Consider the following 57,671-nt stretch of genomic DNA (forward strand, 5'->3'; position numbering starts at 1 on the left):
AAACGCGGGGTCCGTTCAGGCTGTTGCGTTGAGATTGAAAATCAACCTAATATTGGAGACGCGATGTCTTGCTCTTACGGGTCTCAAACAGAATGGGGCTGCCATGGCTCAACCCAGGATCCTTCTTACACGTATCGATGACCGTTTCATTTACGGGCATGACGTTGAGCTGTGGAACGAAGCCGTGGGTTCCAACCTTGTCCTAATCGTCAACGATGAAATCGCGGCGGATTCGCGCCAATGGGCACCCATGAGGGTCGCGGCGCCAGAAGGCGTTTGGATGCGGTTTTTCTCGGTGCAAAGGACCGTCGATATCATTCATACCGCAACGCCGCGTCAATGGATCCTGATTATGGTGGCCTCACCCGCCGATGCGCTCGCGCTGGTTAAGGGCGGCGTGCCAATAACCAAGATCAGCATCGGCCATATGCAGGCGGGGGAGGGCAAGCGTTCTGTGACGCCTACCGTTGCCGTAGACAATACGGACATCGCCGCCTTCAAAGAGCTGCAAGCGCTCGGCATAGAGCTAGAAATCCGCTACCTCCCCAGTTCCGCCCCCGACCCCATCGGCAATCTGTTCAACTAATCCTTGGGGACGGAGGAAAACGGATCATTTTGCCCTTGCGAGGGACGCGTGCGATGTCGCCTGTCAAAAACTATGCCCATTTACTACGTTTGATCGGCTATCGCCGAGCATGTCGAATTTGAGAAAAACAAAACCGCAGGTAGACGGCTCGTGAATTAAACAAAAACTGGTGCATGGTCGAGCATCCCGGGCTAAACGTAGTAAATGGACATAGTTTTGATATGTCACCCATACAGTCACAGCGAAAATGAGCCCAAAAGATGAAAAAACGCCCGTCGGCGGTGGTGCCGGCGGGCGCTGCTGTGCGATATGTTGTGTTATGGGCTTAGTGCCTCATAAAGTGATATTCGATCACATTGCTGTAGGGGTGACCCGGGCCCACAATGCCCTGCGGGAACAGCGGCTGGTGCGGCGTGTCGGGGTACATCTCGGCCTCGAGGGCAAAGCCGGCGCCCCAGCCATAGTTGGCGTCGTCCTTGGCATGCTCGTCGCCCAGCCAGTTACCGGTGTAGAGCTGTACGCCCGGAGCGGTGGTGTAGTAGTCCAGCTCGCGACCGGTCCACATCTCCTCGACGTGCATGGCGCGGCGCAGATTACGGCCGTACTGATAGCCATCGATGCACAGACAGTGATCGTAGCCACGGGCCTGCTTAATCTGCGGGTCGTCGGCTTCCATGCCGGGGGCGACGGGGCGCAGCTCGCGGAAGTCAAACGGTGTTCCCTCGACCGGAGCAATCTCACCGGTGGGGATGTTCTGCTCGTTAATGGGCAGGTAGTGGGCGGCGTTGGCGACAAAGAAATGTTCGCAGTCCATGCCGGCGTTATGACCGGCAAGGTTAAAGTACGTGTGGTTGGTCATGGACACGTAGGTGGCGCGGTCGCTCTCGCAGCCATACTCGATGCGGAAGACGCCGGTGCGCGTAACGGTAAACACGGCTGTAAAGGTTCGGTTGCCGGGCAGGCCCAGCTCGCCGTCCTTAAGCGAGGTGGTCATGCGCACGGTGTTATGGACCTCGTCGAGCTCAACGTCCCACACGCGCTTGTGCAGGCCGTACTCAAGATCGCTGTGCAGGTTGTTGGCGCCCTCGTTGGCGGGCATATGCCAGTCCGTGCCGGCGATGGTGATCGTGGCACCAGCGGTGCGGTTGGCCACAGGTCCGATGGTCGCGCCAAAGCAAGCGGGGTTGTCAAAGTAATCCTCGAGCTTATCGAAGCCCAGCACCACATCGCGCACGTTGCCGGGGATGTCGGGCACGTCGATGCCCAACACGGTGGCGCCATAGTCCATAATGCGAACACAGATCTCGGGCCCGTTGAGGGTGTAACGATGAACGGGGGTACCGCACGGCGCGGTGCCGAAAAGCTCGGAAGTGATCATTTGGTTCCTAACATCGAGGTATTTCCGACAAACTGTAGCGCGAACAGGCGAGATTATCACTACACCCCACTAAAGCAGGGGGTATTTTTCTCAAAAAAGTGATGATTGGAGCTGTGCGGGCGTTCATTTTTGACGCGTACGAGTCTGATACAATTTGTTCGTTACTGTTTGAATGATATGCGCGCAAAGAACGGCGAGGATTCATCGTGATTAAGGCAGAGCGACAGGATAAGGTTCGTCAGCTGCTCGAGGAGCAGGGCACGGTCTCGGTCAAAGAGATTTCGGATGCGCTGGGCGTTTCGGACATGACGATTCGCCGCGACCTCGAAGAACTTGCGAGCCTAGGCGAGATCGAGCGCGTGCACGGCGGAGCCCGCAGTGCACAGGGCCGTCCGCACGCTATGTTGCGCCATGAGTATTCGCACAGCGAAAAGCGCACTAAGCATGCCGAGGAAAAGCTGCAGATTGCGCGCCGTGCTGTGGAGCTTATCGAGGAGGGCTCGACCATCTTTTTGGGCACGGGCACCACGGTTGAGCAGATGGCCTCGATGCTGCCGACGTTTCGCCTGCGCATTGTGACCAATTCGCTTTCGGTGTTTAACCTGCTCGAGGCGCGCGAAGACTGCGAGCTGTGCCTCGTGGGCGGTATGTACCGTCGCCGCACCGCCGCTTTTGTGGGACCAACGGCCGAGGATACCCTGCGCGCGCTGGGCATCGATGCGGCGTTTATCGGCGCCAACGGCATCTTGGACGGTGGCGTATCCACGTCCAACATGGACGAGGGCCGTATCCAGCAGCTCGCCTTTAGTAAGGCGGACTCGCGCTATCTGATCGCCGACTCCAGCAAGATCGGCAAGCGCGACTTCTACACCTTCTGCCGCCTGGACAATTTGGACGCCGTGGTGTGCGAGCCGGGTATTACCGCCGAGGACCGCGCTGCCATCGAGGAACATACGCAGGTCATCTGCTGACTAACGCTGCAGGCGGTACTTCTGTCCCCTGCCGGTGCCCTCAGCTGTAACCAGGCCTGTTTCAACGAGTTTTTTGAGGATGCGAAGTAGCTTCGAGCGGCTAAAGGTCACTTTGGCGGCAAGCTCACTTGTCGATTGAGGGCGTACTCCACTTAGCAGTCCGAATACGGTAAGTTCGTCGCCTTCGAGCCCGGGGTTATCCATGAGAAGGGGAAGTGTGACCACAATGGCGTTGTCCGAAACTTGAAAACGGGGCTTTTTGATGCTGCCTTTGTAGGTGTCTCGGATTCGCATAATGCCCGTTCCGAATGCCTCGATAAGGCCTAGGCGCAAAAAGACTTCGGCAAGAATGCCGTTACGTCTAACGGACAGCATGTCGGACAGGTACTCATCGACAGTCATGCTTGCTGGCAAGCCGCCAGGCGAGGCGACCTCCACGCGGTCGTCGAACATCGAGATGCGGATGTGCGCGGGAACATCCCAAGTCCTATGAACGATTGCATTGGTTATTGCCTCACGGAACGCCTCAAGTGGAATGAGCTCCTTGCGAATTCGTTCCATTCCCTTGATCTCTTCGTAGCAGTACTGAGCTTCAAATAGTTCAAGCGCGCTGTCAATTTCTGCTAAGACTGATGCATGCTCAAGAGTTTTGCGCTGTTTAATGAGATTGATGGTGTCACCAAACACTGCAATGTCGATGCCTGGGAAGCCGTTCTCGTCCGCGAGTAGCTCTGCTGCGTTATTGTAGGTCCCGGTCTCATCGAGCAGGCCGAGGGTTTTGAGAGTGTCGGTTGTGAACGACTCAAGCGAAAGCTTTGCTATTAGGCGATTCTCTAAAACGGTGAAAGATAAATCTTGCTTACTTGCCGCGAGCTGTTCAAAGGAGAGGTTTTGACCCTCGAGCACAAGGCGCGAAAGGCCTAGGGTATCAACTGGTATGGTCGCGGTGTCATTGCGCTTGTACGCCTTCGATCGGTACAGGTAAGGCTTCGATCTGCCGGGAAAGACCGTAAGCTCTACGGTTGCATCGAACTCGTTGATTTTTAGGGAGTAATCGGGCTGGGGGATAATCGAATCGTTAATCTTGTTTTCGATATCTAGGCAGGTCTGCTTGGGGTTATCGAGGCCAACGGTTTTTCCGTCGTCATCGATTCCGAATAGGACGCGCCCGCCCGTGCTGTTTGCATAAGCGGAGACGGTTTTAAGGAACGAATTGGTGACGCTCTCCTTGAACTCAAGATCTTTAGACTCTTGCATCATTTTGCTCCGTTTTGCTTCAACTTGACACGAAAAATGACATGTAAAATTTTACACGTCATTTCGCACATCAAAAGTATGACACGAAAAAAATTGCGCGTCATTTTGCGCGTCAAGGTGACGCGATATGACATGCAAGGGTGGATTTGACCATCTAATTGTCTCGATCCGTAACAGTTGGGGGTGAAAATCTCGGCTAGATGTTACAGATTGAGATCTTTCGGCCCAGTCATTCCGTTCATCTTGATTTGTAACAGCTGGGGCTGAAAATCCCTGCCAGGTGTTACAGATCGAGACAAACGACAGGCTCAGGCCCGGGCAAAACATATAGGCCGCATGCGAACCCGCGGAGGGATTCGCATGCGGCCGACAGGGGGTATGCGGTGGAAACTAGGCCATGAGCAGGCCGGTCTCTGCGACGTTCTTGTACCAGTACGCGCTCGCCTTGGGATAGCGCTTCTGGGTCTCAAAGTCGATGTAGAACAGACCATAGCGCTTGTTGTAGCCGTTGGTCCAGGAGAACTGATCCTGCAGCGACCACACAAAGTAGCCGTCGACGTTCACGCCGCCGTCGATTGCCTTGAGGATCCACGCGAGATGCTGGCGCATGTAGTCGATACGAGGGGCGTCGTCGATAAAGCCGTCCTCGAAGTCGTCCTTATAGCCCATGCCGTTCTCGGTGATGTAGATCTTCTTGTAGTTGGGGTAATCGTTTTTAATGCGGAGCAGCAGATCGTACAAGCCCTCAGGATAGATGATCCAGTCCCAATCGGTGGTGGGAACGCCTTCGCGCACGCATGACTCGCCCACGCCCTTGAGGAACCAGCGCGAGGAGCCCTTGTCGCCGGTGCCATTGTGGTTGATGTCGTTTTCGCCCTCGGCGGCACGCAGGAACTGGCACTTGTAGGTGTTGACGCCCAGGCAATCGTTGTAGGGGAGCGCGGCGGTCAGCGCGGCGATGTCCTCATCGCGGACGTCGAGCTCGCCGCCGGCGATATGGGCCAGCTTGGTCGCAGCCTCCATGGTGTCGGCTGCATAGTGGCCGCGGAAGGTGGCGTCGAGTACCCAGCGGTTGTTGATGACGTCGGCCATGCGAGCTGCCTCACAGTCGGCAGCGCTGTTGGGGTCGAGGGGATACTTGGGCTCCAGGTTCTGGACGATGCCGATCTCGCCCTCAAAGCCGCCCTCATGGAAGGCGACGACAGCCTTGGCGTGGGCCACCATCATGTTGTGCATGAGCTGGAAGGCCTTGTCCAAGCGATACTTCTCGCCGTGCGGCCAGTTGCCGACGATAAAGCTGCCCTCGGCGGTCGCGGGAATCTCGTTAAAGGTAAACCAGTGCTTGACCTCGGTGAACTCGGCAAAGCAGAACTTGGCGTACTCGACGAAGGCATCGATGGTCGTGCGCGTCAGGAAGCCCTCGCCGCCGTCCTGATAAAAGGCCTCGGGCGTATCGAAGTGATCGAGCGTGACATAGGGGATAACGCCGGCATTGTTGCAGGTGGCAAAGAGCTCGTGATAGAAGGCGACGCCCTCGGGGTTGATCTCGCCAGTGCCGTTGGGGAAGATGCGGCTCCAGGCGATGGAGACACGGATGCCGTTGATGCCGAAGCGCTGGCACAGGTCGATATCGACCGGATATTTGTTGTAGAAGTCGCTTGCAGGATCGGGGGAGAAGCGACCCTGAGCAGCCAGGAAATCGTCCCAGGGCACTTTGCCCTTGCCGTGTGTACGGGTCTCGCCTTCAACCTGGTAAGCAGCGGTGGCGCCGCCAAACACAAAGCCGTCGGGGAACTGCATGGGGTTGGTCATGAGTCATCCTTTCTGTGGGATACGAATAGGGAGAGGTGCCCGAACTGGGGATTCGGGCACCAACAGAGGGAGGTAACTAGTCGAGGTTCTCGCGGAGCCACTTGATGGCGCCAGCGGGGTCACGGGTAAGGTCGATATATTCCTTACCGCGCGGGGCGAGCAGCTTAATGCCCAGACGATCGGTGTCGGCCTTCATGTCGTTGTAGTAGCTACGGACCTGCGGGGCAAGCACGATAACGTCGTACTGATCCATGATGGCAGTGTGCTGACCATAGGCGCCTGCGGAGGAAGCAATATTCTCTCCGGTCTGTGCGGCACCTTCCTTGATGGCGTTGGCAAGCATGGCAGAGGTGCCGGCGCCGGCGCACAGGACGAGGACCTTCAGGCCGTCGACATCCTTCTTGGCGGATGCGTCGGCGGCAGGCTCGGGCTGATCGGCGACAGGCTTGCTGTCGGTGGCAGCGGCGGTCGTCTCGACGGAAGCGGTAGTCTGCTCGACAGCGGGCGCAGAGGCGTTGGGGGCGATGACGGCAGCACCATCGGACTCAAGACCCAGCTCGGCGGCGCGCTCGGCCTCCTGGTCGCAGAGCAGCTTATCGTATGCCTTCAAGAACGGCAGGTAGATGATGGCGTCCAGCAAGATGATGATCGCGACAAATACCAGGGCAATAAGCTGGAAGTTCGTGGTGATGAAGATGCCGATGGGGGCAGGGGTAGCCCAAGGCACCACGAAGGAGAAGCCGTTCATGCCCACGTTATCGATAAAGAACTTGGCAACACTCACGTTGACGCAGCCGGCGGCAACAAAGGGGATGAGCATGTAGGGGTTAAGGATCATCGGCGCGCCAAAGAGCAGCGGTTCGTTGACGGCGAAGGCAACAGGAACGATCGAGGCCTTGCCGACGGCTTTGAGCTGCTTGGATTTCATAAAGAGAATCAGCAGAAGCGGCACGATGAACGTGGCGCCGGTGCCGCCGAACTCACCCACGAGCGACATGTTAAAGGTGAGGGAGTGGGCGGGGTGGCCGCCTGCCAGCAGAACCTGCAGGTTTTCGGCCTGGTTGGCAAGACGGATGGGGTCGATGCCCGGCTGGACGATCGAGGGGCCGTGGACGCCGATGAACCAGAAGAACGCGGTGGCTGCCTGGATAAGGATAAGGCCAGGATAGGTTTCTGCAGCGGTGAAGAGCGGGGAGAGCAGTTTGATAAGCAGCTCGGAGAACGGAACGCCCATGAGGTTGCGCACGACGACATCGATGATGCCGCAGATGATGACGGCGCCGCCAAAGGGGATGATGTCGCGGAAGTTCTGAGCGATGGCGCCCGGAACCTCCTTGGGCAGCTTAATGGTCAAATCGCGCGAAACGCAGAATTTATAGACCCACACGGTAATGAACGCGGCGATATAGGCCGAGAACAGACCGCGCGTGCCCATGCTGGTGCAATCGAAGACCGAAAGTTCGGAGCCGTTGAACTTGGTGGTGAACTGCGTGACTGCGAGCAGCAGCATGCTGCACTGGGCGGCCACCATGGTGGAACCGTCGTTGAGCACTTTGCCGGCGGGCATACGACGGTTCATGGATGCCGTGAAGTTCTTGGCGGTGGTGCCGGCAACCATGATGCCCATGACGCCCATGGTGAAGTTGTAGAGCTTGTTGCACCAGTCGATGAGCGGCTGGGGCAGCGTGATGCCGACTACGCCGGGAAGGGTGGCAATGAGCAGAAAGATCGAAGAGGTGAGGACAATGGGCATGCACCCAAGGAATCCGTCCTTGATGGCCTGGAGGTATATGTTCCTCGAGATCTTCTCAAAGAACGGCTGATGCTTTTCGAGCATCTTTACGATGGCGTCCATAGAGCTCCTTTGCTACTTGATGCGCGATGCATGTGGATGGAACTGGTCGTCGATGGATGGTCAGGACTGCCCGGAAACCTTCCTGTTTAAGGAAGGCATTGCGAAATGACAACGTTGTCATTTCGTTAATGACAACGTAAGACATTTTTGGAAGAGCAACAAGGATATACGGGTGAGTGGTCGATATTGTTCGGTAAACGGTTGATTTATCAGTCAGGCAGGTAGTGTATGCTAGAACGCAAAAACAAGCGATGTAAAACCGACTGGAGAAGCAGTGGCAACGATGGACAAGAAAAATGTCTCAATGAATGATGTGGCGATTGCCGCTGGTGTTTCTCTCAAGACGGTTTCGCGCGTGATTAACGAGCCCGATAGCGTGCGAGAGTCGACACGCGATAAGGTTCATTCGGCCATGGAGGCGCTCGGGTTTCGAGCCAACTTTGCCGCGCGTTCGCTCAAGTTGGGCCGTTACGGGTGCATCGGCGTCGTGCTGTTCCACTTGTCGGGCGGTGCCGTGGACATGATCGACGGTATCGCCGATGCCGCCGAAGAACGCGGCTTTGCGCTCACGATGATTAAGAAGCGCGCAGGGGAAAAGATGACCCTTGCCGATGCGGCGCGTAGGATGTCGCAGCTGCCTGTTGATGGCATGATCTTTAACCTGCGTCAGATGGTCGATGACTTTGATACCTTCGAGGCTCCGAAAGACCTCAAGACGGTGATTATCACACCGATGGAGCATCCTACCTGCTCTACCGTCAGTGACGATCAAGAGGGTGGTGCGCGCATGGCGTGCGAGTACTTCTTGAATCACGGGCACAAGAACGTGTACTTCGTTTCGGGTAAGAAAGAGTCGCTGTCGAGTCAGTGCCGTATGAAAGGTTGGCGTGCGGCACTCGAGGCGCGTGGCATTGAGCCGCCCGAGCCTCTGCAAGGCGATTGGAATGCGGATAGTGGCTATGCCGCGGGCCTTGTGCTTGCCGATAAGCCCGATTGCACGGCGGTCCTCGCTGCTAACGACTGCATGGCAAACGGCGTGATGATGGCTCTACGTGACAAAGGGCTCAATGTGCCCGACGACGTGTCCGTGATCGGTTTCGACGATGAGCTCTACAAGACGATTCCCAACTCGATTCTGACGTCGGTGAAGTTTCGCCACCGCGAGCTGGGCATCCGTGCGCTTAACGAGGTCGTCGCAGGTCTGGAAGCCCCGAGCTCCAGAAGCCGTACGCTCGTCTCGGGTGTGTTGGTCGAGCGCGCGAGCGTGCGGGATCTGCGGGCGTAGACGTGCTCGGCCTGCTCGTCTAAATCTGTAACAGGTGGGACCCGAAAACTCGGCTAGATGTTACAGATTGAGATGAACAGGAGGACGGGTGCGGTCTAAACAAAATGGCCCGCGCATCACACATCGATGCACGGGCCATTTATTGTCTGCGAGCGGCAGGTGGTGTCAGCGTCTTATGCCTCGAGGTTTTCCTCGATCCAGGCGACGGCACCCTTGGGATCCTTAGTGAGGTCGATGTACTGTTTGCCCTTGGGCGACAGCAGCGTGATGCCCAGGCGGTCGGTGTCGGCCTTCATCTCGTTGTAATAGGTGCGAACCTGCGGAGCCAGGACGATGACGTTGTACTGGTCCATGATGGCGTAGTGACTGCCGTAGGCACCGGCGTTGGCGGTAATGTCGATGCCCAGCTCGTCGGCGCCTTCCTTAAGCGCGTTGGCGAGCAGTGCAGAGGTGCCGGCGCCAGCGCACAGAACCAGAACCCTCAGATCCTTGCCCTTAAGGGCGGACGGAGCTGCGGAGGCCTCAGTGGCAGAAGCGGTCTCGACAACAGGAGCCTCAACGGCGGGGGCGTCAGCGGTCTTGACGGTCTTGGTCTCCTCGGCCTCTTCTTCGGCCAGGGTCTCGGCCTCCTGCTTGCACAGGACGTTGTCGTAGGCCTTGCAGAACGGGTAGTAGATCAAGAAGTCAACGACCAGCAGGACGACAACCAGGACCAGAGAGATCGGCTGGAAGTTGGTGTCGATGAAGGTGCCGATCGGTCCGGGGAGTGCCCACGGCATGGCATAGATAAAGCCGTTCATGCCCAAAAAGTCGATGAAGAACTTACCAATGAGGACGTTGGCCACGGGGGCAAACAGGAACGGGATCAGGAAGTACGGGTTGAGGATGATGGGCGCGGCGAACAGCAGCGGCTCGTTGACGGCGAACATCACGGGTACGACAGAGGCTTTGCCGACGGCCTTGAGCTGCTTGGAGCGCATAAAGAGCAGGAAGATGATCGGGACAATGAACGTGGCGCCGGTGCCGCCGAGTTCGCCGATGTAGTTACCGAAGTTCTCGGTCAGGGCGAGGGCGGGGTGACCGCCGGCCTGCAGCGTGGCGAGGTTAGTGGTGATGTTGCCAAACAGCGCGGCGTTGAGGGCAGGCTTAACGACCGAGGGGCCGTGGATGCCCATGAACCAGAACAGCGGGATCATGAACCAGATGAGGGCGAGGCCGGCGTAGGAATCGGCAGCGGCGAACAGCGGGCTCACCAGCGTGGAGATGACGTTGGCAAACGGGACGGCCAAGCAGGTGCGGCAGATAACGTCGATGACGGCGACAAACAGGATGGAGAAGCTGAAGGCGAAGATGTCGCGGAAGTTCTGGGCGATGGCGCCGGGGACTTCTTTGGGCAGCTTGATGGTGATGTCTCGCTTAATGCAGAAGGCATAGATGTTGACCGTGGCAAATGCGGCGACAAAGGAGCTCAGCAGGCCCTTGGTGCCCATGTTGTCGGTAAAGAACACCGAGACATCGGCGCCGTCGATCTTGGCACTCGTCTGGGTAACGGCCAAGATGAGCATAGCGCACATGGCGGCGACCATGGTGCTCGTGGCGTTGATGGCCTTGCCGGCAGGCATGCGGCGGTTCTTGGAGCCGGTCAGCGCGCTTGCGGTGGTGCCGGCGACCATGATGCCCACGACGCCCATCGTGAAGTTGTAAACCTTGTTGCAGAAGTTCACGACGTCGACGTTCCACCAGTCGGGCAGCGTAAAGCCGCCGACCGTGGCGACAACGCCCGGCAGGGTCGAAATAAGCAGGAAGACAGAAGAAGACAGGATGATGGGCATTGCTGCCAAAAAGCCGTCTTTAATGGCCTGAAGGTAGATGTTCTTAGAGACCTTGTCGAAGTACGGCTGACCTTTCTCCAAGAACTTAACGATCGATTCCATAGTTCACGCTCCTCTTTGCATGAAATCTTAATGGCATGGACGTTGAAAACCTATATGGTCTCCCGCTTGCTAAAAGCCCGGGTGCAGGCGGGGTCGGTCCCAGGGGGAGAGAGGGGAGCGGCTGGGTTTGTATCGCATGGGGCCGCTCCCCCTCGGGGGAAAGCGAGGCGATGCGCTACTGCGCGTCCGCCATAGTGTCGGCGAGCTCCTTGTACCAGAGTGCCGACTGCTTGATGTAGCGTTTTTGCGTGTCGAAGTCGATGTAGAACAGGCCGTAGCGCTTGTTATAGCCATTGGCCCACGAGAACTGGTCCTGCAGGCTCCAGATAAAGTAGCCCTGGACGTCGACGCCCTCGGCACGCGCCTGGAGCACCTTCTCCATGTGCTGGTCGACAAAGTCGATGCGCTCGGGATCGGCGACGATGCCGTTTGCGTCGGGCTCGGGGTCCTTGTGGCCCAGGCCGTTTTCGGTGATATAGATGACGGGGAGGTTGGGATAGGTGGCGCTGATGTGCTTGAGCGTGTCGTAGAGGCCTTGCGGGTAGATGAGCCAATCCCAGTCGGTGGTGGGGATACCCGGCATATCGACCTGCTGCCCGACGCCCTTAAACTTAAAGCACGAGGTGCCCTTGTCTCCGGTGCCGTTAAAGCTGTTGGTGGACTCGCCATCGTAGGCGGCGATAAACGCCGACTGATAGTAGTTGAGGCCGAACATATCGTTGCGGGGCGCCGCCTTGGCGAGCTCCTCCATGTCGCTGTCCTCAACCGTAAGCGTGGCGTTGTTGGCACGCAGAATCTCGTTGATGAGTGAGAGGGTGCGCGCGGAGTAGTGACCCAGGAAGGCGCCGTCCATGATGAAGTCGGTGTAGAAGGCGTTGTACAGGTCGGCGGCGTGCTGGTCGGCGGGCGAGTCTGTGGCAGGATATGCCGGCGTCAGGACGTTGACCATGCCAATGCGTCCGCCCAGGTGCTCGGTCTCGTCAAGATCCTTATACAGGTTGACGGCGCGGGCGTGGGCAACGAGCTCGTTGTGCTGGCTCTGGATGCCGCTCGTCACATCAAAGTGATGGTTGGGCGGGAAGTTGCCTTGGATGTATTGGGAGTGCGAGAGGCTGATGAGCTCGTTGATGGTGAACCAATTCTTGACCTCGCGGAACTCGCGGAAGCAGAACTCGGCATAGCGCACATAGGCGTCGACGGTCTTGCGGTTGAGCCAGTCGCCCTGGTTGAACAGGGCGGCGGGGGAGTCAAAGTGATGCAGGGACACATAGGGCTCGACGCCATACTTTTTGCAGCAGGCGAACAGCTCGTGGTAGTGCTTAACGCCCTCGGCGAGGGGCTCGGCATCGTCGCCGTTGGGGAAGATGCGGGTCCAGGCGATGGACACACGGATGGCGTTGAGTCCATGCTCGGCAGAAAGGCGGATATCCTCCTCGTAGCGGTTGTAGAAATCACTGGCCGGGTCGGGCAAAAAGCGACCCTGGGCGACAAGGTAATCGTCCCACATGGTCTTACCCTTGCCTGCCACCTTCGTGGAACCTTCCGTTTGGTACGCGGCGGTTGCGGCGCCCCAAACAAAGCCCTTCGGCAGCTGCTGTACGCGGTTTAGCAAAGACATATGCATACACCCTCTCGTCTCGCTGTTCGATATTGTGCGTTTGCGCTCAGGAGGCTCCCTGGTTAGCGTTCAGCGGTGAAAAAGCCCGATAAACACTATCTTAAAATGATTAGAACCAAAATGAGCACGTGAACATTTGACAATGAGCACGTTAACATCCGGCTGGGATGTATAGAAACAAAACAACTTCAAACAGCCGCGAACGGTTGTATTTGTTCGGTAAGCGGTTTTGATTGACAGAAGTTTTCATGTTGTGGTATATGGCTCGGGTATCATGAGCACGTTATCAATGTATGTACGATGCGCCATGGGCGCGGGGAATAGTTGGGAAGCAGGTTAGCGTGGAAGGCATGGCTCAGCAGACAAGGAATGGTCATTCGGCGAGCGCGGCAGAAGTTGCGGCGCTCGCTGGCGTGAGCCGCCAGACTGTGTCTCGCGTGGTCAACGGTATGCCCAACGTGACGGAAAAGACGCGCAAGCGTGTGCTGGCCGCCATGGAAGAGCTGGGCTTTCGTCCCAATTTTGCTGGAGCGGCGTTGCGCGGCGGGTCGTATCGTTCTATTGGCCTGTGCATGTACAACATCACACGTGTCGGTAACCTGGCGACGCTCGAGGGTATCATGCAAGCGGCGCGCGAGCACGATTTTGCCGTCACTATGATCGAGATGGGCGGCGACAAGCCCTATACACTTGCCGATGCCTCGCGCCGCATGGTCGAGCGACCCGTCGACGGCATGATTCTCAACATGAACCGCATGGCTCCCGATTTTGAGGAGTTTGTTCCCCAGCCGGGAGTGCGAACGGTCATCCTGTCCATGTATGCGCATCCGCGCTGCACGACGATCGACTCCGACCAGTATGGTTCGTGCGAGCTGTTGACCAATTATCTGCTGGAACATGGTCACTCGAATATGCGGTTTGTGGCGGGTCCGGAAAACTCGATTTCCTCGCGTTTTCGTGAGGCCGGTTGGCGCGATACGCTGGGTCGTGCTCATGTCGATGCCGCTCCGATGCTGCGTGGCGATTGGAGTGCGGACAGTGGGTACGCCATGGGCGAGCGGATTGCGGCCGAGGTGCTTGCCGGCGGGTCGCAGGCGCCGACTGCCGTGCTTGCGGCAAATGACCAGATGGCGCTGGGCGTTATCGCCGCGCTCGAGAACGCGGGCCTGTCCGTGCCCGACGACGTGAGCGTGGTTGGTATCGACGACGCACTCGAGGGACTTGTTCCTCACAATCGACTGACGACGCTGCGATTTGATTTGCGCGGTGTCGGTAAGCTTGCGTTTGAGGCGGCGATTGGAGAGAGCTCGTCTATCGAGGCGATTCATGTGCCGAGTACGCTGGTCGAACGCTCGACTGTTAGGGACATACGGGGTTAGGTCCTACTCCGTTTGTCTCGATTTGTAACAGGTAGACGGTCAAAAGCGGGCTACGTGTTACAGATTTAGATTCTTCGGAAAGAGCAATCCTGTTCGTCTCAATCTGTAACAGCTAGGACCAAAAAACTCGGCTAGATGTTACAGATCGAGACAAACGGCTCCCGACCAGCCCAAAAACAAAAAGACCGGGGGCGGCGCGCCGTGTGACGTGCCGCCCCCGGCTGAGAAATGGGGACAGGTTGTGTGAGCGGGCAACCCCGCCAGCCACTAGTCCAGACGACGGGTCTGCGCCACGTGCTTGTACCAGTAGGCGCTTGCCTTGGGCGTGCGCTTCTGGGTTTCAAAGTCAACGTAAAAGAAGCCGTAACGCTTGTTGTAGCCATTGGTCCAGGAGAACTGATCCTGCAGGCTCCACAGGAAGTAGCCGCCCACGTTGACGCCCACCTCCATGGCCTTGAGCAGCCAACGCAGGTGCTGCTCGATGTAGTCGATGCGCGGCTGGTCGTCCACAAAACCGTTCTTGTAGGGGTCCTTGTAGCCCATGCCGTTCTCGGTGATGAAGATCTGCTTGTAGTTGGGGTAGCGCTGCTTAATGTAGACGAGCAGATCGAACAGGCCCTCGGGATAGATGATCCAGTCCCAGTCGGTGGTGGGGATGCCAGGCTTGTTCACATGCTCGCCAATACCCTTAACGCGCCAGCGGCCGGTGCCCTTCTCGCCCGTACCGTTGTGGTGCAGGTCGTTCTCGCCATCGTAAGCCTTCAAAAAACGGCACTGATAGTTGTTAACGCCCAGGTAGTCGTTGTAGAGCGCGGCCTCGCGCATAATCTCGAGGTCCTCGTCCAGAATCTCGATGGTGCCGCCCGAGACGGCAGCCAGGCGGTTGGCGCACTCCAAGGTGTCAGGCGCGTAGTCGCCGCGGAAAGTGGCGTCGAGCAAGAACTGGTTCTGCAACACGTGCTCGTTATTAGCAGCTTTGATGTCGGCGGGGTCGTTCTCGTTGAGCGGGTACTTAAACTCCAGCGACTGGATGACGCCGATCTTGCCCTTAAAACCGCCGTTGTGGAAGGCCAGTACTGCCTTGGCGTGGGCGAGCATCATGTTGTGCTCGCACTGGAAGGCCTCGGCCAGATGCGCCTTGACGCCACCGGGGAAGGTGCCCTCGATGTAGGTGTTGGAGGCATCGGCCCAGATCTCATTAAAGGTGAACCAGTAGGTCACCTGGTCGGCGTACTCCTTAAAGCAGAAGGTGGCAAAGTCCACAAAGGCGTCGATGGTCTCGCGGTTGAGGAAGTCGCCCTTCTCAAAGAGGGACAGCGGCGTATCGAAGTGATGCAGCGTGACAAACGGCTCAACGTGGTGCTTGTGACATTCGGCGAAAAGGTCGTGATAGAACTGGACGCCCTCGGGGTTGATCTCGCCGGTCCCGTTGGGAAAGATGCGGCTCCAGGCAATGGAGAGACGGATGCCGTTGATGCCAAACTCCTCGCACAGTTCCAGGTCGACGGGGTACTGGTTGTAGAAGTCCGAAGCGGGATCGGGGGAAAAGCGCCCCTGGGCCTCCAGGAAGTCGTCCCAGGCGACCTTGCCCTTACCGTGAGTGCGGGTCTCGCCCTCTACTTGGTAGGCAGCGGTGGCGCCGCCAAAGACAAAGTCCTCGGGAAACTGCGCAGGCGGATTGGTGACGCTAGCAGGGTTAACGGACATGATGATCCAATCGTCTAAATCGAAGGGCCAGCCGGCTGTGTATGGTCGGCTGGCCCTGGGCGTTACTTACTTCGAAAGCTGTTCACTCACGAAGGCGAGAGACTTGTCGCCGTTCTGGGAGAGCTCGATGTACTGCTTACCGCGGCAGGCGACGCACTTGTTGCCTACGCGCTCGCAGTCTTTCTGCAGGTCGGCCAGGTAGCTGGCGGCCTGCGGGGCCAGGACGACCAGATCAAAGTCGGGGAGCATGTCAACGTGGTTGCCATAGGCCTCGGCAGCGGTCTCGAGGTTAATGCCGCGCTCCTTGGCAGCCTTGGCCAGCGCGTTGGCGAGCAGGCCCGAGGTGCCGCCACCCTGGCAGAGCACGAGCACGCGCTTGCCGTTGAGGTCGCTGGCGGTCGTTGCCTCGGCAGCGGGTGCTGCGGGAACGGCGGGGGTATCGGACTTCACGGCCTCGGCAGCAGCGCCGGCGGCAACGCTCTTGGCGTCGGCCTTGCCCTGGAAGGCATCGTTGAGCTTGGCAGCCTTTGCGGCGTTCTTGGCGGCGAGCTCCTCCTGGGAGATCTCGGCCTCCTCGGTGCACTTCTGGGCGTCGTAGGCACGGAAGAACGGATAGTACAGAACAAAGTCGACGACCAGGATAAGGGCGAGCATCACAAAGGCGAGCGGCTGAAAGCCCAAGCCCATGATGGTGCCGATGGGGCCGGGGACAGTCCAAGGCAGGGTGTACATAAAGCCGTTCATGCCCAAGAAGTCGATAAAGATCTTGAGGATCCAGATGTTGGCGATCGGGGCAAAGACGAACGGGACAAAGAAGACGGGGTTGAGCACGATGGGCGCGGCGAACAGCAGCGGCTCGTTAACGGCAAAGCACACGGGGACGATAGCGGCCTTACCGACGGCGCGCATCTCCTGGGACTTGGCCAGGAAGCAGAACATAAAGACCAGGACGAGCGTGGCGCCGGTGCCGCCCATGCAGACGACGAAGTACTGGGCACCCTGGGTCAGGACAGCGGAAGCGTGCTGGCCAGCCTGGAACGCAGCCAGGTTGTCGGTCATGTTGGCAACGAGGGCGGCGGCGATGGCGGGCTCGACGATCGAGGGGCCGTGGACGCCGACGAACCAGAACAGGCTCATGGCGCCGTAGATCACAGCGAGACCGATATAGCCGTCGGCAGCGGTGAACAGGGGCTGGAACACCTGGATGACGCCCTGGGCAAAGCAGAAGCCAAAGGCAGCGCGGAAGACGATGTCAAAGACCCAAAAGACGGCGATGCAGACGGAGAAGGGGATGATGTCCTTAAAGGTCTGCGAGATGTTGGGCGGAACCTGCTCGGGCATCTTGACGGTGATGTTGCGCTTGATAAAGAACTTGTAGATGATGCCGGTCACAAACGCAGCGATGAAGGCAGTCAGCAGGCCCTTGGAACCAAGGTAGGTGGTGTTGAAGCCGCTGGCGGCGTCCGTGGCGATGGTGTCGCTCGAAAGGAGCAAGAAGCCGATGATGGCCGCGCACATGCATGAGATAAAGTTGATCTGGTTGTTCTTGGGCAGGTCGCGGTTCTGAGCGTCGGCGAAGTGCTTGGCGGTGGTGGCGGCACAGGCGATTGCCAGGATGCCCATGGAGTAGTTGTAGCACTTCCACAGGGCGTTGTTGATGTCATCGGGCCAGTAGAAACCCCAGATGTTGGGGACCGAGGCTACGAGGCAGAAGATGGACGAGAAGATGATGATGGGGATGACGGAGATAAAACCGTCGCGGATCGCCTTGAGGTACTTGTTGCGGGCGATCGCGTTGAAAAAGGGCTGGCCCTTTTCGATAGTGGCGATGAGTTGCTCCATGCAAAGCTCCTAAGAGTCGGTGGGTTAGCAACGATGGTAGCTTTTGACGTTCGGTTGCCAAAATGTTGACGTTGCCATTTTGCGACACAAAAAAAGACGCGAACCGGTGGTTCCTGTGCCTGCGAACCGTCGATTCTTTGTGCGTAAACGTTTGAGCCGCCCGGTGGCTCTGTGTTTGCACAATGGCAACGTTAACATTTGGGCGACAAAAGCCGTTCGGGGAAGCAAGATTGTCGGTGAACGGTAGGTTTTAGGTGGTAAACGTATTGTGGGGGAGGTGTTGGATATACTTGAAGGCGTTCATTTGACTGCGTAGGGTGCCGCCAATGGCATCGTTGACATAGAAAGATCGACCTATGGCCGCTGTTAAAAAATCGGTTTCCGTTAAGGACGTGGCGCGTCTCGCGGGCGTCTCGGAGCAGACGGTCTCGCGCACCGTGCACGATTCGCCCAGCGTGCGCCCCGAGACCAAGGAGCGCGTGCGTGCCGCCATGCGCGAGCTGGGGTATCGTCCCAATTTTGCCGGTCGATCGCTGCGCCGCGGCAAGTTTAAGACCGTCGGTGTCGCCATGTTCAACATTACCGGCACCGGCAACCTCGACCGTATGGAGGGCTTTACCGCTGCGGCCGACAAACACGGCTATGCCATCACCCTAACTAAAGTAGACGGGCATCCGTATACCCTCGAGAGTGCATCGTCGCGCATGAGCGCACTTCCGGTGGATGGCATGGTTGTGATCATGAATCGCATGCCGGCGGACTTTGGCACCTTCGAGCCGCTGCCCGGTATGCAGACGGTGCTCGTTACCATGCTGGAGCACCCGCTCTGTTCAACGGTCGATAACGACCAGTTCGATTGCTCGCGCCAGGTGGTCGAGTACTTGCTGGTGCAGGGGCACAAGACCGTGCACTTTATCTCATGCCCCGAGCGCTCGCTTTCGGGCATGCAGCGCGAGGAAGGCTGGCGTGAGACACTGCGCGCACATGGTATTGAGCCGCCGCGACTCGTCCGTGGCGATTGGACGGCACAGAGCGGATATGCTGCCGGTCAGGCTCTAGCGGACGATCCGACCTGTACCGCCATCTATGCTTCCAACGATGCCATGGCCTACGGCTGCATTCGCGGGCTCGAGTCGCGCGGGAAGCGCGTGCCCCAGGACGTGAGCGTAGTGGGTGTTGACGATAGTCTGGGCGACATCGTGCCCGACCGTCGCCTGACCACGGTGCGCTTTGACAACAAGCGCGTCGGCATGTGGGCTGTCGACAAGATTGCCGGCGCCGAGGGGGGTGCGTCTGGCGTGGAGCACATGCTGATCCCCGGCATGCTCGTAGAGGGTGATACGGTGCGCGATGTACGCTAGGGTGTGGACCTGTTTGGGTTGCCACTAATTGTGTTCGATATTGTTCGCATTGGTTTAAAAACCGTTCACGGGCGAAAATCGACCGTTCATAGCTCGAAATTGCGTTTTGCATTGTTCTGTTTTGTTTGAATGTTAATGTTTCTGTCATACACAACGCAGCGCGTATGCCCGGACGCGATGCTCTCCATTGGTTCATATGTGAAAGGAACGCAATATGGCAACCAAAGAAGAAATCTCGATGGTTGGATTCGAGATCGTCGCATACGCGGGTGACGCCCAGACTGATCTGCTTGCAGCGCTCGATGCTGCTCGCGAGGGTGATTTTGAGAAGGCCGAACAGCTGCACAAGGATGCGAGCGATGCACTCATTGGCGCCCACGACACGCAGACCAAGCTGCTTTCGCAGGAGGCCGGCGGCGGCGAGATGGAGATGACCTTCATCATGGCCCACGCTCAGGACACCCTCATGACCACCATGATCTTGGAGAAGCAGACCCGCTTTACCATCGATGCCTACAAGCGCATCGCTGAGCTCGAGGCCAAGCTCGCCTAACGAACCCTCACAACCTCGTCCCCTTCCAAAAACCCTGCCGCTATCCGCGGCAGGGTTTTTTGTATCCCACCTATCTAGGTTGCGGCGAAATAGGGGCCGACAGCCCCAAATGACCCGCTTTTCCCGTCCCCGGAGGATCGGTTGGCAGCGCTCGCCACGAAACTGGCTCATCTACTACGTTTAACCCGACACCCTCGAACACACCCGCGTTTCATGAAAAATCGCAGGACTTCTACCTGCGGTTTTGTTTTTTCGCTTTGTGGCATGGTCGGGGATGGGCGGTTAAACGTAGTAGATGGGCCCATTTCATGGCGGGCGGATCATGCAGCAGCTTGTTGCGCCTCCTGCCGTTCGGTTTTTCGATGGGTGGGTATACTTTCCACCGCAATACAGGCCGGAATGAGGAGGTATCCAAATGCCGGATAACGGGTCAATACAAAAAAGAGACGCGCACGAGATAGCTCATGGGCGTCCTGTCCAGATAACCGAGCACACGACAGTAACCGAGCTGCAGCCCAGCCTGTCCGATGTCGTGTGCGCAAACAAAAAACTGCAGATTGGCATCATCGTCGCCCTTGTGGTTATGGCGCTCCTGTCGGGCTTTGTCGCGCGCCCGCATTTTGCCGATACCAAGACTTGGGACTCCACCATCGAGGTTATCGATCAAAAGAAGGGCAACGTTTTGGCGCTCACGACCTCGTGCGTTGCCCTGTCTGCGGGCATCACGGCGCTGCCTGGAGATACGGGAACGCCGGTTGCCGAGCAGCTCGCACAGCTTTCAGGCAACCTCGGTATCGTGCTTGCCGTGCTATACCTAGAGAAATACTTGCTCACGATTTTGTGGTCGGTTGGCTTGGGCATCTTAATTCCGTTTGCGTTGGTGCTCTTTGCGGTCTCGCTTGGCATTCACGGACGCTGGAGCACGAGTGCCGTCCTGCGCCGCGTGGCGACCCGCGTGCTGGTAGTCGCCATGATCGGCATGGCGTTGGTGCCTGCAAGCGTGTGGGTATCGCAAAAGGTCGACGAGACATATCGCGTCAGCATTGAACAGGCCGAGCAAAAGGCGGCCGACGCTGCGAGTGCGGCAGATAGCGACAGCTCCAAAGCAAGCAAGAAAAAGACCGAGTCTACAGAGTCCAAAAACGTGCTCGAGCAGTTGACTGACGGGGCTTCGAGCCTGGTCACGTCGGTGACCAGCGGTGCCAAGCAGATGACCGACAAGATCGTGCAGCAGGTGACCGACCTCATCGAAGGCGTCATTGTGATGATCGTGACCTCGTGTGTGATTCCTCTACTGGTGCTCGTGGCGTTCCTATGGCTAGGACACGTGCTGCTGGGGATCGATGTCTCCGGTCCCGCGAACTATCTGATGGGTCGTTTCTTGAGTGCTCCGTCCAAACATGCCAAGAAGAGCGGGCAGTCTGAGTAGGCGGCAACGCGATCTTTGGAAGATCAACCGTAAGAAGGGCGGCCGAGACATGTTCTCGGCCGCCCTTTTGTTTGTTGAACACATGGTCACTACGTCCGCGCCAGACCCAAACGGTCAGCAATCATCCGTGAATGGTATTTGTTCAAAAAAGAACAAAGATAAACAAATAATGGTTGCAGTCGCTGTTCGAATGTGTTCAAATAAACATGAACAGTGAAGAACCGCACATTCAGATGCCCGGACCTGAATACGATTCAACACTTCCAAACAGAAACTACGCACCTGCGTATCTCTCAAGGAGGATGTCATGAGGGTTGTAATCGCTTCCGATGCCGACGGCATGTCGATGAAGGAGTCCATCAAGGAGATGCTCATCGCCGACGGTCACGAGGTCGTCGACTATTCCGAGACCCCTGCCGCGGACTTTGTCGATTCCGCCACCGCCGTTGCCAAGGACCTGCTGGAGCACAAGGATTCCCAGGGCTTCGCATTCGATAAGTACGGCGTCGGCTCCTATATGGCCGCCGTCAAGATTAAGGGCATGGTCGTCGCCAACATTTCCGACGAGCGTTCCGCCTACATGACCCGCGAGCACAACGGCTCGCGCATGGTCACCATGGGCCCGGGCGTTGTGGGCACCGAGGTCGCCAAGAAGATCGCCCGCGAGTTCCTGCGCGCCCAGTACGCCGGCGGCCGTCACCAGATCCGTGTCGACATGCTCAACAAGATGGCCTAACGAGAGCCACCGAGAACTCGAACTTCTACCTCAACTTGTGAATTCAGACGAAAGGACGTTCTGATGAAGAAGACCATCGCAATCGGTTGCGACCATATCGTTACGGACGAGAAGATCTATCTGGCCGACCGCCTGGAGCAGGCTGGCTACAAGGTGCTCGACTGCGGCACCTACAGCCACACCCGTACGCACTATCCCATCTACGGCAAGGCCGTGGGCGAGGCCGTTGCCAGCGGCAAGGCCGACTTTGGCGTGGCCCTGTGCGGCACCGGCATCGGCATCACCAACGCCGTCAACAAGGTTCCCGGCGCCCGCTGCGCCCTGGTTCGCGACATGACCTCCGCCCTGTATGCCCGTCGCGAGCTCAACGCCAACATCGTGGGCTTTGGCGGCAAGATTACCGGCGAGTTCCTGATGGCCGACATTATGCTTGCCTTCCTGGAGGAGCCCTACGAGAAGACCCCAGAGCACGATGCCCTGATCGCCAAGATCGACGCCTGCAATAAGGCCGACGCCGAGGCTCAGGCTGACCCGCACTTCTTTGACGAGTTCCTCGAGAAGTGGGACCGCGGCGAGTATCATGACTAAGGAGGTTACGCGGTTTTACCAAACCGCGTAACGGGTCGACGCTGCGAAGCCATCTGGCGGGCAAGCTGGCTTCTCGCTGATGTCTGAGTGACCTGTGGGGTTACCGCTGTTGTTGCGAAGCCGTCGGTTCGGTAAGCTGCTCCGATAACACGTTTGCTTGCTGGGCTTGAGTGCTTCGCTCCAGGCGGTACCCGGCATTCTGCAGCTTTTCAATTGACGGCTCGCGTTTCTGTGAGGGGGCGCGGGCCGGTTTTCTATCAGCCCCACTGACTCGGCGGGCTGGCGTACGAAAGGGAAGGCTCCTATGGAGTTTGTTCTTGATAACGGTCCTGTTCGTGTGACACTGAGCACGGCTGGCGGATCGTTCACTTCGATTAAAGCCAACGGTCGCGAGTACCTGTGGCAGGGCGATCCTTCGGTCTGGTCGGGCCAGGCGCCCATTTGCTTCCCGATCTGCGGTGGCCTTCGTAACGGCCGCGCGATGACCATGGGCGGCCGCGAGGTCAAGCTTGCCCGCCACGGCTTTGCTCGCAAGCAGGAGTGGAAGCTCGAGGAGCAGGGCGACAACATGGTTGCGCTGAGCCTAAGCTCTGCCGACCACGTCGAGCTGCTCGAGCAGTATCCGTATCCGTTTAAGATTGTTGCTCGTTACACGATCGCTTCGGAAAAGGTGGCCGTGTCGTACGAGGTGACCAATGAGGGTACCGAGGACATGCCATTCTTTGTGGGTGGTCACCCCGGCTTTAAGTGCCCGCTCGACGAGGGCGAGTCCTATGACGATTACGAGCTCCGTTTTGAACAGCGTGAGGCCGCCGAGCTTTGTACTGCCGTCCCCTCGACGGGCCTGATTGATGTTGAGCATCGCAGCAAGAACCCCATGATCGGCCAGAACCTGCCGCTGACCCACGAACTCTTTGACTTTGCCGAGACCATCTTCGACGTGCTCGAGAGCCGCGTGGTTACGCTGACCAAGAAAACCGAGGACAAGGGCGTGCGCCTGACGTTCCCCGATATGCCGTACCTGATTGTATGGAGCAAGCCTGAGGGCGACTTTGTGGCCGTGGAACCGTGGGGCGGCCTGTCCACCTGCTCCGACGAGGACGATATTCTGGAGCACAAGCGTGGCTGCCTGGTTGCCAAGCCGGGGGAGACCGTCACCCGCGGTTTTGAGATCGAGATCCTTTAACGAGTTATCGTATGTTTGGGGCGGGTTATGCCGCCCCGGAACAGGAGTTCAACATGATTCTGACCGTTACCATGAACCCGTCGATCGATACGCGCTATCAACTCGACAAGCTGATCATCGACGACGTGAACCGCGTGACGCCCGAAAAGACCGCTGGCGGCAAGGGCCTCAACGTGAGCCGTGTGCTGCTGCAGTTGGGCGACGATGTGCTCGCGACCGGCCTGCTCGGCGGCCACATGGGTGCCTATATGGCCGAGCTTATGGATGCCGACGGCGTCAAGAACGACTTTGTGCCCATCGCCGGTGAGACGCGCATTTGCCTGAATATTCTGCACGAGGGTAATCAGACCGAGCTGCTGGAGAGCGGCCCGCAGATCGCCCCGGCCGAGCTCGAGGCCTTTACGGCCAAGTTCGCCGAGCTTGCAGCGAAGGCGGACGTTGTGACGCTTTCGGGCTCGCTGCCGCGTGGCGTCGATGCCGGCTACTATGCCGAGCTCGTCAAGATCGCCGAGGAGGCGGGCGCCAAGGTGCTGCTCGACACCTCGGGTGAATCGCTGGAGGCAGCGCTGGAGTCCGATGCCAAGCCCGAGCTCGTAAAGCCCAACCTGACCGAGATTAACGGCCTACTGGGTACGTCCTTTACGACCGATGATGTCGATGCCCTGCGCGAGGCGCTTGCCGCCGATGGCCGCTTTGCCGGTATCCCCTGGGTTGTCGTTTCGATGGGCGCTGCCGGTTCGGTGGGCTTCCATGAGGGTCGCGCGTTCCGCGCCAAGACGCCCGCGATTGCGGCTGTGAACGCAACGGGTTCCGGCGACTCGACCATCGCCGGTTTTGCGCATGCCATTGCTGCTGGTGCCGACGACGTCACGGTGCTCAAGACCGCCAATACCTGCGGTAAGCTCAACGCCATGGATCCCAAGACCGGCCACCTGGTCATGGACCGCTGGGACGAGATCTACAGCAACGTTGAGGTCGTAGAGTTGTAGCGGTTGCGACTCCTAATAGAATGAGCGTGGATAATCTCCTGCTTTTGGTGCCCATGCGAGCTCAAAGTGGGAGATTTTCCACGCTCGATTCATTAGTCGTTGGGGACGTTCTTGTTTGACTAGTCGTTTAAGAGCGTCCCCAATGACTACACGCAAAAACGGCGCCCGCTGGCAATGTTGCCGGCGGGCGCCGTTGTCTTGAAGACGAAATGATCCGTTTTCCTTCGTCCCCAGGGGATCATTACAGTGAGTCGATAAAGCGCTGTTGGGCGGCGCGGCCGGCTTCGTCCCACTTAAAGACGCCGGCGTTGTCGAGCACGTGGCCAAACACTACGCCGACTTCCTCGTGCAGGATGCCGATGGCGCTATCCGCCGTAAGCTCGTCGGCGCGGCGGGCATAGACGTCCTCGGCCCACGCGGCATGGCTGCGGCAAAGGTCGTCGCCCTCGAGCGCACTGGCAAGGTCGTAGCTGGTATCGGCTTTGGCTGCCAGCAGGTGCTCGCGGACAGCGCCGAGCTCGGGAACCAGGCGCGGCGGCAGAATGGCCAGGCCCATGACCTCGATCAGGCCGATGTTCTCCTTCTTAATGTGATGGTACTCGGCATGCGGGTGGAAAACGCCCAGCGGATGCTCGTCGGTCGTGATATTGCAGCGAAGCGCCAGGTAGACCTCGTAAATCTCGCCGCCGGCGTTGCCGCGGGAGTCGACGCGGCGGATGACGGGCGTCACGGTGTTGTGCGCTACGCCGTCGGCCGTGTGCGCGATAACGCCCACAGACTCGTCGGTCCACTCGCGCCAGGCGAGGATAATCTTCTCGGCAGCGTCGAGCAGCTGAGCGCGGTCATGCGAGCGCAGGCGCAGCACCGAGAGCGGCCACTGCAGCACAGTGCCGGTGACCTGGTCAAAACCGGGCATGCTAAACTGCGAGACCTCGGTGGCATGCATCATGGGGAACTCGTGCGCGCCGCCCTGGAAGTGGTCGTGCGACAGAATCGAGCCGCCCACGATAGGCAGGTCGGCGTTGGAGCCGATGAAGTAATGCGGGAACAGGTCCACAAAGTCGAGCAGGCAGGTCAGGCCCTTGCGGTCGACGTGCATCGGACGATGCTCGGAGCTCATGGCAATGCAATGCTCGTTAAAGTACGCGTACGGGCTGTACTGGAAGCCCCAGCGCTCGCCGTTGAGCTGGATGGGGATAATGCGCAGGTTTTGGCGAGCGGGGTGAGCGCCGCCGTCGGCTGCGGCGGAGCGTCCGGGATAGCCCTCGTTTTCGATGCAGAGCTGGCAGGCGGGATACTTCTCGCCCGTGTTCTTTGCGGCACCAGCCGCGGCGATATCGCGTGGGTCCTTCTCAGGCTTGGAGAGGTTGATGGTGATCTCAAGATCGCCCCAGTTGGTGGGGGTGCTCCATTTGATGTTGCGCGCGATGGCGGCACGGCGCACGTAGCCGGCGTCGCAGCACAGGCCGTAGAACCAGTCGGTTGCGGCGCGGGGCTCGTTGACGCCCATGCGTCCGTTGAACTCCTCGTTTACAACCGAAGGCCTCGGCATGAGCGCACCCATGATGCGCATGGCGATGCGGTCGCGGCCTGACGCCGTGTCCTCGGCGGCACCGTTGGTAACGGCGGCCTCGGAAAGCGCGGCAAGCGTGCCTTCAAGATCAAAGTCGGGCAGGGTATTGGGGTGCAAGAGCGAGAGTTTCTCAACCTGGAGCGCCCAGGCCATATCGAGTGCGGGACCCGTGGCGCCGATGCACTCCAAAATGGTGTTGTATGCCCAGATCCGGTCGTCCTGGCCGATCATCGATCGGTGGATGGCGTACTCGATCAGGTTCTGCGCGGCCTCTCGCACGTCAGTCATTACAGCCATGCCGCGTAAGCCCCCTTGTCAGAGATGGCGTAGTGACGGGCAGAGCCCTCGCCCAGCCAGCCGTTCATCTTGGCAATGAAGGTGTCGACCAGATCGAGCGGCACGAAGGCCTGGATGGTGCCACCAAAGCCGCCACCGTGGATACGGACGGCGCCGCGGCCGTCGAGCACGTGCTCGGCCAGCGCCAGGGCATACATGGAAGGCTGCTCGGAACCCAGCTTGGCAACAACATTCTGCAGGTACATGGCAGAGCTGGCGCCGGACTCGCGCGTCAGGACCAGGAACTGGTCAATGTCGCCAGCGTTCAGGGCTGCCCAGCGCTTGTCGACCAGGCCGTTCTCGTACCAGTAGTGAACGGCGCGCAGGCAGGCGCGGTCGCCCAGCTTGGCGCGCAGCTCGGGGAGCTTGGCGTCAAAGTCGGCAACGTTGACCTCGCACAGGCGTGCCTTGCCAAACTCGGCGGCGACGTCCTGCATCTCGCGCGGAACGGCGGCGTAGTCGTCGGTAGCCGCCACATGGTCGGCGCCAACCTTAACGAGCACGAGCGCATAGCCGTGATCCTCAAAGTTGAGCTCGAGCTTCTGGGTCTTAGGCTGAGCCTGGTCCTCAAAGTCCATGTAGGCGAGGCCGCCCAGGCACACGGCGGCTTGGTCCATCAGACCGCAGGGCTTGCCGTAATAGTTGTTCTCGGTGCGCTGGCTCATCTGGGCGAGCGCGACGGGCTCAATGGCGGGCGCGCCCCAGAGCGTCTCCATGGCGCGGCCGTACGCGGCCTCGACGGCGGCAGAGCTGGAAAGGCCGCCGCCCGAGGGGACGGAGCAGGTGAAGGCGAAGTCGAAGCCCTGGGGCTCAACGCCCAGAGCAGCGATTTCGTGGGCCATGCCGCGGACGAGGCTCGCGGACGTGCCCTTCTCGGACTCCTGAACGTCTAGCGTGTCGAGCGCGATCTCAAACGTGGGGTAGCCCTCGTCGGCGACGCGGACCTTGTTGGAATCGGTTGCCACGGCGATGCCGTCGACGGCGACATCGAGCGAGCCGGCGATAACGTGGCCGCCCTCGTGGTCGGTGTGGTTGCCGCTGATCTCGGAGCGGCCGGGCGCGTGCACATAGAGCACCTGGCGATCGCCGATGGGGCCAAACTCCTCCTCAAACAGCTTGGTGAGCGTGGCGAGTGTCTTTTCGTCGGGGGTGGTCATGAGGGTCCTTTCCTTGGCGCATGCTGACGAGTTTTCCGTCGTAGTGAGTACGTTAACAATCTGAAGCGGCATAAACTCAGCATCTACGATGCCGCACGTTACGGGCTATGTTAACGTACTCATAACACAACACTTATCACTTTTTGAGAATCTGGTAACCGGTAGAAATTCAGCCGTGAACGGTACTGCCGTATGGACTTATAAAGCAGAAGAGATGCAGATAGAAAAAGTAGAGTACGTTAACATGCGTCCGACGATAGCGGGCCTCGGCGCGGGATGTATTTCTGCCCGGGCCGGCATTCACGCTATTCAGATCTCTCAAGGGTGAAGGTGATCCTGTGGCAAGGCGCCCGTCCAACGATACCAGTTCGCGTCCGGTCTCCATGGCCGACGTCGCCCGCGCTGCTGGCGTTTCGCAGCAGACGGTTTCGCGCGTCGCCAACGGCTTGCCCAACGTTAACGAGCAGACGCGCCAGCGCGTGCAAGCCGCTATGCAAGAGCTCGGCTTCCGTCCGAGTTATGCCGGTCGCTCGCTGCGCGACGGCCGTTACCATTCGGTCGGGCTGTGCGTCAACGATGTCACCAAGTTTGGGAACCTCTCAATGATCGACGGCATCGCCAGCGCGGCCCGCGAGCACGGCTGCGCCATCACGCTGGTCGAGATGTCCAAGAGCGAGGAGTTTTCGCTTGCCGAGGCCACGCGTCGTATGGCCGCGCTGCCCGTGGACGGTATCATCATCGGCATGAGTCGCATGGCGCCCGATTTCGAGACGTTCGATCCGTTGCCGGGCATTGGAACGGTCATCGTTACCATGTACGCGCATCCGCGCGTGACCACGGTCGATTCCGACCATTACGGCTGCTCGCTATTGCTTATGGATCACCTGTTTGAGCTGGGGCACGAGCAGATTCGCTATATTGGCGGCCCGTCGTTCTCGGTCGACGAGCAATTTCGTCGCGCCGGTTGGCAAGATACACTCGAGCGTAAACACATCGAGACGGTAGAGCCACTCGAGGGCGACTGGTCTGCCAACAGCGGCTACGAGGCCGCTCGGTACTTGGCTGAGCACGACCGCACCATGACGGCGATTTACGCGGCAAACGACCAGATGGCAAACGGCGCCATTGCCGCGCTGCGCGATAGCGGCTTGCGCGTGCCCGAGGACGTGAGCGTGGTGGGCGTCGATGACTCGCTCGACGACTTTGTCGCACATAACGAGCTCACGACCGTTCGATTCGATCTGCATCAGCGCGGGCGCGAGGTGTTCGAGCGCGCAGTTCCCAAGGCGGGGGCATCGGACAAAACCGTCGCCATTCGTATTCCCGGTCAGCTCATCGTTCGACACACCACGGCAGCGCCGCGCGCATAGTTTTCGCAGGTCAACGGCTCGGCGTTGCATATCAATAACAATCGGTAAGGATGCCGGCAGATAGCCGTGACTATGAAGGCGAGTGCTATGATAGACGGGTTCATTTGTCTATCTAGGAGGCTTTGCCTGATGGAGATCACCAAGGATATCCGCTACATTGGCGTTGACGATCATGACATCGACCTGTTCGAGGGCCAGTACGACGTGTCCGAGAACGGTATGGCATACAACAGCTACGTTATCTTGGGCGAGAAGATCGCTGTCGCCGATTCGGTCGATGGCGGATTTGTCGACGAGTGGCTCGGCAACCTCGAGACCGTACTCGACGGCCGCACGCCCGACTACCTGGTCATCCATCACATGGAGCCCGATCACTCCGCCGGCATCGCCGCCTTTATGGAGCGCTATCCCCAGGCGCAGATTGTGGCAAGCATGGGCGCCTTCCGCATGATGGTCAACTACTTTGGCACCGACTTCCCCGAGCGCAAGATGGTTGTCAAAGAGGGTGACGTGCTTGATCTGGGCGGCCACAGCCTGACCTTTGTCGGCGCCCCCAACGTTCACTGGCCCGAGGTACTCTTCTCCTACGAGGCTACCGACAAGGTGCTCTTTAGTGCCGACGGCTTTGGCAAGTTTGGCGCTAACGACATCGAAGATCCTGAAGGGTGGGCCTGCGAGGCGCGCCGTTACTACTTTGGCATCGTGGGCAAGTTCGGCAAGTTTGTGCAGGCCGTGCTCAAGAAGGCCGCCGACCTGGACATCCAGATCATCTGCCCGCTCCATGGTCCCGTTCTTACCGAGAACCTGGGCTATTACCTCGACACCTACAACACCTGGTCGAGCTATCAGCCCGAGGACGAGGGCATCACGATTGCCTACGCGAGCGTCTACGGCCACCTGAAGGCCGCCGTCGAGGAGCTCGCCGCAGCGCTCGAGGCTCGCGGCCAGAAGGTCTCCGTTTTTGACTTGGCTCGCGACGACATGGCCGAGGCCGTTGAGGACGCGTTCCGCTACGACCGCCTGGTGCTCGCCTCCATCACCTATCAGGGCGAGATCTTCCCGTTCATGAGCACCTTCATCCACACGCTCGCCGAGCATGCCTATCAGAACCGTACCGTGGCGCTTGTCGAGGCCGGTTCCTGGGCGCCTGCAGCTGCCAAGGTTATGACCAAGGAGCTCGAGGGTATGAAGGACATCACCCTGGCGCAGAACAAGGTGACCGTCCTGGGTTCGCTCAACGACGCCTCGCGCGCTCAGATCGAGGCCCTCGCCGACGAGCTCTCCAAGTAGCGACACGTTCACTTTTAACGCTCAAACCACCACAAAGGGGACAGGCACCTTTGTGGTGGTTTTCTTTTAGCTGGTGGCGATGATGAGGGCTGGACGTGCGTTGTCGACGATCTCGGCGATTGAGGTGGCGACGGCGTGATCGGGGTCACGGTCCATCACGATGGCGTTGACGTCGGTCAGCTCGGCAAAGCGGTACATGCCACGTCCGTTGACCTTACTGGCGTCCATGAGGGCGACACTTTGACGAGCAGCACCGACCATAGCCGCTTTGGTCTCGGCCATCTGGGGAAAGTCGGTGGTAAAGCCGCAGCCGGGAACGAAAGCGCCAGGGCACATGACGGCAAGATCGGCGTGGACCATTTGGAGCGCCTGCATGGTAAGTGGGCCGTACAGATAGCGATGGCCTTTGCGCAGTGCCCCGCCCAGCATGACGACATCGACTGAGGGCATGCTCTCGTCGATGTAATCGGCAATGGTAATGTCGGCCGTGATGACGGTGATGCCATCGCGCTGGTCGAGGAGCCGAACGAACTCGAGTGCCGTGGTGCCGGAGTCGACAAGCACCGTGTCGCCGTCGTTAACAAGCCTGATAGCGCTTTGGGCAATGGCTTGCTTGGCGGCAACGTTGACGTTGATGCGGCGATCCTGCGTGGAGACGGTTAGGCGTTTGTGGAGCGACACGGCGCCGCCGTGCGTGCGGCGCAACTTGCCGGACTCGGCTAGCGCGTCCAGGTCGGCGCGGGCGGTGACGGAGGATACGCCAAAGGTCTGGGCGATTTCTGCCACCTGCACCGAGGCGTTATGTTCAAGCATCTCCATGATGGCGGCGCGTCGCTCATCGGCGAAAGCTCGGGTTGTTGCGTGGGCCATAGCTGCTCCATCCTCAGCCTAAATTTGCAGGAATTGTGTTGAGTCTATTTTCGTTCATTTTCTTTTTGAGCAAGTAAACGCCTTTCGATTACTTATCTTTTCTATAAAAGAAAGATGATTCGCTTGAAAACGGTAATGTCGGATAGGGGAATTTAGCCTGAATCCCTTCCGTTTGCTTTTCAAAAACGAGCGTTTTGGCCTGCGTGCCGACGATATCTCGTACATGCGACAGATGCGATTTTCATACAATGGGCGCAGCAAAATGCAAGGTAAAACGCCTTGCGGACACGTACGCCCGATGTCCAGATGCGGGCGAGGGAGAGGAGCAAACGCTCATGGCACTTGTAACCACCGAAAAGATGCTCAAGGACGCTCAGGCCGGCCACTACGCCGTCGGCGCGTTCAACGTCGAGAACCTCGAGTTTGTTATGGCCGTTCTGGCCGCTGCCGAGGAGACCAAGTCCCCCGTCATCATGCAGACCACCCCGGGCACCATCAAGACCGCTGGTCTGGACTACTTCTACGGCATGGTCAAGGCTGCCGCCGAGCGCGCTTCCGTGCCCGTCGCCCTGCACCTCGATCACGGCGATGGCTATGACCGCTGCATGCAGGCTTTCCGCACGGGCTACACCTCCGTCATGATCGACGGTTCGCACGAGTCCTTCGAGGACAACATTGCCCTGACCAAGTCCGTCGCCGACGCTGGCCGCGCCATGGGCGTGCCCGTCGAGGCCGAGCTTGGCAAGGTTGGCGGCAAGGAGGACGACGGTCCCGCGGTTGAGGGCGAGAGCCCCTACACCGATCCTGCCGAGGCCAAGGAGTTTGTTGAGCGCACCGGCTGCACCTCGCTGGCCATTGGCGTTGGCACCAGCCACGGCGTGTACACGAGCGATCCTCACATCGAGCAGTCCGTGGTCAAGGCCATTCGCGACGCCGTCGACGTGCCGCTGGTCCTGCACGGCACCTCCGGTGTGCCCGATGAGCAGGTTGCCGAGGCTGTGAAGAACGGCATCTGCAAGGTTAACTACGCCACCGAGCTGCGTCAGGCTTACACCAAGGGCTTCATGGCCTACATGGCTGAGAACCCCGCCTGCTTCGATCCTAAGAAGCCGGCCAAGGAGGGCATGCGTGAGATCACCGAGCTGGTTAAGATCCGTATGACCAACCTCAACTCTGTGGGCAAAGCAGAGTAACAGCAAGGGTACTCTGATCCCACCGGACGGTTTGGGCGGGTCCCGTACTTAGTTTCCAAAACGTCCTCGCGCATGAAGGCCCCCGTTGTCTCGCTTCTTCGAAGCGTTGACAACGGGGGCCTTCGCGCTGCGGAATGATTTTGGAAACTAAGTACGGGACCCGCCCAAACCGTTCTGCTCAATCGCCCTTGTGGCGTTAGTGCCGGAAAAATAAGACGTTGCTTTTTGCCCCCTGCGGAAAGATTGGGGAACTAAGCCCTCATCCCTCCCAGGTTGACCTACTCGAGGTCGTCGCCCTTGTGGTGTTGGGGCTGAAAGGGTGGGACGCGTGGGTTATTTGGTTGTTAGGGTTAGTAGGTCGTTGGGGGTTTTGAGGTTGTAGGTGGCGTTTGGGATATCTTGGTGTGATCCCCATGCTGCTCGGGCAAAACTGACCCCTGCTGAAGTTGCGCATTGTTCGTCGTAGACGGTGTCGCCAACGTAGACGACGTTGCCAGGATTCGCGCCCGCACGTCGGAGATATTCGAGCATGGGTGCGGGTGCGGGTTTATGTTCGGTTGTGTCTTCGACAAGGATGATGTGCTCAAAATACTTATCGAAACCAAGGGGTGCAATTTCTTTTGCGTATTCGTCGCGCGCACGTGAGGAGACGATGCCAAGTTTGCAGCCGCTATCGGCGAGCGTTGCGATGACTTCAAGCAAACCTGGAAACACGCTGATGGTGCTTTTAAAGCTGGCGGCAACTTGGCACCAGCGATCCAACGTTGCCTGCGAGTAGATCCCAAGTTTCTCAAGGGCATCCTTGCCGGGTATGCCGAGGGCAAAGTCAAGCTCGTGTCGGGGAAGCGTTTTGCTGGTCTCTTCTTGGACAATCTGGACAAGCGATGACAGAACGCTTTCTTCTGTATCTGCCAATGTCCCATCAACGTCAAATACGATATGGTCAAAGTGCTTCATATGATTGCTCCTCTCTGTTGTTTGCCTGCAAGTTTGATGCAGTGACAGAAGAAGGGCTAGCGGGATTTCTGCCTGGTGCTATCGAGATTCTGCCTCGCTGCTCGATAGCTCGAAGGAGTGCACCCCATTTGTTCTCTAAATACCTGGCCAAGATGGCTTGCTGTTATAAATCCGCATTGGCGCGCGACTGTCTGTACCGTTCGCGTGGTGTGTGCCAAAAGTTCGCAAGCACGGTTTATGCGGTATGCGCGTAGATATGCCGCCGGGGTCGTTCCTGCACAAGTTTCGATAATGCGGTAACACTCTCTTTCGCTTACGCCGGCTGCAGATGCCATCTGGGGCACATCTATAGCGGCTGCATAGTTTGCGCGGATAAAGTCCAGGATTGCCTTGAACTGTACGTCGCGGCTGGTCATCCAAGAGGCGCCGTCGGAAGAAAAGAGCGGTTCGGTCTTGGCGTTAATCTGAATCCAGAGCTCTGACAAACTATTTCGAAGCGCCATCTCGTTCTGCGGCCGTTGAAGGTCGTGGCTAAAGGAGCTCTTTAGCAAATCGATAAAGGGCATATCGTCGGGATTGGTGGGCGACCATTTGAGCACATCGACGCCTCGACATTGAAGCAATGGGTTGATGTAGCGCTTTTGGAGACGCCCCGCGGGATCGCCGAGCATCGACGGCTGAAAGATATGCAGCATTTGAATGGCTGGCGCCGAATTGGGTGATTGCAGCGTGCTGTGCAAAACGCCGCCGTTGATAAAGCCGGCGGACCCTTCCTCAAAGCGTACGTGCTCATGAGCCGCGTGCGTTCGATAGTCGATCGCTCCCTGCTCCATGTAGAAAAGCTCAACTTCGGAATGCCAGTGCCAGGGGACGGAATTGCCCGGATAGCGAGCGAATTCTGCGCGTTCGGCAATATAGGGCCAGTCTTCGGCGGTCTCGGGAAACGCTTCCTCGCGTCCTCCGCGGTGCAATTCTATGTGATCCATGTTTCGCATGGCATCAGTATAAAGCGCGATGGGCTTAGATTGCTCTTGCCTGTTCGGGGAACGCCTTGTCTAGGGATGCTTGGAGCTTATCGAAGGATGCTCGCAAGTTGTGGCTCTGGTCGGTTGAGCGTTTGGCTTTTGTGGTGGGGGAGTCGGGGAGGCCGTTTCTCTGTGTCGGGGGGAAGGAGAAAAGGTTTGCATGTTTTAGGGATGGCTGCTGTGCTGCGTCATTGGAAGAATGCATGCTTATGCGGCCTCCTCGATGTCCACCAAAAGATTGCGCGCGAGGTTTGCTGCTAGGTCCCGTGCGTTGGCAGTATTATGCCGCGGCTGCCGCAAAGAAGCGCTAAAGAAAGGCTTAACCTGGTTTAGTGTTACGATGAAACTGCAGGTCAGAGGTATCGAGTAACACTCTTGAAAGGTTTTGAGCTTAAGGGCTTTCTAAGGTTTGTGACGTGGATGTGGCGCGGACGTGCGGAGCGTGTGAATGCTCGCTGTTAGCGCTGCGGCTCTGTGGCGCGCACCTGCTCGATGACCTTTTCCATCGTGGCGTCGATGCGGTCTTTTTTGAGTTCGCATTCCCAGATGGTTATGGGCGTCCAGCCCATTTGAGTGAGCGCTGCCACAGCAGCACGGTCGCGCTCGACGTTGCGACGGAACTTTGCCTCCCAAAACTCAACGTTGCGCTTGGGCTGGCTTGGGTTGCACTTGGGGCAGCGGTGCCAAAAGCAACCGTTGACGAAGATGGCGATCTTGCGGCCGGGGAAGGCGATGTCGGGCTTGCCGGGTACCTTCCATTCCAAACGATAGCCCGTAAGGCCCGCGGCCCGTAGGCGCTGACGTACGAGCAGCTCGGGCTTGGTGTTGGCGCGCTTGTTGCCCTTCATGGACTTTTTGATGGCGGCGCGACGGCGGACCAGTTCGCGCTCGTCAGCGGAGAGGTCCGAGGTATCGATGCCGTCGAGCAGACCGGGCTTGGGACGCTTTTTGCTGCGGCGTTTAGGTGCGCGCTTGGGTTTGGTGGCGGGTTTGTCGGTTGTGTTGGGCGCGGCGTCATCGGCGGAGCTTGCCTCAAGCCGATCTTCCTTTAACTCAATCAGAGCATCAATGAGCCCCTTGTCGGCGGGCATCCATTCCACCGTGGCAAGCGAGGTGCGTGGAATCCAGCGGATATCAAGCTGGCGGTCGTGTTTCTGGGGCTCATCGGATTCATCGGCGAGCGAGCAGTAGTAACACTCCATGGAGAGATGAAAATCGGGGTAGTCATACTCAACGGTGTAGAAATCACGCAGGTTGGTGACTTTTACCTGTAGCTCTTCCATAAGCTCGCGGCGCACGGCGTCTTCGGGTGTCTCGCCGCGCAGAAGTTTGCCGCCCGGGAACTCCCATAGTCCCTGCATGTTGCCGTAGCCGCGCTGCACGGCAAGCAGCTCGTCAGATCCTTCCTTGCGAATGATCCCAGCGGCAACATGAACAGTCTTCAACAGGAGCCCTTCCTCAACATCAAAACGTTCCCTGCACTACCTTACACAACGGTAAGGCAAGCGTAAGCCATATCGATGGTAGCCGACTCGGCTCCTTGCGACTATAGATGCCGTAGACTAATCGCAAGAAAGGACTCGGTATGCAAACCACGCAAACGGCGACCCCGGTACTGGAGGTCGCGCATCTCGAAAAGGTATATGGAGCACTGGGCAACGTGACCCGCGCGCTCAACGATGTCAGCTTTACCGTCAACCGCGGCGAATTCGTCGGCATCATGGGCGCCTCGGGCTCGGGCAAGTCGACGCTGCTCAACTGCGTGTCGACCATCGATAGCGCCACGAGCGGCACCATTCGCATCAACGGCCAGGATGTGACGCGCATGAAGCAGGCCAAGCTTTCGCAGTTCCGCCGCGAGGAGCTGGGCTTTATCTTCCAGGACTCCAACTTGCTCGATACGCTCACGGCGCGCGAGAACATCGCCCTGCCGCTCACCATCGCCCGCACAAACTCGGCAGAGATCTCGACCCGCGTGCAGGATGTAGCCGCGCGTCTGTCTATCAGTCAGGTGCTCGACAAGTATCCCTACCAGATGTCCGGCGGTCAGCAACAGCGCGTTGCCGCGGCTCGCGCACTCGTCACCGACCCAACTATGATCATGGCCGACGAGCCCACCGGCGCCCTCGATTCCAAGAGCGCCCGCCTGCTGCTCGAGAGCCTGGAGGCGCTCAATCGCCGTCTGCGCGCCACCGTGCTCATGGTCACGCACGACAGCTTTGCCGCCAGCTACACGAGCCGTGTGCTGTTTATCCGCGACGGCAAGATTTTCACCGAGCTGCGCCGCGGCGACACCGACCGCCGAGAGTTCTTCGACCGCATTATGGAGGTCGTTGCCATGATGGGCGGTGAGGGCTCCGATGCTCTGTAAACTCGCTTGGGGCAACGTCCGCCGCGCCGGCCGCGATTACCTTGTCTACTTGCTGACGCTCACCCTGGGTGTCACGGTCTTCTATGCCTTCAATACCGTCTCGATGCAGGTCGACATTGCCGGCATCAAGGAGGAGGGACTGTCCGAGCTCATGGGCAGCATGCTCGGCTACCTGACGTACTTTTTGGCCGGCGTCATGGCCTTTTTGATGGTGTATGCCAACAACTTCATCATGAAGCGCCGCAAAAAGGAGTTCGGCCTGTACCAGGTGCTCGGCATGCGCCGCGGGCGCGTCGCCACGATCATGGCGCTCGAGACCGTATTTGTTTCGGTCGGCGCTTTTGTCGCCGGCATTGTGCTGGGCGTGGGGCTCTCCCAGCTCATGACATTCTTTACGGCCTCGCTCTTTAAGACGCAGATCGCTAATTTCCACTTCTTTTTCTCGGTGCATGCGTTCAACCTGACCCTTGCCTGCATGCTCGTGATGTTTGTGCTCACGCTGCTGCTGAACCTTCGCGCCGTGCGCCGCACCAGGCCCATCGAGCTTATGGGTGCCGAGCGTCGCAACGAGAGCATCAAGACGCGCAACCCCTGGATCGCGATTGCCATCTTTGTCGTGGGCGTGGTGCTGGTGGGCGTGGCCTATTACCGTCTGCTGCGCGACGGGTTCCCGCTCACCGCGACGGAGGGTAAGCTGCAGGAGGCCATGAACCAGTTCGGTATCACCACGGCCATGGTTACGGTGGGTACCTTTGCCCTATTTTGGGGACTTTCGGGCATGCTCATCAAGCTGCTGCAGAGCCTGCGCAGCGTGTATTGGCGCGGCCTCAACATGTTTACCGTGCGCCAGCTTGCGGCCAAGGTCAACACGGTGTGCTTTTCGATGGGCGTTATCGCGATGATCCTGTTTCTGGCCATTACCTCGGTGACCTGCGGCATGTCGATCGCCAACGTGATGAACGAGAACCTGGAGCGCTATACGCCGGCGGATATGTCGCAGACGTATATCTATTACGCGTCCGATAGGCTCGACTACTACAAGAAGTATGTCAATCCTTCCGAGGCCGATCGCATGGTGCTGGCAGACGCAACGGTCGATTTGTACTCTGCATGGCACGGTGACCGTATCGATCCCGATAACGTTGCGGAAAGTATCAAGGGCAAGTCGGCAGATAATGGCAACGAGACCGGCAAGAAGGTCAATATCGCCGATGTTGCCGGTGAGCATGTGCAGATCGATTCGTATCTGAGCTACCCGCTTGGCGGCTCGGGCCCCTCGGTGGTGGCGGGTGAGATGTGCAAGGCCATGGGCGAAAAGCTTCCCAAGGCGCTCGAGGGAAGCAACGCCGATGCGATGGGTCTGTTTGTGACGCCGGTGAGCCAGTACAACAAACTGCGCCAGATGATGGGCGAGGAGCCGGTGAGCATTGGCCGCGACCAGTATCTGCTCACGTGTGATATGGGCGGCGAGCTGGTCGACATGTACACCAAGTATATGGCCGGCGGCCATGCCCTTACCTTGGGCGGGCACACGCTCAAGCCCGCAACCGATAAGTCGGACGAAGATACGGCGGCCATCGCCAACTCGGCGATGGGCAGTAATCCGGGTACCGTCGTCGTTGCCGACGAGCTGTTGTCCCAGCTTAACCTGCAGCCGTATGCCAGTAATTTGCTCGTTAACTACAAGCAGGGGATGGATGTGACCAAGGCAGACGAGAGCATAAAATACACCATGCTCGACAATCTGCTCGTTGACGGCAAGGAGCCGGGGTCGTGGGGAACCTTCATCACACGCTCCGAGATGTACACGCAGGCAGCGCAAATGAACGGTCTTATTAGCTACCTAGCCATTTACATCGGCTTTGTATTGGTCGTTGCGTGCGCGGCAATTCTGTCGATCCAGCAGCTCTCCAACGTGGCAGATGGCAGCCGCAGCTATCGCGTGCTGGCGCAGATCGGCTGTGACGACCGCCAGATTCGCCATTCGGTGATGGCACAGCAAGCGGTGTTCTTCCTGTTCCCGCTGGCAGTGGGTCTGGCGCACTCCTTTGTGGCGCTCAAGGTGATCATCGAGCTGGTGAGCACGTTTGGCAACATGAGCATCGGCGGCACGGTGGGCCTCACATGTGCGATTTTCCTGGCAGCCTACGGCGGCTACTTCCTGGTGACCTACCTCATGAGCACCGGCATGGTACAAGCCGCCATCGCCACCCGCTACAGCGAGTAGCGAGCGGGCAAAACCGCCGCATAACCACAGCGAACAAACGCCGCGAAGGAAGCCGGGCCCCCTTCGCGGCGGTTTTTTGCCCGCCTGATGCATCTCAAAACTAAGTGAGTAGACTTTTTTGGATCTGCCGAGCACATTGCGACAAACGCTCAACAAAACCGCAGGTCAGGGCTGTGGCGTTTTGGGGCGTGCTCGGCATCCCGCCAAAAGCCTACTCACTTGGTTTTACTGCTAGAAAACCGCCGCGAGGGAAAGTAGCTCCCTCGCGGCGGTTTTGGCATTTGCCCAGATAAAACCTGCCAAAATAAACCTGTCCCTTTTTGGTAGGTTATCGTTTCCAAAAGTGGAGGATCAGGGTCGTACGGTTTTGCTGCTCGGTTTTGACCAGGATGTTGTGGATGTGGGTCTTGACGGTACCCACGGCAAGGAAGAGCTCGTCAGCGATCTCTTGGTTCGATTTGCCCAACACAACCAGACGCATGACTTCGGTTTCGCGGTTGGAGAGCTTGTAGGCGTTGCGATAGAAGGGCATCTGCTCTTCGATGTGTCGATCAAGATCGCTGACGTTCTTTTCCTCGGGCGCCTCCTGCATGCGAATCGAAAGCACGTGATAGGCATAGATGATCAGCAGAATCGCAAAGTAGCACGCAAAGATGTTCTCGCTAAAGTTGCGCTCGGACAGGTACAGCTGCAGCCAAGAGGGTGCCAGGCTCATGGGAACAACAAGGATGTTGTAGAAATCCTCGGCAACGATGCACCCGACCAGAATGGCGCCGATAATCAGGTGCTTTCGTTGGTTGTTAACGCGTGCCTTCAGCTCGACTTGTGTGCTCTTGCGTGCCGTCCAAAAGATATATAGCCCCACGAAAACAAGGAATACCTGACGCATCGTGTAGTAGAGCCATTGATGAATGGGGCCGTAGGGGACAGCGACGATAATCAGCAGCTCGCTCAGCAAGAACGTTGCGACGGGAATGACAAACTGCTTTTTTGAATGCTTGTCGAGCAAATCCATGGCAATGAGCCAAATAAAAGCCTGCGAAGCGGTCGCCACAAAGGTCCGCAACACAGGCATGTTAATTGAGTAATAGTCGCTGGCTGGAAAACTCTGGTTTTGCAACGTGTATTCAAAAAAGAAGATCTCGGTCATCTCGATGGCATAGCAAATAAAAACGCCGCTGCCATAGATAAAGAAGCGTCGACGAGACGAGGCATAGGCGGCAAGCGAAAGCACTGCCGTCACAATACAGATCACGAGTATCGCTAGGGTATAGAAGAACATCAGGGTGTTCATCTGCCACCGTCCCATCTCATTTCATCTATGGCCGAGCCCTGTATACCTTGTGGGATATAGACGTCTCAACCCTTCGTTCCATTGCGGATTAGGCGCCGAGATACAGCATAGCCGTATACCGTTCGCGGTTCTAGGTAGTAAACCCCCTGCAAGCTGGCTACCTGCGGGTTTATATTGGTTTAGAGGGGGTGTAACTCCGTGAACAGTCTTTAATCCCGAATAAACTAGGTAAAAATTGCATACGGGTGAATGATGGTCTTGTCAACACGAGGCGTGATGTTCGAGCGCCTCATAGTAATAGTCGGCAAGACCGGCGGAAAGGAAATCGACATGGCACTGCCTAAGGATTTCATCGACACCAACGACTTCACCAAAGAGCAGATCCTGGCTATCGAGGATCTTGGCCTGGCAATGAAGAAGGCCATCAAGGTTGACGGTTATTATCCGCACCTGCTCCGCAACAAGAGCCTTGGCATGATCTTCCAGCAGGTCTCCACCCGCACTCGTCTTTCCTTCGAGACCGCTATGACCGACCTCGGCGGCCATGCTCAGTTCTATGGCCCTGGCACCATCCAGCTCGGCGGTCACGAGTCCCTGGGCGATACCGCTCGCGTTATGGGCTCGCTGCTCGACATCATGATGGCTCGCGTTGACCGTCACAAGGACGTCGTCGGCCTCGCCGAGGGCTCCGCTGTGCCCGTCATCAACGGCATGTCCGAGTTCAACCATCCCACGCAGGAGATGGGCGACCTCATGACCATGCTCGAGAACCTCCCCGAGGGCAAGAAGATCGAGGACTGCACCCTGGCCTTCATCGGCGACGCCACCCAGGTCTGCGTCTCCCTCATGTTCATCGCCTCCAAGGTCGGCATGAAGTTTGTCCAGTTTGGACCTAAGGGCCACCAGATCCCCGACGGCGGCCTGCACGTTGGCACCGTCGAGGAGCGCGCCGAGTTCGGCAAGCAGATGATGGCCATCGCCGAGGAGAACTGCAAGGTCTCCGGCGGCTCTGTCGTCATCTCCGACGACATCGAGTGCATCAAGGGCGCCGACTTCATCTACACCGACGTGTGGTATGGCCTGTACGACGAGGAGGTCTCGGGCGAGAACTACATGGACGTGTTCTATCCCAAGTATCAGGTCACCATGGACATGATGAACTTTGCCGGCCCCAACTCCAAGTTCATGCACTGCCTGCCGGCCACCCGCAACGAGGAGGTCGTCGACGAAGTCATGGACGATCCCGAGCGCTCCCTGTGCTGGGTCGAGGCCGAGAACCGCAAGCACTCCATCCGTGCTCTCCTTGCCGCCCTGGGCAAGCGCACCCCGCTCAACGACGAGGGTGTCGAGTACTCCGCCAAGGCTGAGCTCCACGCCGCTCTCGAGGCTCTCGAGCAGCTCTAAGCCTTAAGCCTGCTAAACGCACGTTTGCGGGCGGCGGATGCTCGTCTCCTGTCGCCCGCTCACCGAGGCTCAGGCAATTGCCTTAGTACCTTGGGCCTCGGATCTGTCCAAGACTGAGCGAAGGAGCTCATCATGAGCGACGGAAAGAAAAAGCTTTCCTTTTTGACGGTCATTTCGACCATCATCTGCGTCGTCTTCGTTTGCGAGGCCGCCGCTCCTGCTGCTGCCATTGGCAACCAGCAGTTCTTCTGGTGGATCTTCCTGATCCTGACCTTCCTGCTTCCTTATGGCATGGTTGTTGCCGAGCTCGGCACCACCTATGACGGCGAGGGCGGCATTTACGACTGGGTACGCGATGGCCTGGGCGACAAATGGGGCGCCCGCATCTCGTATTACTACTGGGTCAACTACCCGCTGTGGATTGCCTCGCTGGCTACCATGTTCCCCGACATTTTGGGCATGGTCTTTGGCGTTGAGTTCAACTTGATCGCCAAGATGGGTATCGATCTTGCCTTTGTGTGGATCGTCTACCTCATGGGCCGCTCCAAGGCGGCCGACTCCGAGTGGGTCCTTAACGGTGGCGCCATCATCAAGGTCGCCGTCGCCGTTATCGTTGGCGCTTTGGGCATTTGGTATGCCATGGAGAACGGTTTTGCGAACGACATGTCCGCTGCCACCTTCCTGCCCGAGCTCACCAACACCAACGCTCTCGGCTACCTGTCGATCATCATCTTTAACTTCATGGGCTTCGAGGTCATCTGCACCATGACCGACGACATGGCCGATCCCGCTCGCGATATCCCCAAGGCTATCATCGTCGGTGGCCTGTCCATCGCCGTGATCTACCTGTTCGCTGGCTTTGGCATCGGCGCTGCTGTGCCGGCCGATTCCATCGACCCCGACTATGGCATGATTGTCGCAGTCCAGACCATGGTGGGCGACTCCATGATCTTCAAGGTCATCTGCATCGCCTTCCTGATCACCCTGTTCGCCAACATGGCCGCCTGGTCCTTCGGCGTCAACTCCGTCGCCCGCTACGCTGCCGAGCACGGCAACATGCCCAAGGTCTTCGCCTCGATGATTTCGGATGACGACATGCCCAACGGCGCCAACCTGGTCAACGCCGTCGTTGCCTCCCTGGTGCTGTGTCTGCAGCTCGTTCCCATCGACGCCATCTCCAACGGCGTCTTCTGGATGCTCTTCGGCACCTCCGTCGTCTTCCTGCTGCTGACCTACATCCCGATGTTCCCGGCGTTCCTCAACCTTCGCAAGAACGACCCCGACCGCGAGCGTATCTTCACGTTCCCGTTTAAGGGCGCCATGATGAAGGTCATGCTGGCCATCCCTTGCATCGAGCTGATCCTGGCCATCGTTGCAACGCTGGTGCCGCTCTCCGCCGCCGAGATTGGCGACAAGCTCCCGATGATCGTTATCTTCATCGTGCTTCTGCTCATCGGCGAGGTTGTCCGCGTCGTCAGCGCCAAGGGCCGTGAGACCGAGTACAAGGGCCTCACTCCCGAGCTGGCAGCTCAGCGTCTCGCTGAGGAGGCCGCCGAGGCCGAGGAGAACTAGAGCACCCGGTTCTGGGGCTCCAACCCTCCTCGCGTACCAACGTGCGCTTCGTCGGGCTTGTCGCTCCCGACTCCGGGCACTCTAGCCTCTTCGGAGACGTGCCCAAGCGACAGGTTTGCTAACCATTCCTTGGGGCGGGTGCGAGCGATAGCTCCGGTAACCACCGCCCGCCCCAATCTCTCTTTCGTATCCTTCGTGCGTTTGTCTCCACGCACTTGGTTACGTTGCCGCTCGTCGGTGCGGCTCCGTGAAAACCGGCGCCGGGCGCCCCGACCTTTGCCGGGGAACGGGCGCCTACCATCTCTTGGTTTTAGGCTGCGGGTAATCCGCCCGCGGCAAACGATCGTTCGATTTGGAGGAAATCTTATGCGTACGATCACCGAGTCCGAGTCCACCCCCAAGGCCGACGGCTTCTTTATGCCCGCCGAGTTCGCCCCGCAGGATCGCGTGTGGATGGGCTGGCCCCACCGCACCGACACCTGGGCCCACGGCGCCAAGCCTGCTCAGAAGCAGTATGCCGCCATCGCCCGCGCCATCTCCGAGTTCACCCCGGTCTATATGTGCGCCAACCAGGTCGACTATGCCAACTGCAAGGCCGTCTTCGAGAACGACGAGAACGTCACCGTTATCGAGATGACCACCGACGACGCTTGGTTCCGCGACACTGCCGCCACCTACGTCATCAACGGCAAGGGCGAGAAGCGTGCCAACCACTGGCACTTCAACGCCTACGGCGGCCTCGTCGACGGCCTGTACTTCCCGTGGGACAAGGACGAGCAGATCGCCCTCAAGATGGCTGAGCTCTCCGGCTGCCGTCGCTATCGTCCCGACGACATGATCCTCGAGGGCGGCTCCATCACCGTCGACGGCGAGGGCACCCTTGTCGTGACCGACCAGTGCCTGCTTTCCCCGGGCCGCACCTGCTCTGCGGTTCTGGAGGAGGAAGAGGATCCCGAGTCCATCTGGCCCAAGTTCCACAAGAAGTTTGAGCCCTGGAGCGAGGAACTTCGCGCCTACATGGACGAGCACCTCAAGGATTACCTGGGTGTCGAGAAGGTCATCTGGGTCAAGGAGGGCATCGACCCCGAGGAGACCAACGGTCATATCGACGACGTTGCCACGTTCATCGCTCCGGGCGTCATGGCCTGCATCTGGACCGACGATCCCGAGTATCCGTTCTACGAGCAGTGCCACGCTGCCTACGAGACCCTCTCCAACGCCGTTGACGCCAAGGGCCGCAAGATGAAGGTCTACAAGCTCTGCATGCCCGTGAACCCGCTGTTCATGGACCAGGCTTCCTGCGACACCATCGACGCCGACGAGAACGCCGAGCCGCGCGTTCCCGACGAGCCGCTGATCGCCTCCTACATGAACTACCTGGTCACCAACCACGGCGTTATCGTCCCGCAGTATGGCGACGAGAACGACCAGCTGGCCGTTGACACGCTCCAGAAGATCTATGACGAGGTCTGGGGCGAGGGCGTCTACAAGTGCGTCGGCGTTCAGTCCGAGCAGGTCGTCTTCGGCGGCGGCAATATCCACTGCATCACTCAGCAGGAGCCGTCCGCTTAATCGTCTGACTTTCCGAGGCACCCCATCTCGCCGCTCAAACCGTCGCTCGCGTACCAAAGTACGCTTCGCTCCTCTTTCGCGGCGACCTGGGGCACCTCGAAAACCCAGCCGATCAATCGGACAATCGGCGAATCGAACCATCTTGGGGCATTGATGGTCGGCTTGCCCGATGTCTTGGTCGGTTGGGTTTTCTTTGGGCACTCCGTTGCCTCCACTTCGGAGTGCCCTTTTCTTTGATTGAGTACGCGTCTGGCCTGGGATTTTTTGCGGGTTAGGCCAATTGTTCGCTTGAATTTCCCAGGTCAGACGCGTCTTCAATTGCCGAAAGTTATCGGTCGTGAACGCGACCGTTTTGATCGGAGTATCTATGTACCAGCGTATCGTTATCTACACGCGCCTGTTCCGCGAGCGTTGGTCCAACAATTGCATCCCCTCTTCTCTTTGGGATGGCACCTGCACCGGTGACGCGGCCTGCAACCCTACCTTGGGCTGCGCCTTCGGTACAGATGCCATCCTTTTTGCTGTAGGGGGAGCGTGTCGTGGCAGGTAAAAAGTTCTCCCTGTTCGAGGTCATCCTCTCGGTTATCTGCGTTGTCTTTACCATCGAGGCGGCCGCTCCGGCATCTGCCATGGGTAACGTGCAGTTCTTCTGGTGGATCTTCCTTATCATTACGTTTTTGCTTCCCTATGGTCTGGTGGTGGCCGAGCTGGGTACGGCGTTTGATTCCGAGGGCGGCCTGTACGATTGGGTTCGCTTGGGCCTGGGCGACCGTTGGGGCGCCCGCTGCTCTTGGTGCTACTGGGTTAACTTTCCGCTGTGGGTGGCAAGTATCGCCTGCATGTTCCCCAGTGTCATTAATGCGGTGTGGGGTATCGAGTTTTCACTCGGGATCCGAATCGCCATCGAGATTGTCTTTGTGTGGGGCGTCACGGTCATGGCAATGCAGCCGGTGGCCGAGGCAGATTGGGTCATGGACGGCGGCGCCGTCATCAAGGTGCTCATTACCGCTGTGGTGGGAATCGTCGGCATTTGGTTTGCCTGCAATAACGGCTTTGCCAACGACATGTCGTTTAAGACCTTCATTCCAGATCTGGGCGACACCAATTCGTTGACGTACCTATCGATTATCCTGTTCAACTTTATGGGCTTCGAAGTGGTGGCGACCTTTGCCAGCACGATGAAGAACCCGTCGCGTGATATCCCCAAGGCGGTTATTGCCGGTGGCGTGGCCATTGCGGCGATCTACATCATCTGTGGCATTGGCATTGGAGCCGCGGTTCCCACCGAGCAGCTTTCACTCGATTCGGGCATTGTGGACGCAGTCGCCGCTATGGTGGGGCGCACCCACCCGCTGACGATGGTCGTGGGCGTGGCCTTTTTGGTGACGCTGTTCGCCAACATGATCTGCTGGAGCTTTGGCGTCAACAACGTAGCGAGCTATGCCGCGCGCCATGGCAACATGCCGCGTCCCTTTGCGTTGGTGTCCAAAAAGACCGGCATGCCCAACGGCTCGGCGCTCATTAACGGCTGTTTTGCCAGTCTGGTGCTGCTGCTCCAGATTCCGCTGGGTGAGGGTTCCGACGTCTTTTGGGTCTTCTTCTCGATGAACGTCGTCTTTCTGCTCATGAGCTATATCCCCATGTTCCCAGCGTTTTGGCGTCTGCGCAAGCACGATAATCGCTCGCGTGTGTTCCGTGCGCCTTTCGAGGGCAAGGTGCTCGCGGTGGCGCTTGCGATTCCCGTGGTGGAGCTCGTGCTTTCGATTGTTGCTACGATTGTGCCACTCAACAGCTCACCTGCCGAGATGGCAAAGTTGCCGATTCTCGCGGGCGTAGTGATTGGCCTGTTATTGGGCGAGGTTTCGCGCCTCATATCGCGCCGCGGCCGAAGCGTCGACAATCCCGGCGTTGGTGCACGGGGGTCAGGTTACTTTGCACCAAAACAGTAAGCGCCGCGAGTTGCGCAGCGCTTGGTGCATCTTGGATTACTGTTCGCGGTGCTCGGGATCGGAAACGAGCTTAGGCGCAAAGAAGGGGACGTGGCCCAGATAGGGGCAGCTGTCCGAACGCTCTTCGACGACACAGGGGACGTCATTGTAGGTAAGTGAGTCGCACAGGTGGACGATGGCCTTGGCGGCAGGGGCAACGAGTATTTTGAGCGGTGCGATAGGCGCCATGGCATCTCCTTTCATCGGTGAGACACAGCTTGTTTATCTAAACGATACAGTACGTTTAATCGGTGAGTCTAATCTTGCGGCAAAGAATCTGTCAACATCCTCACGGCATCTAGACAGGGGAGGCGGGCATGAGTTTCGCGTTCTATATCTACACCACGATTATCATGGGTGTGGCTCTGGTGACCAGTGCCGTGGCATTGGTGGTTTGGCTCATGACGCGCCGTCGCGACAGCCTGGTGGCCGCGGCGGGCTTTTTGCTCTACATGCTCGATATGTCGGTCATTTTTTTTGACGAGTACAATCGGCTCAAATACGAATACGCTGTTACCTTTAGCGAGCCGTTGCAGCACCCCTTGCTGCGCTGCGTGCTCAGTATTGCCATCTATGCCTGCGTGGTACTGTGGATGTTTGCGCGCTTGCGCAAAAGGCCGACGTCGCGCATGCTCGGACTTGCTATCGTGCCGTTTTCAATCTTGCAATTGGTGCTGGTGCCTCGCAGCGGTGCTGCCGGAGAGATGCAGCAGTATCTCTTTTGGCTCACGCGTGACCTGGGCAATGTAGGATGTCTTGCCTATGCCGCCTGGCATTACCGGCACAGGGCCACGCGTGTTGAGAAACTCGACCTCGACCGCTCAAAGCTCTTTTGGAAGGTGGCACTCGTTCTTGCGTTTTGCGTAATCGCCGAGGACACCTACATGATTTTGCTCTGCCGCCCCGACTCTCAAAACCCCGTCATCAGCCTCTTTTTGTGGTATCTGTCCGAGCGCAATATCTCCGAAAACGTGCTGCTCGTGGCATGCGCGGTCCAACTCTTTTGCCAGTTCAGCCATATCCTGCGCGTGTATGCCCGTCATCCGCGTGCCGATGAGGACGTGGCGGCCGAGAGCGCACGCTCTGGGGACGATCTAGCATCACGCGTTGTGATCTATGCCGATGCCCATAAGCTGTCGCGGCGCGAGCAGGAGGTGCTCACGCTGGTGCTGAAGGGCAACGACGCCCAAAACATCGCCAGCGAGTTGGTCATCAGCCCTGGCACTGTCAAGGCGCACTTGCATCGCATCTACGTTAAAAGCGGTGTCTCCAACCGAGATGACCTCATAGATGCCTTTTGGCGTTCCTAGTCCTATTCTTCCTTGCATGCGGGTCTTGCCGTGTGGGCGGGCACGCCGTTGGGCGTAATGACGCGGTAATAATCTCAGACAATAAACCTGCAGGTAAAGCGTGTAAACCTGCTTAAACTGACCGTTTGCGATCCCTGGCCTTGGCACGGATTTGCCCCTGTGTATCAATGGGTGTAGCGCGAAGCCGCGGACGTGGGACAGACGTCCGAGCACGGCTTGTAGGCACGCGCCGATGCGGGAGCGCTACGCTCCCAACCGAGTGCCCACGCGGGCGGTGCGTCCGCGTTGCAACCAAAGATGCCTGAGGAGGCTCACATGGACAAGGCTGATGTAGTTATCAAGAGCAACGCCGTCTTTACCGGCGATGGGCTCGAGCCGTTTAAGGGCGGCGTTGCCGTGCGCGGTGATAAGATTGTTGCCTGCGGTGACGATGCTCACCTGGCACCGTTTATCGGTCCCGATACCGAGGTGCGCGACTTTGGCGACCAGCTCGTCATGCCCGGCCTGATCGACTCGCACACGCATTTTGCCCAGGGCGCGTTTATGACCGACCCCGATTTTGCCGTCAACCTCATCGACTGCACCAGTTTTGAGATGGCGATGGAACGTGTCGTGGCGTTTGCGGCCGACCATCCCGATAACGAGTGGATTCTGGGCTGCCAGATTATCCAGTTCCAGTGGGATGTCCCCGAGATGCCCACAGCCGCGATGATCGATGAGTACATCTCGGACCGCCCGGTCTTTCTGCAGCAGGTTGACCTGCATACCTTTAGTGCCAATACCTGCGCCATCAACAAGGTGGGAGTAACTTCGCAGACGCCCGATCCCGCAGGCGGCAAGATCCTTAAGGATGCCGAGGGCAATCTGACGGGCGTGTTTTCCAACAACGCCGGCGTCTTCTTTATGGACGAGGTCTACGACCCAGCGCCCGAGGTTGTTGACGCGTCGTTTGCAAAAACCGCCCGGCGCGCCAATGCCCTGGGAATCACTACGGTCGGCATGGTCAATCCTACGTTTGTGAGCATGGAAAACCCGTATGCGGTGTTGGCAGGTCTTAATGCCAAGGGCGACTTGCCACTGCGCGTGTTCCTGTACACCGATCTGTTCGAAAACGAGTCCTTAACGCTCGAGCAGATCAAGGAGAAATACGCCTTCCCGGGTACGCAGGTCGAGTGGCACGGCTTTAAGCAGTTTCTTGATGGCGTGTGCTCCGACCACACCGCTTGGATGCTTGAACCCTATTCCAACGCGCCCGATACCTGCGGTGAGCCCGCGGAGGATCCAGAGCGCATCCGTGCCGCCATTGTCAGGGCGCAGGAATGGGGCGTTGACACGCGCGTCCATACGATCGGCGATCGCTCGGTGCGTTTTGTGCTTGATTGCTTTGAGGAGGGCGAGCGCTTGCATGGTAAGCGGGGTTGCCGCCACTCCATGGAGCACAACGAGACGGTTCAGCCCGAGGATCTGCCGCGCTATGCCGAGCTGGGTATATGCCCTGGTATGCAGCCGTGGCACATGCTGCTCGATATGGCTGACCTTGCCAAGGACGATGCCGTGGGCCCCGAGCGTGCTGCGCTTTCGTGGCCCCTGCATAGCCTGCTTGCCAGCGGTGCCGTGGTGCACCTGGGCAGTGACTTCCCCGTTGTGGGCTTGGAGCCCATGGAGGAGGTGTACGGCGCGGTCTTCCGCATGCTCGAGGACGGCTCCAACCCAGAAGGGTGGTTCCCGCAGGAGCGCATCACCATGGCCGAGGCCCTGCGCGCCTACACCTACGGCAGCGCCTACGCCATGCATGCCGAGGATCGCATCGGTACGCTCGCATGCGGCAAACAGGCTGATATCTGTGTGCTCGACCGTAACCTCTTTGACTGCGAACCGGCTGAGGTCCTCGAGGCCACGGCGTCTCTCACGATGATTGCCGGCAAGGTGGTCTACGAGGCCTAGCGGGGCTGCTGCATCGCTGGGCGGTGCCACAGCCTGTGCGTGCCGCCCATCCATTCATCCATCCATTCATCAATCTCTCATTGAAAGGGGAGAACAATGGCAGAAGAGACAACCGCCGCTGTTGAGGAGGAGCGTGAGCTTGCCTCGCAGCCGATTCCCGGCCTGGTGCGCAAGTACACCATCATCACCGGCCAGGGTATGCTCGCCCAGATTATCATGGTGGTCCTTGAGGGCCTCGTGATGGGTTGGGGCCTGGGTGCACACGGCCTGGCCTGTGTTTCGATCATCATGTCGGTCGAGTACATTAACCTGGCCTTTGGCAACCTGTTTGGCACCGGCGTGCCCGCCGTGGTGGGCAACCTTTTGGGTGCCGGCGACATTAAGGGCGCCAGCAAGGCGTTTAGCCAGGGTTTTTGGCTTACCACGATTGTGAGTGTGCTGCTTGCTGTGGTGATGGCTGTGTTTACCGAGCCCATCTGCGCATTCTTCGGCGCCACGCCCGACATCATGGCCGATACCGTTGCCGGCGTGCGCACCTTCTCCGTGCTGCTGCCGCTCACGGTCATTGGTCAGATGGTCACCGCCGTCATGCGTGTGGACGAGAAGGTTCAGATCCAGGCCAACCTCATGACCGTGTCTGCCATCGTCGCTATCTGCTGGCTTGCGCTTTCCACGTTTGTGCTCAAGCTTGGCGTTATGGGAGCTGGCGTGTACTACGGTCTTTCCATCGGTATCTGGGCCATCGGTATCTTCTGGTTCATCGGCGGTAAGAAGTCGCAGCTCCAGATCAGCGCCGCCGACCTCAAACTCGACATGGCCATCTGCGGCCAGATCATCAAGATTGGTTTCCCGTTCTTTTTGGTGCAAGCTGCCACGTTCATCTTCAACACCGTTGCCAACTCGTTGCTTGGCCAGCTCGGCGGCGACATGGGTTCGCTCTACATCGCGGCCTTTGGCGTGATCAACGGCTACATCCTCTACATTACCATGATGGTCGCCCAGTGCTTCTCGTACGGCCTGCAGCCCATTGCCGCCTTCAACGCCGGCGCCAAGGCGTGGGCGCGCCTCAAGGAAACGCTCTCCTGCACGCTTAAGTACCAGGTCGTGACGCTTGCTGCGGTGTCTGCTGTGCTATGGGTGGCCGCAACGCCGGTCTGCGCCTTTTTTGCTGGTAGCGACCCGGCGCTCGTCGAGGTTGCCGCCAACGCCACGCGCATCGTTATCCTGGCCGTGGCCCTGGGCTATCTTGCCATGACCATGTCGATGTACTTCCAGGCGGTTGAGAAGGTGGGTATCGCCACGTTCACCGGTCTGCTCCGCTACGTGATCTGCTCCGTGCCGCTTATGTACCTGCTTGGCAACATGATGGGCGTTCAGGGTGTCTGGTTTGCCTTGGTGGCGGCTGACGCCATCACTGGTCTTATCTCCATCGCCCTCGCCGTCCGCGAATCCAAGCGACTTGCCACGCTCTAGACTCGGGCACGGCCAGCCCGCGATAGTCGAATAAGTCAACTCGCCTGCAAGCCACCACAATGGGGACAGTTCCCATTGTGGTGGCTATTGTTATTTAGGGTCTGAGATTTCGGCTCTATAAATAACGTTTTTGAACTGTGCTACTAAAAGATTGTGGAAAATACTACTACAAGATTATGGAAAACGCTACTGCAAGATTATGGCAAATGATACTATACGATTATGGTAACAGCGTTATAAGGGGCGTTGATATGGCCGAGTACATTAACAGGGATTTGCATGAGTTGCTCATTCGCATGGCGGGTTGGTTTCCTGTTGTGTCATTGACGGGGCCTAGGCAGAGCGGTAAGTCTACGCTGGTTAGGCATGCCTTTCCCGACTATTCCTATGTCACGCTTGAGGACCCCCAAACGAGGCGCGCGGCCTTGGAGGATCCGGTGAGTTTTATCCGCAACCGAAAGGGCGGACTCATCATCGATGAGGCGCAATACGCCCCGGATTTGTTCTCGATGATTCAGGTTGTTTCGGATGAGCGGGGAGACGCCGGTCAATACATCCTTACGGGATCGCAAAACTTTTTGATGATGAAAAGCATCGGCCAGTCTCTTGCCGGGCGAGTCGGGATCTTAAAATTGCTGCCATTTTCGTTTCGAGAAGCGGAGAGGGGCCAGCGGGGGCAGTTGGAAGTGGATTTGTTTGCGCTCGAAGGGGGATACCCTCGCCTGCGTTCCGCCGGAATGCCGTCCTCGGTTTATTTCCCCAGCTATATTGATACCTATGTTGAGCGCGATGTTGTGGGCTTGCTTGACGTGCGCAATAAAGCGGAGTTTCATAAGTTTCTGTCCATAATTGCCCAGAGCGCCGGTGCTCTCATTAATATATCTTCGCTTTCTCGAGATACGGGTGTGAACGTATCGACCATTAAAAGCTGGTTGTCTATCCTGGAGCAGAGCTACCTGACGTTTTCACTGCAGCCCTATTATGCAAATGCCAGGAAACGTTTGACTAAAACGCCCAAGCTTTATTTTTACGACACGGGGCTGCTCTGCTACTTGCTCAAAATTGGATCACTGGAGCAACTTTTGGAGAGCTCTTATCTGGGGGCAGTTTTCGAAAACCTCATCGTTTCCGAAACGGCGAAGAGCCATCTCAACGTGGGCGAGAATCCCGAGTTGTATTTCTATAGGGACGACGGCAAGCGAGAAATCGATTTGCTCGACTGCACAAACTCAGGGAGTCCCAAGGCTATCGAAATAAAATCATCCAGAACGTATCACGATAAGTACGCCCGCCATTTACAGGCTGTATGCGATGAGATCGACATTGCAAAAGATGCGCGCTATGTTGTGGCCCGCGTGGATTCAACGTATGAGTCGAAAGACTGTAGCGTGGTCTCGGCGCGTGATTGGCTTTTGCGATAACAGGCTCGGCGTATTAACGACCGCCGCGAAGGGAACCGGCCCCTTTTGCGGCGGTTTTTTGCCTATCTGGTGCGTCTTAGATGCAAGTGAGTAGACTAATTTGGATATGCCGAGCACATCGCGACAAATGCTCAATAAAGCCGCAGGTCAGAGCTGTGGCGTTTTGGGGCGTGCTTGACCTCCTGCAAAAGGTCTACTCACTTGGTTTTTTCTGTTAGAAGACCGCCGCGAGGTGGAGTGGCTCCTCCGCGGCGGTCGGCGTTTGCCCAGATAAAACCTGCCAAAATAAACCTGTCCCTTTTTGGCATGTCCCTTTTGGCGTGGCTGATTGGTTTGGGCTGTTTTGGAGAAAGCCGATGAGGCGGCACTCAGGCTAATCCTGCGTGTCGCCTCCGTACATGTAGACGATAAAGCCGTCGCCGGTGTCTTGGCTGTGATCCTCCAGGATGCGTTTCATGTTGAGGTGCTCGTAGAACTGCCAGTCAGAGTTGCAGTCGCTCATCAGGAAGAACTTGGTGCACCCGGCTTTGGCGAGTTCGGCGCGCGCAAGGTCGATGAGCTCGCGGCCGAGTCCCTTGCCCTGCCACTCGGGCACAATGATGATCAGGTTGAGCTGGCCCTGGGCATACTCGTCGCCCGTGGCGGCAAAGCGATCGGCCGTGGCCTTTTCGCGACTGTCGCCAAAGAGCGAGCCCTCGAGTTTGGCATCGGCGGTCTTTGCCATCTCGGTTGCCTGGGCGAACATCTCGTCGTAGCAGGGTACCCACGTGGGGTTGGTACGCGGCTTGCCGTCCTCGAAGATACCGATGCAGCAGGCGGCGATAATGCGGCCCTCTGCCTCGGCGACGAGCGCGATGGGGGAGCGCTGCAGCTGCATGGCAATGTTGAAGCGCGCGCAGAAATCGGCAGCTTCGACGTCGCCGCGGTTGCGCAGCGTGTTGCACCACAGCTGGTTGTAGATGGCGGCGATACCATCCAGGTCGTCGAGCGTGGCGGCGCGCAGGGTTACGTTGTCAAGGCTCATGGAGGCTCCTTCCAAGTTGGGTCAGGCTATCTATGAGTGTGGCATGGCCGCAGGGGCGCCGCATCAACCATTCGGTAGACGACCCCCGATTCCACGGGGGCGGAGAGATAGTCATTGGGGACGTTCTTAAACGACTAGGCAAACAAGAACGTCCCCAACGACTACTCATTTAAGTACGTCCCCAATGAGTGCCCCCAATGAGTGTGCAGCCAAGGTGATGCCGTTGTTTTGGCAACGACAGCGAAAACCCGCCAGAGCGAGCAAGGTGCCTTGAAACGAGGCGGCATTGATCTTTCGATCATGCCGCCGAAGTTGAAAGGCAGATTGCCGCTCTGGCGGGTTTGCAGCGTCGAGCCGTTACGCGGGTTGGTAAACCCGCGTAACTAAACCCGCTCTGCGATCTCGTGGATGAGGTAGTCGGTCTTTTCCCAGCCTAGGCACGGGTCGGTGATCGACTTGCCAAAGACGCCGCCGTCGACCGGCTGGTTGCCATCCTCCAGGTAGGACTCGATCATAAAGCCCTTGACCAGCTTGGAGATGGACTCGTTGCGGCGGCAGCTGTCGAGCACCTCCTTGCAAATACGATACTGCTCAAGCGGTCGCTTGCCCGAGTTGTCGTGGTTGCAGTCGATGACCGCCGCTGGGTTGGCGTAGCCGGCGTGCTCGGTATAGCGCTCGGCCAGGCGCTCCAGGTGCTCGTAGTGGTAATTGGGGTAGGTGCGCCCATCGAGACCGATGTAGCCACGCATAACGGCGTGCGCGAGCGGGTTGCCATCGCACTCGACCTCCCAGTTGCGGAAGATAAAGCTCTGGTGCGCCTGGGCGGCGTAAATGGAGTTGAGCATAACGGTGGTAGAGCCGGCAGTGGGATTCTTCATGCCGACGGGTACCGAAATGCCGCTCGACACCAGGCGATGCTCCTGGTTCTCGACCGAGCGCGCGCCTACGGCAACGTAACTCAGCAGGTCAACGAGGTACTGGTAGTTGGAGGGGTAGAGCATCTCGTCGGCGGTGAAGAAGCCCGTTTCCTCAATAACGCGCAGGTGCATATGGCGGATGGCCTTGACGCCCTCGAGCAGGTCGTCGGGAGCCTCGGGGTTGGGGTTGTGCAACAGGCCCTTGTAGCCGGTGCCCTTGGTGCGCGGCTTGTTGGTATAGACGCGCGGAATGATGATGAGCTTGTCCTTGACCTCCTCGGCGGTCTTGGCCAGTCGGTTCATGTACTCAAGTACCGAGTCCTCGCGGTCGGCAGAGCACGGGCCGATGATGAGCACCTTGCGCGCGTCCTCGCCGGTAAAGACCTTGGCGACCTCGGCGTCGAATGCCTGCTTTTTGGCGGTAAGCTCGGCGGAGAGCGGCATTTCCTCGCGGATCTCCATGGGGATCGGCAACCTGCGTTTGAATTCCATGGCCATACGGGGCCTCCTCAATCAATTGATGGCATCGAGAACATTGTCGAATGCTCGGCATTATCCGCTGTCGCACGCTAAAGTGCAACCCCTCGCCGCCCCGAAACCTACCAAATAGGGACAGGTTTATTTTGGTAGGTTTTATCTGGGGAAACGCCGGCGGATGCCGGGAGGGAGTGGCGCTACGCGGGGCCCTATGGCTGTTGTCGGTTCCCCGGGAAACACCCTGTGGGCAAAAAATGGCAAATATGAGTACTGTTGCTATCGTAGTGCCATATTGCCGGCATAAGATAATAGACATAATAGTAAATATGTTCATTAACGTAAGTACATATAAGTCCGCTATTGGGCTGTTTGATCAATTTAGGAGCGCGTGCAAGCCGTGTGAGCAGCGTTTGGTGCTGTTTTGGCTGTTACTAAAAAGGTGACAGTACTCATATTTGCCATTTTTTGCCCACAGGGCTTGGAGTGGGCTGTCAATCAGGTCCTAGGGGAGGCAGTTCGAGGCCCAAAGGACACAAAACGGGGGCGCAGTTCATTCTGCGCCCCCGTTTTGTGTATTGCGGTTGTTTGCCGCCGGTTTTACGCCGCTTCGTCGAACTGCGAGTTGTACAGGTCGGCGTAGAAGCCGCCTTGGGCGAGCAGCTCGTCGTGTGTGCCCTTCTCGACGATGTCGCCGTCGCGGATCACCAAGATCACGTCGGCGTTGCGGATCGTGGACAGGCGGTGTGCGATGACAAAGCTGGTACGGCCCTGCATCAGCGCATCCATGGCACGCTGGATGAGCTCCTCGGTGCGGGTGTCGACGTTGGAGGTCGCCTCGTCCAGAATCAGCGCCGGGCGGTCGGCCAAAATGGCACGGGCGATGGTCACGAGCTGGCGCTGACCCTGCGACAGGTTAGTGCCCTCCTCGTTAATCATAAAGTCGTAGCCACCGGCGAGCGTATGGATAAAGTGGTCGCAGCGTGCGGCGCGTGCAGCGGCTTCGACCTCGGCATCGCTCGCGTCGGGGCGTCCGTAGCGGATGTTCTCGCGGATGGTGCCGTTAAACAGCCAGGTATCCTGCAGCACCATGGCAAACTCGCCGCGCAGCGCCGCGCGGTCCCAGTCGCGCACGTCGACACCCTCGACGCGCAGCGAGCCGCCGTCCACATCGTAGAAGCGCTGCAGCAGCTTAATGAGCGTGGTCTTGCCGGCGCCGGTGGGGCCGACGATGGCGATGGTCTGGCCGGGCTGCGCCTCGCAGCTAAAGTCGTGGATGATGGTTTTGTCGGGCGTGTAGCCAAACTTGACATGGTCAAATTCCACGTGACCGGGGCGCTTTTCGGGAACCTGCGCGTCGGCCTTCTGCTCCTCCTCGGGCGCGGCCAGGAACTCAAAGACGCGCTCGGTGGCAGCGGCCATCGACTGCATCGTGTTGCTCACGTTGCCCAGCTGCTGCACGGGTTGCGTAAAGTTGCGAACGTACTGGATAAAGCTCTGGATGTCGCCGGGCGTGGCATTGCCGGTCAGCGCGAGCTGTGCGCCCACCACGACGACGCCCACGTAGCCCATGTTGCCTACCAGACTCATAAGCGGCATCATCAGGCCCGACAGGAACTGCGAGCGCCAGCCACTAATAAAGAGGCGGTCGTTTTGACGGTCGAACTCCTCGATCGAGGCCTCGGCGCGGTCGAACACCTGAATGACATTCTGGCCGGCAAAGTCCTCCTCGATAATGCCGTTGACGGTGCCCAGGACTTGCTGTTGCTCGCGGAAGTACGGCTGCGAGAAGTGAATCATTACGGTCAGGATAATCGCGGCCGCCGGCAGTGTGAGCACGGTGACGCCGGTGAGCGGCAGGCTGATCGACAGCATCATGACGAGCACGCCGATAATCTGCGTGATGGACGTGATGAGCTGCGTCACACTCTGGTTGAGCGACTGGCCGAGCGTATCGACGTCGTTGGTGATGCGGCTGAGCACGTCGCCCTTGCTGTGGCCGTTGAAGTAGCTCATCGGCACGACGGCGATCTTGGCGGCGATCTCCTTGCGCATGCGGTAGCAGATCTTTTGCGTGACGCCGGTCATGAGCCAGCCCTGGATCAGGCTGCAGGTAGAGCTCGCCAGATACAGGCAGAGCAAAAAGCCGAGCGTCTTGGCGATCCAGGCAAAGTCGACATCGCCGGTACCGTTGACCTTGGCGACCAGGCCCTCGAACAGCTTGGTCGTAACCTGGCCGAGTACCTTGGGCCCCACAATGTTAAAGATGACCGAGCATACGGCAAAGGCGACGGCGGAAAACACGGCAATCTTGTGCTGGCCGATATAGCCGAGCAGTTGCCTCATGGTGCCCTTAAAGTCCTTGGCCTTTTCGCCGCGGCCCATACCGCCCATACGACCCATGGGGCCACGCTGGCGGGTAGGCTTGGGAATCTGAGTCTTG

General features: G+C 58.5%; 43 protein-coding genes (1 of these 43 running past the window's edge). 24 read left to right on the top strand and 19 right to left on the bottom strand.

What is annotated here, in order from left to right; genetic code table 11:
• On the top strand, nt 1-586 hold a 586-nt coding region (locus tag DWZ15_RS02280; protein ID WP_233544606.1), incomplete at its 5' end, for a PTS sugar transporter subunit IIB.
• Nucleotides 587-911: 325 nt separating this feature from the next.
• Here the strand turns inward: DWZ15_RS02280 and DWZ15_RS02285 are convergent.
• Entirely contained in the window at nt 912-1,964 is a 1,053-nt protein-coding gene (locus DWZ15_RS02285; RefSeq protein WP_118449137.1) for an aldose epimerase family protein, read from the bottom strand.
• 206 nt (nt 1,965-2,170) lie between these two features.
• Between DWZ15_RS02285 and DWZ15_RS02290 the strand changes: the two genes are divergently transcribed.
• Entirely contained in the window at nt 2,171-2,935 is a 765-nt protein-coding gene (locus DWZ15_RS02290; RefSeq protein WP_118449139.1) for a DeoR/GlpR family DNA-binding transcription regulator, read from the top strand.
• Here DWZ15_RS02290 and DWZ15_RS02295 read toward each other — a convergent pair whose 3' ends face one another.
• From DWZ15_RS02295 to DWZ15_RS02305, 3 genes are all read right to left on the bottom strand, one after another.
• Entirely contained in the window at nt 2,936-4,195 is a 1,260-nt protein-coding gene (locus DWZ15_RS02295) for an ATP-binding protein (RefSeq protein WP_233544607.1), read from the bottom strand.
• Between the two features lie 387 nt (nt 4,196-4,582).
• The gene (gene lacG / locus DWZ15_RS02300; protein WP_199580009.1) at nt 4,583-6,004 is read right to left on the bottom strand and encodes a 6-phospho-beta-galactosidase; all 1,422 of its coding nucleotides are present in this window, start codon (nt 6,002-6,004) and stop codon (nt 4,583-4,585) included.
• 76 nt (nt 6,005-6,080) lie between these two features.
• Nucleotides 6,081-7,859, bottom strand: a complete 1,779-nt coding sequence (locus DWZ15_RS02305) for a PTS lactose transporter subunit IIBC (RefSeq protein ID WP_117564762.1) — start codon at nt 7,857-7,859, stop codon at nt 6,081-6,083.
• A 283-nt stretch (nt 7,860-8,142) separates the two neighbouring features.
• On the opposite strand from DWZ15_RS02305, the gene DWZ15_RS02310 reads away from it, so the two are divergent.
• The gene (locus DWZ15_RS02310; protein WP_117564763.1) at nt 8,143-9,144 is read left to right on the top strand and encodes a LacI family DNA-binding transcriptional regulator; all 1,002 of its coding nucleotides are present in this window, start codon (nt 8,143-8,145) and stop codon (nt 9,142-9,144) included.
• A gap of 173 nt (nt 9,145-9,317) precedes the next feature.
• Here the strand turns inward: DWZ15_RS02310 and DWZ15_RS02315 are convergent, their stop codons facing one another.
• Both DWZ15_RS02315 and lacG (DWZ15_RS02320) read right to left on the bottom strand, forming a co-directional pair.
• A complete protein-coding gene (locus DWZ15_RS02315) occupies nt 9,318-11,078 on the bottom strand; it encodes a PTS lactose transporter subunit IIBC (RefSeq protein WP_117564764.1) in 1,761 nt (586 codons plus the stop codon).
• 175 nt (nt 11,079-11,253) lie between these two features.
• Nucleotides 11,254-12,702: a 6-phospho-beta-galactosidase gene (lacG, locus tag DWZ15_RS02320; protein WP_006234822.1), complete on the bottom strand. Its 1,449-nt coding sequence runs from the start codon at nt 12,700-12,702 to the stop codon at nt 11,254-11,256.
• A 344-nt stretch (nt 12,703-13,046) separates the two neighbouring features.
• Here lacG (DWZ15_RS02320) and DWZ15_RS02325 point away from each other — a divergent pair, with 344 nt between their 5' ends.
• Nucleotides 13,047-14,075: a LacI family DNA-binding transcriptional regulator gene (locus DWZ15_RS02325; protein WP_055310566.1), complete on the top strand. Its 1,029-nt coding sequence runs from the start codon at nt 13,047-13,049 to the stop codon at nt 14,073-14,075.
• A gap of 267 nt (nt 14,076-14,342) precedes the next feature.
• On the opposite strand, the gene lacG (DWZ15_RS02330) is transcribed toward DWZ15_RS02325, so the two are convergent.
• Nucleotides 14,343-15,782 (bottom strand): 6-phospho-beta-galactosidase, encoded by a 1,440-nt coding sequence (gene lacG / locus DWZ15_RS02330; RefSeq protein WP_118449141.1) that lies wholly within the window; start codon nt 15,780-15,782, stop codon nt 14,343-14,345.
• Nucleotides 15,783-15,848: 66 nt separating this feature from the next.
• Entirely contained in the window at nt 15,849-17,624 is a 1,776-nt protein-coding gene (locus tag DWZ15_RS02335) for a PTS transporter subunit EIIC (RefSeq protein WP_118449143.1), read from the bottom strand.
• Between the two features lie 356 nt (nt 17,625-17,980).
• Here DWZ15_RS02335 and DWZ15_RS02340 point away from each other — a divergent pair, with 356 nt between their 5' ends.
• The 7 genes from DWZ15_RS02340 to DWZ15_RS02370 all read left to right on the top strand — a co-directional run bounded on the left by DWZ15_RS02340 (nt 17,981) and on the right by DWZ15_RS02370 (nt 24,466).
• Nucleotides 17,981-18,985, top strand: coding sequence for a LacI family DNA-binding transcriptional regulator (locus DWZ15_RS02340; RefSeq protein ID WP_117862751.1), 1,005 nt, complete (start codon nt 17,981-17,983; stop codon nt 18,983-18,985).
• Nucleotides 18,986-19,199: 214 nt separating this feature from the next.
• Nucleotides 19,200-19,538 (top strand): PTS lactose/cellobiose transporter subunit IIA, encoded by a 339-nt coding sequence (locus DWZ15_RS02345; protein WP_006234827.1) that lies wholly within the window; start codon nt 19,200-19,202, stop codon nt 19,536-19,538.
• A 415-nt stretch (nt 19,539-19,953) separates the two neighbouring features.
• On the top strand, nt 19,954-20,967 hold the full coding sequence (locus tag DWZ15_RS02350; RefSeq protein ID WP_118449145.1) for a hypothetical protein: 1,014 nt from the start codon (nt 19,954-19,956) through the stop codon (nt 20,965-20,967).
• Between the two features lie 307 nt (nt 20,968-21,274).
• On the top strand, nt 21,275-21,703 hold the full coding sequence (gene lacA / locus DWZ15_RS02355; RefSeq protein WP_006234830.1) for a galactose-6-phosphate isomerase subunit LacA: 429 nt from the start codon (nt 21,275-21,277) through the stop codon (nt 21,701-21,703).
• A 63-nt stretch (nt 21,704-21,766) separates the two neighbouring features.
• Complete coding sequence (gene lacB, locus DWZ15_RS02360; protein ID WP_006234831.1) at nt 21,767-22,291, top strand: galactose-6-phosphate isomerase subunit LacB; 525 nt, start codon at nt 21,767-21,769, stop codon at nt 22,289-22,291.
• A gap of 304 nt (nt 22,292-22,595) precedes the next feature.
• Nucleotides 22,596-23,477 carry an aldose 1-epimerase family protein gene (locus tag DWZ15_RS02365; protein ID WP_118449147.1) on the top strand — a complete coding sequence of 294 codons (882 nt, stop codon included), beginning with the start codon at nt 22,596-22,598 and terminating at the stop codon, nt 23,475-23,477.
• A gap of 53 nt (nt 23,478-23,530) precedes the next feature.
• Entirely contained in the window at nt 23,531-24,466 is a 936-nt protein-coding gene (locus DWZ15_RS02370) for a hexose kinase (protein ID WP_118449149.1), read from the top strand.
• A 241-nt stretch (nt 24,467-24,707) separates the two neighbouring features.
• On the opposite strand, the gene DWZ15_RS02375 is transcribed toward DWZ15_RS02370, so the two are convergent.
• Together DWZ15_RS02375 and DWZ15_RS02380 are read right to left on the bottom strand one after the other, a co-directional pair.
• On the bottom strand, nt 24,708-26,336 hold the full coding sequence (locus DWZ15_RS02375; protein WP_233544608.1) for a UDP-glucose--hexose-1-phosphate uridylyltransferase: 1,629 nt from the start codon (nt 26,334-26,336) through the stop codon (nt 24,708-24,710).
• Nucleotides 26,327-27,532, bottom strand: coding sequence for a galactokinase family protein (locus DWZ15_RS02380; protein ID WP_118449153.1), 1,206 nt, complete (start codon nt 27,530-27,532; stop codon nt 26,327-26,329). The genes DWZ15_RS02375 and DWZ15_RS02380 overlap by 10 nt, the downstream gene beginning before the upstream one ends.
• 383 nt (nt 27,533-27,915) lie before the next feature.
• Here DWZ15_RS02380 and DWZ15_RS02385 point away from each other — a divergent pair, with 383 nt between their 5' ends.
• Nucleotides 27,916-28,902, top strand: coding sequence for a LacI family DNA-binding transcriptional regulator (locus tag DWZ15_RS02385; RefSeq protein ID WP_118449258.1), 987 nt, complete (start codon nt 27,916-27,918; stop codon nt 28,900-28,902).
• A gap of 129 nt (nt 28,903-29,031) precedes the next feature.
• Entirely contained in the window at nt 29,032-30,192 is a 1,161-nt protein-coding gene (locus DWZ15_RS02390; protein ID WP_118449155.1) for an FprA family A-type flavoprotein, read from the top strand.
• A 66-nt stretch (nt 30,193-30,258) separates the two neighbouring features.
• On the opposite strand, the gene DWZ15_RS02395 is transcribed toward DWZ15_RS02390, so the two are convergent.
• Nucleotides 30,259-31,062 carry a DeoR/GlpR family DNA-binding transcription regulator gene (locus DWZ15_RS02395; RefSeq protein WP_118449157.1) on the bottom strand — a complete coding sequence of 268 codons (804 nt, stop codon included), beginning with the start codon at nt 31,060-31,062 and terminating at the stop codon, nt 30,259-30,261.
• Between the two features lie 335 nt (nt 31,063-31,397).
• On the opposite strand from DWZ15_RS02395, the gene DWZ15_RS02400 reads away from it, so the two are divergent.
• Nucleotides 31,398-32,255, top strand: coding sequence for a class II fructose-bisphosphate aldolase (locus DWZ15_RS02400; protein WP_022095149.1), 858 nt, complete (start codon nt 31,398-31,400; stop codon nt 32,253-32,255).
• Between the two features lie 333 nt (nt 32,256-32,588).
• Here DWZ15_RS02400 and DWZ15_RS02405 read toward each other — a convergent pair whose 3' ends face one another.
• From DWZ15_RS02405 to vsr, 3 genes are all read right to left on the bottom strand, one after another.
• Nucleotides 32,589-33,212 (bottom strand): HAD family hydrolase, encoded by a 624-nt coding sequence (locus DWZ15_RS02405; protein WP_089572377.1) that lies wholly within the window; start codon nt 33,210-33,212, stop codon nt 32,589-32,591.
• 56 nt (nt 33,213-33,268) lie between these two features.
• Complete coding sequence (locus DWZ15_RS02410; protein ID WP_158572478.1) at nt 33,269-34,198, bottom strand: AraC family transcriptional regulator; 930 nt, start codon at nt 34,196-34,198, stop codon at nt 33,269-33,271.
• A gap of 497 nt (nt 34,199-34,695) precedes the next feature.
• On the bottom strand, nt 34,696-35,682 hold the full coding sequence (vsr, locus tag DWZ15_RS10650; RefSeq protein WP_233514497.1) for a DNA mismatch endonuclease Vsr: 987 nt from the start codon (nt 35,680-35,682) through the stop codon (nt 34,696-34,698).
• Between the two features lie 140 nt (nt 35,683-35,822).
• Here vsr and DWZ15_RS02425 point away from each other — a divergent pair, with 140 nt between their 5' ends.
• Nucleotides 35,823-36,608, top strand: a complete 786-nt coding sequence (locus DWZ15_RS02425; protein ID WP_089572375.1) for an ABC transporter ATP-binding protein — start codon at nt 35,823-35,825, stop codon at nt 36,606-36,608.
• A complete protein-coding gene (locus DWZ15_RS02430; protein WP_118449161.1) occupies nt 36,598-38,835 on the top strand; it encodes an ABC transporter permease in 2,238 nt (745 codons plus the stop codon). The genes DWZ15_RS02425 and DWZ15_RS02430 overlap by 11 nt, the downstream gene beginning before the upstream one ends.
• A 328-nt stretch (nt 38,836-39,163) precedes the next feature.
• Here DWZ15_RS02430 and DWZ15_RS02435 read toward each other — a convergent pair whose 3' ends face one another.
• Nucleotides 39,164-40,129, bottom strand: a complete 966-nt coding sequence (locus tag DWZ15_RS02435; protein WP_158572479.1) for a response regulator transcription factor — start codon at nt 40,127-40,129, stop codon at nt 39,164-39,166.
• Nucleotides 40,130-40,459: 330 nt separating this feature from the next.
• On the opposite strand from DWZ15_RS02435, the gene ptcA reads away from it, so the two are divergent.
• The 4 genes from ptcA to DWZ15_RS02460 all read left to right on the top strand — a co-directional run bounded on the left by ptcA (nt 40,460) and on the right by DWZ15_RS02460 (nt 46,626).
• Nucleotides 40,460-41,533: a putrescine carbamoyltransferase gene (ptcA, locus tag DWZ15_RS02440; RefSeq protein WP_117583532.1), complete on the top strand. Its 1,074-nt coding sequence runs from the start codon at nt 40,460-40,462 to the stop codon at nt 41,531-41,533.
• 132 nt (nt 41,534-41,665) lie between these two features.
• Nucleotides 41,666-43,105 carry an APC family permease gene (locus tag DWZ15_RS02445; protein ID WP_117583531.1) on the top strand — a complete coding sequence of 480 codons (1,440 nt, stop codon included), beginning with the start codon at nt 41,666-41,668 and terminating at the stop codon, nt 43,103-43,105.
• A 366-nt stretch (nt 43,106-43,471) separates the two neighbouring features.
• Nucleotides 43,472-44,677 carry an agmatine deiminase family protein gene (locus DWZ15_RS02450; RefSeq protein ID WP_117635777.1) on the top strand — a complete coding sequence of 402 codons (1,206 nt, stop codon included), beginning with the start codon at nt 43,472-43,474 and terminating at the stop codon, nt 44,675-44,677.
• 539 nt (nt 44,678-45,216) lie between these two features.
• On the top strand, nt 45,217-46,626 hold the full coding sequence (locus DWZ15_RS02460; protein WP_118449165.1) for an APC family permease: 1,410 nt from the start codon (nt 45,217-45,219) through the stop codon (nt 46,624-46,626).
• A 36-nt stretch (nt 46,627-46,662) separates the two neighbouring features.
• Here the strand turns inward: DWZ15_RS02460 and DWZ15_RS02465 are convergent, their stop codons facing one another.
• Nucleotides 46,663-46,854: a hypothetical protein gene (locus DWZ15_RS02465; RefSeq protein WP_117640166.1), complete on the bottom strand. Its 192-nt coding sequence runs from the start codon at nt 46,852-46,854 to the stop codon at nt 46,663-46,665.
• A 128-nt stretch (nt 46,855-46,982) separates the two neighbouring features.
• Between DWZ15_RS02465 and DWZ15_RS02470 the strand changes: the two genes are divergently transcribed.
• The 4 genes from DWZ15_RS02470 to DWZ15_RS02485 all read left to right on the top strand — a co-directional run bounded on the left by DWZ15_RS02470 (nt 46,983) and on the right by DWZ15_RS02485 (nt 52,813).
• On the top strand, nt 46,983-47,975 hold the full coding sequence (locus tag DWZ15_RS02470; protein WP_118449167.1) for a helix-turn-helix transcriptional regulator: 993 nt from the start codon (nt 46,983-46,985) through the stop codon (nt 47,973-47,975).
• Between the two features lie 315 nt (nt 47,976-48,290).
• Entirely contained in the window at nt 48,291-49,919 is a 1,629-nt protein-coding gene (locus tag DWZ15_RS02475; protein WP_158572480.1) for an amidohydrolase, read from the top strand.
• Between the two features lie 96 nt (nt 49,920-50,015).
• Complete coding sequence (locus tag DWZ15_RS02480; protein WP_089572364.1) at nt 50,016-51,392, top strand: MATE family efflux transporter; 1,377 nt, start codon at nt 50,016-50,018, stop codon at nt 51,390-51,392.
• Nucleotides 51,393-51,643: 251 nt separating this feature from the next.
• Nucleotides 51,644-52,813, top strand: coding sequence for an ATP-binding protein (locus tag DWZ15_RS02485; protein ID WP_199580011.1), 1,170 nt, complete (start codon nt 51,644-51,646; stop codon nt 52,811-52,813).
• 373 nt (nt 52,814-53,186) lie between these two features.
• On the opposite strand, the gene DWZ15_RS02490 is transcribed toward DWZ15_RS02485, so the two are convergent.
• The 3 genes from DWZ15_RS02490 to DWZ15_RS02500 all read right to left on the bottom strand — a co-directional run.
• Nucleotides 53,187-53,837, bottom strand: a complete 651-nt coding sequence (locus DWZ15_RS02490) for a GNAT family N-acetyltransferase (protein WP_118449171.1) — start codon at nt 53,835-53,837, stop codon at nt 53,187-53,189.
• Nucleotides 53,838-54,220: 383 nt separating this feature from the next.
• Complete coding sequence (locus DWZ15_RS02495) at nt 54,221-55,252, bottom strand: 3-deoxy-7-phosphoheptulonate synthase (RefSeq protein ID WP_022094323.1); 1,032 nt, start codon at nt 55,250-55,252, stop codon at nt 54,221-54,223.
• Between the two features lie 576 nt (nt 55,253-55,828).
• Nucleotides 55,829-57,671, bottom strand: the 3' portion of a protein-coding gene (locus tag DWZ15_RS02500) for an ABC transporter ATP-binding protein (RefSeq protein ID WP_118449173.1). Its footprint extends 14 nt past the window's final position; 1,843 of the gene's 1,857 nt are visible here — the last part of the coding sequence; the start codon falls outside the window, past its right edge; the stop codon is at nt 55,829-55,831.

Origin of the sequence: Collinsella sp. AF29-7AC (assembly GCF_003475665.1) — a bacterium.
In the GTDB taxonomy this organism is placed as follows: Bacteria; Actinomycetota; Coriobacteriia; order Coriobacteriales; family Coriobacteriaceae; genus Collinsella.

What these genes read in the sequence shown, in the direction of transcription:
- ptcA (WP_117583532.1), top strand. Translation starts at nt 40,460, where the DNA reads ATGGCACTGCCTAAGGATTTCATCGACACCAACGACTTCACCAAAGAG.
- DWZ15_RS02325 (WP_055310566.1), top strand. Translation starts at nt 13,047, where the DNA reads ATGGCTCAGCAGACAAGGAATGGTCATTCGGCGAGCGCGGCAGAAGTT.
- DWZ15_RS02410 (WP_158572478.1), bottom strand. Translation starts at nt 34,198, where the DNA reads ATGGATCACATAGAATTGCACCGCGGAGGACGCGAGGAAGCGTTTCCC.
- DWZ15_RS02465 (WP_117640166.1), bottom strand. Translation starts at nt 46,854, where the DNA reads ATGGCGCCTATCGCACCGCTCAAAATACTCGTTGCCCCTGCCGCCAAG.
- lacB (WP_006234831.1), top strand. Translation starts at nt 21,767, where the DNA reads ATGAAGAAGACCATCGCAATCGGTTGCGACCATATCGTTACGGACGAG.
- DWZ15_RS02370 (WP_118449149.1), top strand. Translation starts at nt 23,531, where the DNA reads ATGATTCTGACCGTTACCATGAACCCGTCGATCGATACGCGCTATCAA.
- DWZ15_RS02315 (WP_117564764.1), bottom strand. Translation starts at nt 11,078, where the DNA reads ATGGAATCGATCGTTAAGTTCTTGGAGAAAGGTCAGCCGTACTTCGAC.
- DWZ15_RS02430 (WP_118449161.1), top strand. Translation starts at nt 36,598, where the DNA reads ATGCTCTGTAAACTCGCTTGGGGCAACGTCCGCCGCGCCGGCCGCGAT.
- DWZ15_RS02380 (WP_118449153.1), bottom strand. Translation starts at nt 27,532, where the DNA reads ATGACCACCCCCGACGAAAAGACACTCGCCACGCTCACCAAGCTGTTT.
- DWZ15_RS02385 (WP_118449258.1), top strand. Translation starts at nt 27,916, where the DNA reads ATGGCCGACGTCGCCCGCGCTGCTGGCGTTTCGCAGCAGACGGTTTCG.
- DWZ15_RS02445 (WP_117583531.1), top strand. Translation starts at nt 41,666, where the DNA reads ATGAGCGACGGAAAGAAAAAGCTTTCCTTTTTGACGGTCATTTCGACC.
- DWZ15_RS02405 (WP_089572377.1), bottom strand. Translation starts at nt 33,212, where the DNA reads ATGAAGCACTTTGACCATATCGTATTTGACGTTGATGGGACATTGGCA.
- DWZ15_RS02295 (WP_233544607.1), bottom strand. Translation starts at nt 4,195, where the DNA reads ATGATGCAAGAGTCTAAAGATCTTGAGTTCAAGGAGAGCGTCACCAAT.
- DWZ15_RS02470 (WP_118449167.1), top strand. Translation starts at nt 46,983, where the DNA reads ATGAGTTTCGCGTTCTATATCTACACCACGATTATCATGGGTGTGGCT.
- DWZ15_RS02310 (WP_117564763.1), top strand. Translation starts at nt 8,143, where the DNA reads ATGGACAAGAAAAATGTCTCAATGAATGATGTGGCGATTGCCGCTGGT.
- lacA (WP_006234830.1), top strand. Translation starts at nt 21,275, where the DNA reads ATGAGGGTTGTAATCGCTTCCGATGCCGACGGCATGTCGATGAAGGAG.
- DWZ15_RS02345 (WP_006234827.1), top strand. Translation starts at nt 19,200, where the DNA reads ATGGCAACCAAAGAAGAAATCTCGATGGTTGGATTCGAGATCGTCGCA.
- DWZ15_RS02480 (WP_089572364.1), top strand. Translation starts at nt 50,016, where the DNA reads ATGGCAGAAGAGACAACCGCCGCTGTTGAGGAGGAGCGTGAGCTTGCC.
- DWZ15_RS02305 (WP_117564762.1), bottom strand. Translation starts at nt 7,859, where the DNA reads ATGGACGCCATCGTAAAGATGCTCGAAAAGCATCAGCCGTTCTTTGAG.
- lacG (WP_006234822.1), bottom strand. Translation starts at nt 12,702, where the DNA reads ATGCATATGTCTTTGCTAAACCGCGTACAGCAGCTGCCGAAGGGCTTT.
- DWZ15_RS02495 (WP_022094323.1), bottom strand. Translation starts at nt 55,252, where the DNA reads ATGGCCATGGAATTCAAACGCAGGTTGCCGATCCCCATGGAGATCCGC.
- DWZ15_RS02435 (WP_158572479.1), bottom strand. Translation starts at nt 40,129, where the DNA reads ATGAACACCCTGATGTTCTTCTATACCCTAGCGATACTCGTGATCTGT.
- DWZ15_RS02400 (WP_022095149.1), top strand. Translation starts at nt 31,398, where the DNA reads ATGGCACTTGTAACCACCGAAAAGATGCTCAAGGACGCTCAGGCCGGC.
- DWZ15_RS02340 (WP_117862751.1), top strand. Translation starts at nt 17,981, where the DNA reads ATGGCCGCTGTTAAAAAATCGGTTTCCGTTAAGGACGTGGCGCGTCTC.
- DWZ15_RS02450 (WP_117635777.1), top strand. Translation starts at nt 43,472, where the DNA reads ATGCGTACGATCACCGAGTCCGAGTCCACCCCCAAGGCCGACGGCTTC.
- DWZ15_RS02375 (WP_233544608.1), bottom strand. Translation starts at nt 26,336, where the DNA reads ATGGCTGTAATGACTGACGTGCGAGAGGCCGCGCAGAACCTGATCGAG.
- DWZ15_RS02475 (WP_158572480.1), top strand. Translation starts at nt 48,291, where the DNA reads ATGGACAAGGCTGATGTAGTTATCAAGAGCAACGCCGTCTTTACCGGC.
- DWZ15_RS02335 (WP_118449143.1), bottom strand. Translation starts at nt 17,624, where the DNA reads ATGGAGCAACTCATCGCCACTATCGAAAAGGGCCAGCCCTTTTTCAAC.
- DWZ15_RS02485 (WP_199580011.1), top strand. Translation starts at nt 51,644, where the DNA reads ATGGCCGAGTACATTAACAGGGATTTGCATGAGTTGCTCATTCGCATG.
- DWZ15_RS02395 (WP_118449157.1), bottom strand. Translation starts at nt 31,062, where the DNA reads ATGGCCCACGCAACAACCCGAGCTTTCGCCGATGAGCGACGCGCCGCC.
- lacG (WP_199580009.1), bottom strand. Translation starts at nt 6,004, where the DNA reads ATGACCAACCCCATGCAGTTCCCCGACGGCTTTGTGTTTGGCGGCGCC.
- DWZ15_RS02490 (WP_118449171.1), bottom strand. Translation starts at nt 53,837, where the DNA reads ATGAGCCTTGACAACGTAACCCTGCGCGCCGCCACGCTCGACGACCTG.
- DWZ15_RS02285 (WP_118449137.1), bottom strand. Translation starts at nt 1,964, where the DNA reads ATGATCACTTCCGAGCTTTTCGGCACCGCGCCGTGCGGTACCCCCGTT.
- lacG (WP_118449141.1), bottom strand. Translation starts at nt 15,782, where the DNA reads ATGTCCGTTAACCCTGCTAGCGTCACCAATCCGCCTGCGCAGTTTCCC.
- DWZ15_RS02350 (WP_118449145.1), top strand. Translation starts at nt 19,954, where the DNA reads ATGCCGGATAACGGGTCAATACAAAAAAGAGACGCGCACGAGATAGCT.
- DWZ15_RS02390 (WP_118449155.1), top strand. Translation starts at nt 29,032, where the DNA reads ATGGAGATCACCAAGGATATCCGCTACATTGGCGTTGACGATCATGAC.
- DWZ15_RS02425 (WP_089572375.1), top strand. Translation starts at nt 35,823, where the DNA reads ATGCAAACCACGCAAACGGCGACCCCGGTACTGGAGGTCGCGCATCTC.
- DWZ15_RS02365 (WP_118449147.1), top strand. Translation starts at nt 22,596, where the DNA reads ATGGAGTTTGTTCTTGATAACGGTCCTGTTCGTGTGACACTGAGCACG.